This window comes from Salmonirosea aquatica (assembly GCF_009296315.1).
Taxonomy (GTDB): Bacteria; Bacteroidota; Bacteroidia; order Cytophagales; family Spirosomataceae; genus Salmonirosea; species Salmonirosea aquatica.
The window spans coordinates 1,496,124-1,553,794 of record NZ_WHLY01000002.1 but is presented as its reverse complement, the minus strand read 5'-3'; the positions used below and the strand labels follow the sequence as shown (position 1 = coordinate 1,553,794).

Here is a 57,671-nt window from a genome sequence, read left to right as displayed (position 1 = left end):
GCAGGGAATTGACGCCCAGCGCGACGACGCCGATAAACATCACCAGCATAAACTGCCAGTTTTTGACACTAAATTCGGATAGGTTCATAGCTTTTTGCCATACGGCCGATACTGCTCATGTATAGCAGAGAGAATCGGTCGGTGTTTTAGTTAGAATTATTGAATAGAGGAGCCTTCGGTGAGGTAAGCGCTGCCGGAGGTGATAATGGTTTCAATGCTGTCCAGGCCGTCGGTGATCAGGACATTGGGCCCATCGAGGTACCCTACGGTAACAGGTATACGCCTGGCCTTACCCTGGTTATTCACAAAAACAAAAGCCTCACGTCCGTTGCCTTCGACGATGGCTTCTACGGGAATCATGGCGTAGGTACGGCTTTGGGAGGGGTGTAGTTCTACTTTGGCGAAGAGCCCGGCGGCAAGACGCCTGCCGTTTGGGACGATTTTGATTTCTATCTCGTAGAGCTTATTCATCGGGTCAGCCGCCTGGGCCAGGCGCGACACGGTACCCGTCAGCGATTCACCGGGATAGGCGTCAAGCTGTACCGTAGCGCGATCCCCAATTTTGAGCCGCACCCAGTCCTTGTCCGTAACGCCCACGCGTACCACCCAATCGTTTCGGCGGTTGGAGGCGATGAGCAGGACGGGCGAACCCACGCCGGCCAATTCGCCTTCGTTCATGTACTTACGAGTAACGGTTCCGTCGATGGGCGACACGATGCGGGAATAGGATTGGTTGAATTGGGCAATCTGCAGGTTTTGTCTGGCCACCTCATAGCCCGTGGTAGCGTTCTGCATTTGTTCCAGCGTGGCCGCCGTGTCGCGGAGCATGTTCTGGACTCGCTTTTGATCTCGTTCGGCTTTTTCGGTAGCGTACTGCGCCTGGCTCACTTGGGCGGTGATTTCGGTTTGATCCAGAATGGCGAGGAGCTGGCCTTTTCGAACGGTTTCACCTTCACGCACCGTAATTCGTTGCACGATGCCGCCAATTTTGAAAGAGAGTTTGGCTTCGTCGGACGAGGCTACTGCGCCCGACACGTAAATTGGTTCGGCGCGGACGGATTGGGTAACAGGTACCGATTGGGTGGCGATGACGACTTCGTCGGCAACTGCCTTTTGCGCCGCTTTTTCCTGTTGGCAGGCGGCGAAGATGAAAAGAAGGAGGGGGAAGAAGAGAGAAAATTTCATGTCAGTTTTAGTTTGGAGTCGAAATAGTTTTTTGCAAGAGTGAGTACTTAATCAGGAGATCGTAACGCGAGACCGATTGCTGGAGCCTCGCGGTGAGCACATCATTTTGGGCTTTAACGTACTCGATCAATAACACGCTCCCATTGCGATAGCGGCTGTCGATCATGCGGAAATATTGCTCGGCCTTGCTCAATCCGCTGACCGTAGCTTGCCACCCTTCGCGTGCGGCGATCAGATCGTAGTAGGCTTGGTTGACTTGCAGTGCAATCTGTTTTTCCAATTCCTGTTGCCGGGTTTGCAGAACATAAGTCTGGATACGAGCCTGCTGAATTTTGGACTTCCGCTCGTAGCCCTTGAACAAATCCCAGGTGAGGCCGAGTTGGCCCACCGCGTAGGCTTGTCCGCTGAACGTATACCCAAACCCCTGGAAACCCGTATTTATTCCAACAAAAATCGAAGGAAGCTTTCCAGCCATTTCTTGCAGGCGTACCGCATTTTGGGCGGCTTCAAGCGAATGGGAAAGCTGTCGGAATTCCTGACGATTGTGGGTAGCCTGTTCCGTCAGGCTGGCTAATTCACCCGAGGGAGTAAGTTGGTCCGCAGAGGTTTGGGAGAGTACCGTACTGTCTACCCGAATGGAGGAGTTCAGATCACGGTTGAGTAGAAAATTAAAGTAGGCCTGGGCTACCTCACGATTCCGGCTGGCTTCGGCTTGCTGCTGCTCAAGCCTACTCCGTTCGTATTCGGCCGAAAATACCGCGTCTTTTGTTTGTACATTATTATCGACCAATTTCTGGTTGAGCCTGACCAATTCGTTCAGTACGTTTCGGCTGGTTTCATAGATATGCACTGCTTCCAGAGTCTGCAAATATTGGTAGTAAGCCGTTTCTATGGCGAAGCGGATTTCATTTTCTACCACATACTTCCTGGCTTCCTGCGCCGAAAGGAGATTTTGCTGAATCAGGTAGTTGTACTGAATTTCAGGATTGTAGATCGCGTACTGAATGGACAGTTTGGTATCGTGGAAATTGTTGGGAGCCAGTTGGACATCCACATTTTCAATCTGCGGGAAGCGATCGGATTGCGTCATCTCGTTCAGGGTTTTGTACACCGGATTCAATAAATCACCAACCGGGAACTGCAACCGGCGTCCTCCGGCGGCTAATGAATAGGTAGGTGCAAAGGTCACGTGCGGATAAAACAGTGCTCTGGCCTGCCGTAAGTTTTCGGTAGCATTGGCAATGCCCAGCGTTTCCTGCTTCAGCGAGAGATTGTTTGCCAAACCCAGCTGCACGTATTCTTCAAGCGCAGCAGGTACCTGCGCTGTCGCCCTAGAGGGTAGAAACCAGCCTAAGGCTGCAAAAAGTAGAATGTATTTCATAATAATCGTTGTATACTTACTAAACACTGTTCATTAGAAAGGCAAAAAAATAGCACAGCAACTGTACTCATGTATAAAAATTAAACTCAAACTAGGACTTTCACCTAAGTGTGTGCCTCACAATGCCCCCCGCAACATCTTTACAAACAAGGCAAACGACTGCTGCATGCGCTCATTCTCACGGTTGTCATTGAACATTTTCATCCGACCTTTCAGGTAGATTGTCACCAGCCCGTGCATGTAGCTCCAAATCGTGAGTGCGGCGGTTTCAATATTCTGTTCCTGAAAATATCCAACCTTAATGCATTCCGATACAACGTTTTCCAGTAGAGAAAAGGACTTTTTACCATCTTCCCACGATTCGTCACGGCAGGCTAAATCCTCCATTGGACCCTCCATAAGAAACATCAAATCGTACATCTCGGGGTTAGCGATAGCATATTTGATATACTGGTGGCCCATTTCTACTAACCGGGCGAAAGGGTCGCTGATGGTACCTACCTGGGAAAGTTCGGCGGTCATTCTGGCAAACGCCGCTTCGTGCAGGGCAAAAAGCAGCTCATTCTTATCCTTATAATAGAGATAGATGGTACCCGGGCTATACTCGATCGCATCCGCGATGTTACGGATGCTTGTTTTTTCGTAGCCTTTGGTCAGGAAAAGCGTACGGGCGGCATTAAGAATCAACTCCCGCATTTCTTCCCGATCCCGCTCTTTCCGCTCTGATATTCCCATGGTCAATTTCTAAATACAGTACAAATATACTGAACAGTGTTTAGTGTCCAAATTATTTTTAATTTTTTTTTTAACCCGGCAGCCGAATACCTGTCTGAATCAGGTTGGAAGCACATTTGGCAATAATCTTGCCCTCAGTGGTAACGAGCTCGCACTCGCAATGGACTATATTGCGGCCCGCCCGGATTACCTTGGCGTTGGCCGTAAGTACTTCGCCCAGCCGGGCAGCGTTGAGGAAATCGCAGTTCAGATTCACGGAAGTGTAGCCGTACTCGCGTCCGAGCGCAAACACCATCATCCCTACTACCTCGTCCATCATAGCGGCGGCGCTGCCGCCGTGCAGCACACCCATTGGGTTAGTCATGTTTTCCCGGATTGTAAACTCCACGCTAATGTGGCCGTAGTCGATGGCCCGTACGGTACCATTGAGCCAGCGTCCCAGCGGGGAGATACTGTTGCTAAGGTCGTTTCCGATTAGGGTACGGAAAAATTCAAGACGGGGGTTGGTTTGGGCGGTATCTTGCATAGCGTAGGGTACATTTGATAAATACTCAGAATGAAAATCGGTTAAGCATAAAATAGGAATAATCGTAGAATAAAAGCCTTAATCGAATCGAAATCCTGTATTTTATTGTGCGGGAATTCGGGGTTCTTATTACCTTTGGGCGATTTTTAACCCGGCTTGACCGGAGGATCCCGGACACGGAAAGTTTGTAAATCATAAAAGCAGCCATTACACCACCCTCCTGAGTTGACCAAAGATTTCCCAATATATGAATTATAATTTGTCACAAATCCCCGACCGCACCGCAAAACCCCGCGAAAACGGAATAACCATGGTGATGGACAAGGGCCTGAGTGTGCGTGAAGTGGAAGACATGCTCTCTGCTGCCCATCCACACATCGATCTCGTCAAACTGGGCTGGGCTACCTCGTTTGTGTCGCCCAACCTGGACGATAAGCTGGCGGCCTACCGCTCGGCCAATATCCCGGTCTATTTCGGGGGTACCCTGTTCGAGGCGTTTGTCGTTCGCAATCAATTCGACGACTACCGCAAACTGATTGACAAGTACAAACTACAGTATGCCGAGGTGTCGGACGGCTCGATTGAAATGAAGCAGGATCAGAAGTGCGAGTACATCCGCACGCTGGCGCAGCAGGTCACAGTACTTTCGGAAGTAGGTTCCAAGGACGAGGAGAAAATCATTCCGCCCTACAAGTGGATTCAACTCATGCGCGCTGAACTGGAAGCCGGTGCTTGGAAGGTGATCGGCGAAGCCCGCGAGGCCGGGAACGTTGGGCTGTTCCGGTCGAGCGGAGAGGTACGGCAAGGACTGGTGGAGGAAATCCTGACCCAGATTCCCAACGAGAAAATCCTGTGGGAAGCACCTCAGAAATCGCAGCAGGTATGGTTTGTCAAACTGCTGGGCGCCAATGTAAATCTGGGCAATATTGCCTCCAACGACCTCATACCGCTCGAAACCATTCGCCTCGGACTTCGTGGCGACACCTTTTCACACTTTCTCAACCAAAAGACCAAACAGAAATGGAAATTATCAGCCAAATAATTGATTTTTTTCTCCATCTCGATAAGCACCTTTTCGATATAGTCGAAGAGTACGGTACCCTTACCTACCTGATTCTTTTCCTGATTATTTTCACCGAAACCGGCCTGGTGTTCATGCCCCTGCTGCCGGGCGATTCGCTGCTGTTTGCAGCGGGAGCATTGGCGGCTTCTACGGGAGCTCTGAACGTGTGGCTCATCATACTCCTCCTCATCGTAGCGGCTCTTTTGGGCGACAATACCAACTACTTTGTGGGTAAGTTTCTGGGGACGCAAATCAAGCAACGCGAACGCATTCTTTTCCTGAAGCGCGAGTACCTCGAACGCACGGAAGCCTTCTACGCTACGCATGGGGGCAAAACGGTCATCATGGCTCGTTTCATTCCGATCATCCGCACAGTGGCGCCTTTTGTGGCGGGCGCGGGCAGCATGACCTACTCCAAGTACATTCTGTACTGCGTCATGGGTGCTTTGCTGTGGGTACCTTCACTGACCTTGCTGGGCTATTTTTTCGGGAACATTACGTATGTGAAAAATAATTTCGAGATTGTCATCTTTGGCATTATCGGCTTATCCATTCTGCCGATCCTGTGGGGAGTGGTCAAATCAAAATTCCTGACTCCTAAAACCGTCTGATTTCTTTTCAGGTACCTTAACCTTCAACCCCGTTTCTGACCAAAACGGGGTTTGTGTTTTTACAAAGTGGCAGGCATTCGTCGCGATGCCTGCAAAATGATCCTTACCTTTACTAGTGGCATTAATTTGGTAGGGTACCAAAACCAGCATCAATACAACAAGCTTTATGAACTTATATGGCCTCATCGGCTATCCGCTGACCCACTCCTTCTCCAAGCGCTATTTTGCGGAAAAATTCGAGCGGGAACACATCGCAGGTAGCCGCTACGATTTATATGAATTACCCGATATCACCGCGCTGCCCGCCCTGCTGGCCAATACCCCCAGCCTGCGCGGCCTCAACGTGACTATTCCCCATAAAAAAGCAGTAATCCCCTACCTGGATGGCCTGGATGATGCCTCGGCCGGGCGCATCGGGGCGGTCAATACGATTAAGGTGTTTGCTGATGGCTCAACTAAAGGCTACAACACCGACTATTATGGCTTTCGGCAGTCAGTATGCGAATGGCTCGATCGGCGGGGTGAAACCTGTCTTGGCCTGGAAACCCTAGTGCTGGGCAATGGCGGTGCCGCCAAAGCGGTGCTGGTGGCGCTGGACGATCTGGGGGCTAAACCTACCATTGTCTCCCGCACCAAAGCGACGGACGCGACTTACCCTATGCTCGGCTACGAAGATCTGACCCAGGAGGTTATTCAATCACATCGACTCATTATCAACACCACGCCCCTGGGCATGTACCCCAACGTGGAAACCTACCCGCCCATTCCTTACGAATGGCTAGGAAGCAGGCATTACCTGTATGACCTGGTGTACAATCCGCTGGAAACAGCTTTTATGCAGAAAGGAGCCAAACAGAAAGCGGTTGTCCACAACGGTCTGAAAATGTTGCAACTGCAAGCCGAAAAATCGTGGGAAACCTGGACCGTAGAAGGAGACTTATGGAATCGCTGATCCTGACCCACACCACCATTTTTACCGGTGAAGCCGTTTTGGAAGACCATGCCCTGTGGTTGGAGGCGGGGAAGATTCGAGCGGTACTATCCACCAACGAACTGCCGGAGTCGGTACCTACCCGGGATATGAATGGGGCGTGGCTGGTACCTGGCTTCGTCGATTTTCAACTGTACGGGGGTAGTACTGGATTCCTCACGCAGGATGGCTCGGTGGAATCACTCACAAATATGTACCAGACGCACCTCCAGGATGGCACCACCACCATAGTGCCTACGGTGTATTCCACTACCCAGGCGCGGATTCTGGCGGCGGCAGAAGCCATTCGGCATTATTGGGCGCTCGGTCTGCCGGGCGTGGCGGGGCTACATGTGGAGGGACCGTTCATCAGTCAGGCCAAGCGCGGCGCGCATAGTGACAAAATGGTGCGCCCACCAAGCCGGAAAGAACTGGACGAGCTAATTGAACAGGCAGGAGATGTGATCAAGGTTATGACCATCGCGCCCGAATGCTTCGACGATGCGTTGCTGAAACTTCTGCAAACCACCGGTTGGGCCATTTCGGCGGGCCATACCAATGCTACCTCGGCGCAGATGAATGCATTTTTTGATAAGGGCTTCCATCTTACTACGCACCTATACAATGCCATGCGACCGCTCGAAAGTCGGGAACTGGGCGTCGTGGGTACAATCTTCGATCGTTCCGATGTGCACGCTAGCCTGATTGCCGACGGCTACCACTGCGATTTTGGCGCCATTCGCATTGCCAAGAAGTTACTGGGTGATCGGCTTTTTCTGATTTCGGATGCCACCTTTGCCAAATATGAAGGTACCCGGTTTGAGTTTGAAGGCTTCGTTACGAACTACGACGGGGAACGCTTCACCAACGACGAAGGACTTCTGGCCGGCTCGTGTATCACGCTACTCGACGCCGTACGCAACTGTATTAGGAAGGTAGGCATCGCTCCTGACGAAACATTCCGGATGGCTTCGACCTACCCCGCCCGGCAGTTAGGAATGGATGATCGGCTAGGGTACCTCAAGCCGGGCTATATCGCCAATGTGGTAGCCCTGACTCCAGAACTGGCGGTGCAGGAAGTTTTTACGGCATAACCTCAGCTACCGCAATAAAACGCTGACAGCCTTCGGAAGAATGTCAGCGTTGGTAAAAAGTCCACAAATCATCGTCGATGTTTTCGGAGCCTACCAAGGTACCCCCTACCGCGGGTGCCTTCACTCCGCTTCCCAGTCGCATGGGACCTTGACAGCGGCGGATTTCGTCCCACAGGCCAGCCTTAACGAAAGCTTCAAGAATCGTAGTTCCTCCTTCCACAAGCACCGATTGGATTTTGCGCGCGTACAGGTCTGACAGTACCTGGTCCAACTCGTCGTTTCCTGGTTTTATTTGGCTAAAAGCTACCTCGAAGTTGTTCGAATACCGTTCGGGCAGGGTAGGGGGATCGGTCCGTTTTAGATAATTATAAAGAATCGTGGGTTGGGACGCGTCAAAAATCCGTAGGGATTGGGGCAGAGACAGCCGCCGGTCCAGCACAACCCGTACGGGATTGGTTCCCGGCCAATGCCGCACGTTCAGGCTTGGGTTATCTGAGAGCGTCGTTTGCCGTCCCACCAGAATCGCATCTTCCTCACCCCGCCACCGATGTACTAGTTGGGTCGAGTATTTATTGCTGATCGGGACGGGCTTTCCTCCCGCCGCCGCGATGAAGCCATCAGCCGATTCGGCCCATTTCAAAATAATATAGGGACGCTTTTTTGTGAAAAAAGTAAAAAAACGGCGATTCAATTTCTGTCCCATTTCGGCCAACAGACCCCGTTCGACCTGGATTCCGGCATCGCGCAGCAGGGTGAGCCCGCGCCCCGCCACCAGCGGATTGGGGTCGTCGTTAGCTACTACGACACGGGTGATTTTCTGATGGACAAGTAGCGCGGCACATGGGGGTGTTTTGCCATAATGCGAGCAGGGTTCCAAGGTTACGTAAGCGGTGGTCAAGGGAAATAGTGCCTCATGGCCCCGGGCTATGGCATCGCGCACGGCGTGCACTTCGGCGTGGGGACCGCCGTAGTTACGGTGCCATCCCTCGCCGATAATGCGCCCGTCGGCCACCAGCACGCAGCCAACCATGGGATTGGGGCTGACGCTGCCACGCCCATACTCGGCCAGCTGTAGGGCGCGTTGCATGTACTCTTCGTCGGTGTTCATTCCGTGAAGGTAGGGTTTGTTTTGTTCAAATCATGGCATCGAGCCGGTAGGTTTTTGCCGCAACGGGTGGGGTACCTGTCCCACAAAACTTCTTACGGCTGATGTACCGTCCCGGCTAAATTTATTAACTTTCCCGCCAAAGAATCGAAATCAAACCCATCATGGCCTCGGCGCGTCAACTTTATCAGCAGCTCACCCGGCGGATCACCGTATATCCGCCCAAAGAAACCCAGGCAATCGCCTTCATGCTTTTGGAGCATTACCTGCGCTTGCGCAACGTGGATGTGCTCGTCGACCGCCCTATTTCCGATGCACAGGTGCAGCCCGATTGGGATGAAATTGTGAACCGTCTCAACCACAACGAACCCATTCAACACATTATCGGCTCCACTGAGTTTTGCGGACTTACGTTCCAGGTGTCGGCCTCAGTGCTGATTCCGCGCCCCGAAACCGAAGAGTTGGTACAGTTGGTCACGCGCGACTACGCCGAACCTGAAGACAAACCTTCGATCCTGGACATCGGTACCGGCAGCGGCTGTATTGCTATTGTGCTGGCCCGCTTCCTTCCCCACGCTACTGTTCATGCCTGGGACGTGAGCGATGAGGCACTTTCGGTGGCGCGCGAAAATGCCCGTCAGCTCATGGCCGATGTGCACTTCGATAAGCAGGACATGCTGAATGTCAGCTTTCCCCTACCCGATGCACCGCAGCAATTTGACTGCCTGGTGAGCAATCCACCCTACGTGACGTACTCGGAGGCCGATCACATGCGCCCCAACGTACTGCGTTTCGAACCGCACGAAGCCCTGTTTGTAGAAGACAGCGATCCTCTGCTTTTCTACAAGGCCATTGCTGATTTTGGCCGACACCACCTCAAGGCGGGCGGGCGCTGCTACGTGGAAATCAACGAGCACTTCGGGCCGGAAACGCAGCGCGTCTTTGAAGAAAGAGGCTACAAGAACGTAGAAATATTGCGCGACATCCACGGCAAAAATCGTTTTGTACGGGCCGTGGGGGAATAATGTCGGCGGGGTACCTGGCGGTGGTAAAAGGTAGGAATGAGTAATTGACATAACTTACCGCCATTCGCGCAGACGATCATTTAATCATTCACTCATTGGATCAATGTATCTACCCAAAATAAAAGAACTGCTCGATGAAATGGGCAAAGTGGTTGTGGGGCAGGAAAAACTCCTCAACCGTTTGCTCATCAGTCTGTTTACGGGAGGCCACGTGCTACTCGAAGGCGTTCCCGGTTTGGCCAAAACCCTGACCATCAACATCCTGTCCAGGGTACTTGATCTGAACTTTCAACGGATCCAGTTCACCCCCGACCTGCTGCCCGCCGACCTGATCGGGACCATGATCTATAAACCCAAAATCGGCGACTACGAAGTAAAGAAGGGGCCTATATTCGCCAATATCGTGCTGGCCGACGAGGTGAACCGCTCACCCGCCAAGGTGCAGTCGGCCCTGCTGGAAGCCATGCAGGAAAAGCAGGTCACGATTGGGAACGATACCTACCCGCTCGACCGCCCTTTCCTGGTGCTGGCTACCCAGAATCCGGTGGAGCAAGAGGGTACCTACCCCTTGCCAGAAGCCCAGCTCGACCGCTTTATGATGAAAGTTTACGTGGATTATCTGTCCAAACCCGAAGAATTGGAGGTTATGCGCCGCATGGCTGATCTCAACTTCGACTATCGGGTAAACCCGGTCATGACTAAGGACGATATTTTCGCGATCCGCAATGAGGTCAATAAGGTCAATATTTCGGATACACTGGAACGCTATATCATCGAACTTGTGTTTGCCACCCGCCGTCCCCTGGACTATAGCCTGCGCGACGAAGCCCGCTACATTCAGTTTGGTGTTTCGCCCCGTGCCACCATCTATCTCAACTTAGCTGCCAAAGCACTGGCCTACCTTGAAGGCCGCGACTACGTACTGCCCGAAGACATCAAGGAGCTGGCTCCCGACATCATGAACCACCGCATTCTGCTCAACTATGAAGCCGAAGCCGATGGTGTACGCACGAGCACTATCATTGATTCTATTTTGAGGAAAGTAGCGATAGGAGGGTAATTTTGAAGGCGTTATTGAGTGAATGTAGGAATACTGTGAAAAATCGAGGACGCCTTACTTCTCAAAAACTCACTTATATGGCGTGATGATGTACCAGTTCCCTAAAATGGCTTAATGAATGAATAATATCAATCACTCCATCAACCATTCCTAAATGAATTCAAGGTACCGGGTCTATGCCGCTACCGCCCCAGGGATGGCAGCGGGCGAAGCGTTTGAGGCCCATCCACCCCCCCGGATTGTTCCATGTTTGTTCACTGCCTCGATCATATACTGTGAGCAGGTAGGGGTATACCGGCAAGCATTGGGTAGGTAGGGTGAAATAATGCCCTGATAGGCTTTAACCAGGATGATAAGTAGCTTTTTCATAGGGCCTTATAATTCATACTGTATAGCCTCTACCTACGTATGGTTGAAAATCTTAACTTTGCCAACTTTATCAGATATGCCACTCATGCTTACCTACATTACCTGGAACGTCAGTCCCGACCTTTTTACGATTCCTGAATTTCTGGGCTTCGGCCCCTTTACTATCCGCTGGTACGGACTGCTGTTCGCGGCCGGATTCCTGTTCGGACAGCAAATCATGACCTACATTTTCAAGAAAGAGCACAAACCCCTCGAAGACATCGACACGCTTACGCTGGTCATGGTGGCTTCCACGGTGCTGGGGGCTCGTCTGGGCCATTTTCTCTTTTATGAGCCTCAGGTGTTCCTCACCAATCCACTGGAAATCATTCTGCCCCCTACGCCGGTCTGGCCAGTCATGGGGCATTGATAGGAATCCTGTTCGGACTTTGGCTGTATACCCGTAAACGCCAGTCCACCGGCCAAACGTTCCTGTGGCTCACCGACCGCATGGTAATCGTAGTGGCGCTGGGGGGGGCCTTTATCCGTTTTGGTAATCTCATGAACTCCGAAATTGTAGGTACCATCACTGACAAACCCTGGGCGTTCATTTTCATGCAAAACATGGAGTACAGCCAGTATCCGCGCCATCCGGCCCAGTTGTACGAGTCGATTACCTGCCTGATTCTGTGCTTTATACTTTTTGCATTATGGAATAAACACAAGGCAGCCACACCGCGTGGGATGCTGCTGGGCATTGCGTTGATCTGGATATTCACCTTGCGGTTCCTGTATGAATTTGTGAAAGAGAACCAGGTTTCCTTTGAGGATAACCTTCCCCTAAACATGGGCCAGTTTCTGAGCATACCCGCCGTGTTGTTGGGAATTTACCTTGTGGTTCGTTCGCGCCGTCCCGAGCAGCTTCCAAAGCCGCACTCGACCCCGGTGTAAGCTACTCACCCAAAACCGCCAACCGACCGGGGAGCACTACCGTTCACTAGAATTGAGGAAGTTGGATGTCGTTTTAGTAAATAAAGCTTTAAATTGCCTTTGAATCCTAAAACAAACCCTTCTGAATAGTATGAAAAGGAATTTATTAGTGGGTGGCTTACTGGTTCTGGCCTTGTGGGGTTGTGGTGGAAAGGAAGAAGAGCAGGAAAAGGAAGAACCCAAAAACGCTATGGAGGCTATTCAACAGATGGCCGACAAAGCTAAGGAGATGCAGGAAAAAGGTCCCGTTGATCCGGTGGACTTTCGGAGCCTGAAAGAATTGCTACCCTCCGAGGCTGCCGGGCTAGACCGTACCGAAGCCACTGGCGAAAAGAATGGGGCTATGGGATTCAGTATTTCCCAGGCACAGGGCAAATATGAAAAAGACGATTCCAGAATTGAAGTAGACATCGTGGATACCGGTGGTGTGGGCGGCATGGCCATGATGGGCATGGCGGCCTGGGCCATGGCCGAGGTGGATAAGGAAACCGCCAGTGGCTACGAAAAAACCACCCGCATCAACGGCATGAAAGCCTACGAGAAATACGATAATGACGGGAAGGACGGTGAAATAAATGTAATTGTGGCCGACCGTTTCGTCGTAAACGTGAAAGGCCGCAATGTGACGATGGATCAAATCAAAGATACACTGGACGACCTGGATCTGGACAAGTTGGCCAAATTGGAATAACATCGGAGTCCGTACTGTACACACACCAGTGTTGGTGGATAATGATGTTGAAAAGGGAGCCTAAGCGCTCCCTTTTTCAGTTATTCGTACAGCAGGTTGCGGTTTATTTGGTTAGGGAGTGGAGCCACCGAACTGATTTTGATGGCAGCTATCCGACCACCCGCACGGGTACATTGTGCGGGCGGGTACCCGTCGAGGTAAGCCGAGAGAAATCCGGCCCAATAGGCATCGCCCGCTCCTGTGGCGTCTAGGACTTCAACGGGCTCAACGGCTACGTGTACCTTATGTCGGCCGCCCTCCCATGAAATCAGGCTACCTCTGGCTCCCAGGGTATAGCATACCAAGCGGGCTCCTTTTCCGTGTAAAAAGTCCAATACCTGCTCGGGCGTTACGGCGGAGCCAAAAATCCGCTCGGCATCATCGTCGCTCAGTTTAACCAGCGCGTCCTGTATGTACTTCCCGATAACTTCAAGAGCCTCATGGCGGTCGGGCCAGATGGAGGGGGCGTAGTTGGCATCCAGACTGAGCAGAGCTCCCGACTGCCGGGCCCGGCGGGCGGCGTCCAAGAGGCTCGATCGGGCGGGCTCGCGGCTCAGGCCAAAACAGGTAGTGTGAAAAATCGCCGATTCATTTAGCAGGGAATTAGGGAAATGGTCGGGTTGCAATTGGTAGTCAGCGGCGCGGTACGCGATGAAATCGGGGGTACCCTGAGTACGCGATACTAGTACCAGACTGGTCGGTTGGCCGGGGTCGATCGCCACGTATTCGGTATTTACACCCGTGGGATATATCGCCTGTAGGAGGTACTTTCCCAGAGAATCGGCGCCCACACAGGCAACCAGTGCCGACTTGTGCCCCAGCCGGGCCAGGTTAGCCGCCAAGTTGGCCGGGCTTCCTCCCTGCACGCGTCTGAACGTACCCGTAGTGAGTAGGTCGGAGGCAAAGTCTTCCCCAATCAGGTCGGCTAAAAACTCTCCGGCTGCGACCAAGGCGTATTTTTTTGAATAACCCATATTTTATCAGAACTAATCGGAAGCGCAGTCCAAAGGGGTATCTCCGGTCTGCGGGCGGACGCAATTTCGCATTTTGCCCGTTATATTCTTTACTTTTGAATTTTAAAAAGACCGTTAAGCATTCTCTGGTACAATCGGCCTTTTATGTGGATCTGGCACCTACTTCCGTTTTACTTTTTACTCATGAATTCCGACTCGTTTGAAATAAGGCTTTCTGAAAATGTGTGGTACACACTGCCCCAAACCCATTTCCGCCAGGCTACCGACGGTACGATCCTGCCGCAGGAAACGATCGTGCGGGTGAAGCGGAGTGACGACAGCCTGACTGTGGCGTTTGAATGCCGAGAAGACCCCTACTGGCAACAAACTACTCACACCGAGCATAATGCCAGTTTGTGGGAGCAGGAAGTGTTCGAAGTGTTCATTTCCGCGGGTGCAGGTACTCCTTCTCGCTACCTGGAGCTGGAATTGAATCCCCGTAATGCGCTGTTTGTGGGCTGGATCGACAATCCCACCGGTGAGGGCGACGCCAACACGCTCACCATGGTACCCTACGAAGAGGCGGGCATCACGCACCACATCACTGGCACTACGGCCAATTCGTGGCGGGGTGAACTGCGGATACCCCTGGCGCTGATCAACAGCGGGCAGCCGGAGGGTACCCTACCCACGCTGTACCGAATCAATTTTTATCGGATCATTCTCCTTACCGCCCAGAACGACCCCCGGTGGACCTGCAACCCAGGCAATGCATCTTTCGGGTGCTGGAGCCCTACCCTGAGTGGCAAATCACCCCGTTTTCATCGACCCGAACGCTTCGGCACGCTTATTTTTCAGTAAAGTCAGATTCACGCCCTGCTTCTGTAAAACCAGTTTGCTCCGCTACCCGTACATTGACGGTAGAATTTCGGGAGAAATTGAAATACCTTCGCGGATTGTGACTGGTAATATTGGTTTTTCACCGACAACTTTACAGCTTTTTTACGTTGTAGAGGGATAATTAAGGCTACAATAGACTAAATGCTTCATCATTATCGGATTATTATTGTGCTTTTAGCCCAATGGCTGATGGTGGCAGGCAGTGGGTACGCCCAGGTATCTGAGCCATTTGCAGCGGATAGCACGCATATACAGAAGAACGATACTCTCTACAAAGACACGGTTGCGGCCAGTGATACGGTGACGATTGGCAACATAAGCATTGAAGGCAATTACCGTACGCTCACGCCGATCATCCTGCGCGAGATGGCCATAAAGGTAGGTGATACTCTACCCGAACATGATCTGGAACGACGCTTGGAGATCGACCGCCGCAAAATCGTCAACACCAACCTCTTTATTACCGTAGATATGCAGCATTTTGTGGACCCGCAGGATTCTACGCAGGTCGATGTGCGCATTTTGGTCAAAGAAAGGCTGTACTTTGTGATTCTCCCGGTTTTTGAATTGGCCGACCGCAATTTTAATGAGTGGTGGTACGAACGCAACCACGACTTCCGCCGTACTACGTATGGCCTGTTCATGAGCTACCTGAATCTCACGGGACGGGCCGACCGCCTGACGCTCTCGGCGGTGTTTGGTTTTGTGCCCCGGTACGATATTCTGTATTCGGTACCTTACATCGATCGGCAGATGAAAACCGGCATAACATCGGGAATTTCCTACACAACCAACAAAACGCTGCCTTACCGGACCTGGAAAGACAAACTGGATTATTTTAACAGTGAAAATCTGAATCGGGAAAGACTGATTATTTATACTACCCTGCGCCGCCGTAACAAGTTTTACGACAATCACCTGTTGGATATGCGCTGGGTTTCCATGCAGCTTTCCGATACCCTAACCCGGCTGAATCCTAATTACCTGCTCGATGGACGTAAAACCCAGAACTTCTTTCAATTTACGTACAGCTACAGCTACGACCGCCGCGACAATGTCCAGTACCCCCTGCGGGGTTACCGATATGGTGGGCAGGTGAGCAAGCTAGGCCTGTTACCTTTCGACGACCTGAATCAGGGGTACCTTTACGGGTGGTACAACCGCTACCTGCCGCTTGGCAAGAAGTGGTTTTTCAACACCGGACTGACGGCCCGGCTATCCATGCCGACCCGACAACCCTATGCGCAAACCCTGGGCCTAGGATTCAGGCGCGATCTGGTGCGGGGCTATGAACTGTACGTAATTGACGGACAGCATTATTTTCTTTCGAGCAATGAGCTAAAATACAAGTTGTTCAGTTTTCAGAAGACATTTCCCTGGATTCCCGTCCGTCAGTTGAATACCATCCCCATGACGGCCTACCTCAATTCATTTGCCGATCTGGGCTATGTGCGCAACTACTATCCCGAACTCAGCAACACGCGCCTGGGCAACAAGCTGATCGCCGGGGCCGGGGTAGGGCTGGATGTGGTTACGTTTTACAACCTGATCATTCGCTTCAACTACACCATCAACGGATTAGGCCAGGATCGGTTCTTTTTCCAGGTAGGTCGCTCTTTATAAGCCGCTCGTATTCCTTTTCAAGCCAGAATGGTTAATTTTGCGCGAATCACCACCTTTTCACATCCTTATGAAGTATTCTACCTCCCTGCGCTATCTGCTGTGGGTATGCCTGCTGGGCGCAATTACGACAGGTTGCCGCACCAAAACAACTACCGATGAAGAAGCGACGGCTCCTACCGATTCGGCGGTAATACACGATCCTGCTTCCAGCGCTATCAACAGCAATCAGTCCGAACTCTTCAATACCATCGTAGGTACCTCAGACGAAGGTGTTATCCGGGGCATTGCCTTTGGCGATCCGGTCAGTAAAGTGAAGGCAACCGAATCCTTTGAAATGTTCGAAGATTCGTTGCGGCACGTAGGTTTTACCTTCGAAACCGACCAACTGGAGACCATCGACGTGCTGTACTACTTTACACCCACGGGGCGGACCATCAATAAAATCACCGTCGATATTTATCTTAACAGCGAAACTGCTACCCGGCAACTATGGAGTTCGGCTGAAAAGCGCTTTACTGAGAAATATGGTACCCCCCTGGAAGCCAAACCGCGCCGGATTGTCTGGCAGAAGAATCCCGTCAAGACCAGCATGGAGGAAGTGTCGGAAGGAAAAGATTACGGTCTGAAACTGGTATTTGAACCTACGGACAAGGCCATGCTGGCCAGTAAGTGAAAGAGGTAGGTGTGCGGCATTTGACTCGGTAAGCTTGAAAGCCGGGGTCCAGGTAGGAAAATTTGATCTCGAAAGTTGACCAATTGTTTGAAGCGGAACTTTGCTATGAAGAAACATTGTGTTTTGGCGTTGCTGATTATGCTGGTAATCACACTGGCTACGTCGGTACAAGCGCAGAAAAAAAAGAAAAAAGACTACCTCGTGACGATTACGACCGAGGCAGGTCCCATGCGACTCGTTCTATTCGATGAGACACCCCTGCACAAAGCCAACTTTATTAAGCTGGCGCAGGAAAAATTCTACGACGGTCTGCTGTTTCATCGCGTCATCGACGCTTTTATGATCCAGGGCGGAGATCCTGATTCGCGCAATGCCAAGCCCAAAGAACCCCTGGGTAACGGGAGTGTGGGTTATAAAATCCCGGCGGAAATCAGACCCGAGCTGTTTCATCAGAAGGGAGCCTTGGGAGCGGCCCGCGACAACAACCCCCAAAAGGAATCGAGCGGGTGCCAATTTTATATCGTGCAAGGCCGCCCCCTGACGGGCCCCGACCTGGACCGGCAACTGGCACGCGTGGTAGGTAAGGATGGTACCCCCCGCAAACCTACCGAAGCCCAGAAAAAGACATATGAAACCCTAGGAGGTACCCCGCACCTGGATGGGGGCTACACGGTGTTCGGGCAAGTAATTGACGGACTGGCCGTTATCGATTCTATCGCAGCAAAGCCCCGCGATGCGCGCGACCGACCTTTGAAAGACGTTCCGATGAAGGTATCGGTGGAGCAGATGAAGAAGAAAAAGATTACCAAGAAGTATGGGTACTCATTCGAGTGATTTTCTCAAAAGAAGCTGACAGCTCTTCGATTCGACGGCCGGGGCGCTGAATACGGTCCGCCTCCTACCACTTTTCACCTTTTATAACTCCTCGTTTTGAATAAAAAGCGCATTCTTATTACCGGTTCTAATGGCTTACTGGGCCAGAAACTCGTTGAGTTATTAATTCAAAAGCCGGGCATTCAGCTCATCGCCACCGCCCGGGGCGACAATCGCCTGCCGTTTGTCGAAGGCTACGAGTATTATCCGCTGGACATCACGGAGGCAGCACAAGTCCGTGAGGTGCTGGAATTGACCCGACCCGACGTAGTGATTCATACCGCTGCCATGACCAATGTGGATCAGTGCGAGAGTGAGAAGGAGGCTTGCTGGGCCCAAAATGTCAAGGCTGTGGAGTACCTGGTGGAGGCTTGCCGGGAACAGGATACGTTCCTGTTACACCTTTCTACCGATTTTATTTTCGACGGCGCCGAAGGTCCCTACGACGAAGAGGCCGAGGCCAATCCGTTAAGCTTTTATGGCTGGAGCAAATACGCCGCCGAGAAGGTACTGATCAACTCCGGAGCGTTTGCTGCCCCCATCCGCTGGGCCATTGCCCGCACGGTGCTGGTGTACGGCATAGCGCATGACATGAGCCGCAGCAACATCATTTTGTGGGTAAAGAAATCGCTGGAGGAAGCCAAAAATATCAACGTCGTGACCGACCAGTGGCGCACACCTACCCTGGCCGAGGATTTGGCCGTGGGATGCTACCTGATCGCGGAAAAAGAAGCCGAAGGGGTTTTTAATATTTCGGGCAAAGACCTGCTGACGCCTTACGAAATGGCGATAATGACGGCCGATTATTTCGGGCTGGACCAATCTCTCATCGCCGAAGCTGACTCAACCACCTTCACCCAACCCGCTAAACGCCCTGCCCGTACGGGATTTATTCTGGACAAGCCCCGCAAAACGCTAGGGTACGAACCACACAGTTTCCGGGAAGGTATCGAGATTCTGGCCGGGCAGATTGGGGGGTAGGTAGGATAAAGATTGTCTAAAAGTGATAAAGTACCTGCCCCTGTAATCCCAGCTGGTAGTTTTTATAGGTCATAACTTTTCGGTAGGGTAGGTAATATAAAAAGGTAGGTTGAACACTCAGATCGAAATGCTCATTCAGTCGATAATCGGCACCCGCCGCCAGTATGGGGTGAAACCGGATTTTGTCAATCATGTTTTTGCTTCCCTTGCTTCCTTCAAAAATCGTGGTGGAATATAGCGTTGTGAGAGTTCCCGCAGTAAAATAAGGTGACAGCCGATTGACGGAACTTCGAAAATTAATCAGGAGGGTACCTGTAGGCTGCGAGTCTTAGTAGCCAATGTCTGTACCTGAATGTCCAGGTGTAGTGTGTTCAGGTCGGGATCGGTTGTCACAGTGGGTTTTCTATAATTGACCTGGTTCAGCCAAAGACCCGTGGCTACCGACAGTCGCTTGAAAAATCCGTAGTTGGCCAGTACACCCACCATGTAGCCATATCCATTCACCTTGGAATGAAAATCAACGGGTACTGCGGAGCCATTTTCGCCCGGAAGATTCGCTGTTAATTCCGTATTGGCATACTGGAAGGTAGGTGCTGCATTGATTGACACCGATAATTTGCTCTGCGCCAAAACGGGATTTAGCAAGGTAAAACAACCTATCGCCAAGGTACAGAGTAAGTTTTTCATAGTGAGTAACATTTATTATATTGTATTTTTTTTATAAATTTAAGAAAAATACAAACTCATCAACTCATAATCTATTGGGCTATGAAAAACTCCACTTACGCCGTTTTGTTCAGCCTTATCTTTTTCTCGATCGCCTGTAAACAGGAAAAAGACCCCGGTCCCGATTTGACTACTCAACTGGTTGGCCGCTATGAGGCTCAATACCAAATCGTCACCCCTGGTGGCACACTACTGGAAGGAGGCCCTTCCCAGGCTTCTACCGTGGAAATCCGACGTAAGAATAACAACACCATCAATGTACTGATAGCTATTAACGATGGAATTGTACAGGAAAACAATCGTTACGATGCCAAGGTCAGCCTTCGAGATTCAGAGAATGATTACTCAAGCAAAAAGGGTCGAATAAGTAGTTTTAAAGTAACGACAGAGAATGCCAACAGTTCTTTGAATGTATACGATAATGGTGATGTCAATGGAGGCTTCGTTTATGGTAATGCTAAGGGTCAAACGGTAAGCATTAGCTGGTTTTAGCCGGACCAACGGTTGTGTTATTATTTTCCCAAAAACAAAAAAGGCCAGCTATTATTCAAAATAGCTGGCTTTTTTGATTGTGAAAACACTTACCGAGCCGAATAATTCGGTGCTTCCTTTTGAATCATAATATCATGCGGGTGACTTTCGCGCACGCCCGCGCTGGTGATTTTTACAAATTGTGCTTCCTGCAAAGCCGGGATGTCGCCCGCGCCGCAATAGCCCATTCCTGCCTTCACACCCCCCACGATCTGGTACAGGATTTCGGATACTTTCCCCTTGAAAGGTACCCTGCCTACGATGCCTTCAGGTACCAGTTTCTTCACATCGTCCTCGGCGTCCTGAAAGTAACGGTCTTTAGAACCGTCCTCCATCGCCTCCACTGAACCCATGCCCCGGTAGGCTTTGAACTTGCGTCCTTCGTAGATCACGATTTCGCCCGGCGCCTCGTCGGTACCAGCCAACATGGAGCCGATCATCACTGTGCTGGCGCCACCAGCCAGCGCTTTGGTTACGTCGCCCGAGTAGCGGATACCGCCGTCGGCGATGACGGGGATGCCGGTGCCTTTTAAAGCTTCAGCTGCCTCGATAACGGCCGACAGCTGAGGTACCCCAATACCGGCAATGATTCGGGTGGTGCAGATACTACCCGGTCCCACGCCTACCTTCACAGCATCCACGCCCGCTTCGGCCAGCGCCTTAGCTGCTGCGCCCGTGGCGATGTTGCCGGCGATCACCTGCAAATCGGGAAATTTCTGTTTAATGGATTTGGCCGCTTCAATCACACCCCGCGAGTGGCCATGGGCGGTATCGAGACTTACCACATCCACTCCTGCTTTCAGTAAGGCCTCCACGCGTTGGATCAAATCCGGCGTGACGCCTACCGCCGCGCCTACCCGCAGGCGACCGTACTCGTCTTTACAGGCATTGGGGTGCGATTTCCGCTTCAGAATATCTTTGTAAGTGATAAGGCCCGTGAGGCGATAATCTTTATCCACAATGGGCAGCTTTTCGATCTTGTACTCCTGTAGGATAGACTCGGCGTCGTCCAGTGAAAGGCCTTCCGATGCTGTAATGAGGTTTTCACGGGTCATAATCTCCGTAACCGGGCGACTCATGTCGCGTTGGAAGCGGAGGTCGCGGTTGGTAAGTATTCCAACCAGTTTGCGGTTCTTGTCTACTACCGGAATCCCCCCGATCTTGAATTCACCCATGATTTGCTGGGCATCGCCCAGGTTGGCTTCCTCGCGGAGGGTAATGGGATCGAGAATCATGCCGCTCTCGGAGCGCTTAACCTTTCGCACCTGCTCGGCCTGGGCTTCCAGGCTCATGTTTTTGTGAATCATGCCGATGCCGCCCTCCTGCGCCATAGCGATGGCGAGTTCGTATTCCGTGACGGTGTCCATGGCCGCCGAAATGAGGGGAATATTGAGCCGGATGTTGCGGGTAAGCTGGGTTACGGTGCTGGTGTCGCGCGGAAGTACCTCCGAATAGGCAGGTAATAGCAGAACGTCGTCGTAGGTGAGTGCCTCGTAGAGGACTTTGGCTGGGTAGTTGCTCATTGCAAATAAACGGTAGTTATTTGCGGGGCAAAATTAGAAATAACTTGTCAGATGGCAAAGGCTTTTGTTGTTTATGCAAATAATAAATTATCAGCCTGTACCATCTGTTACACGCTTTTGCTCAGCCGACAATCACCCGTACCTTTTTGATTCGCTTTTTGTCGGCCGACTGTACCTTGAAGGTAAGATCCCGGTAGGCTACCTGCTCGCCCGTGCGGGGAAGTTGCGAAAATAATTCGAGCAACAGGCCGCCCAGCGATTCACTTGCCCGGCGCACGTCCTCAAAATAGTCTGATTCCAGACTCAGGATTTTGCAGAAATCATTGAGGAGTACCTTCCCCTCAAAAATGTAGGTTTTGTCATCCACCTGCGTATAATTCACCTCCTCGGCTTCGTCGTATTCATCGTTGATATCGCCGAATATCTCCTCGATGATGTCTTCCAGCGTGATCAGCCCATTGGTACCTCCATACTCGTCTACCACAATGGCCATGTGCACCCGGCGGTTTTGAAATTCCTGCATCAGATCGTCGAGCCGTTTGCTTTCGGGGATAAAATAAGCCTTTCGCAGAAGCTTCTGCCAGGCGAAGTGCTCATCGCGGTGTAAGTGCGGCAATAGGTCTTTAACATAGAGAATTCCCTCGACGGAATCGAGCGTATCATCGTACACCGGAATCCGGGAATAGCCCGATTTATTGATCTTATCCATCAACTCGTGAAAATCCAGTTCAATGTCTACCGCGGTAATGTTCAGGCGTGGCTGCATGGTTTGGCGGGCGGTCGTTTGGCCGAAGGTAGCCAGTCCGCGCAGCAGATCACGCTCTTCTTCATTTTCAGAATCACTTTCATTTTGCTCAGACCTACCTTTGGCCTCATCAGGCAGCAGAACCCGCCATTTGGTACCAATGGAAGAAAAGACATTCCCCGTGCGGGTCAGAAAAGCCGCTGCTGGTTTTATGAGTGGTGTGGCTTTCCGGGTAAAAGCCAGAGCGTTATGACCTGCATAGTAGCGTACCAGGGCATCTACCCAGAGCCATATCACCAGAGCCAGCACCGGCACCCAGGTATAGGCATTAAGTTCTGGATCTTGCGTTATCTTCCAGGCCAGGTGCGCTGCCAGCAAAAAAGCCAGTAAGGTACTGCCGCGCTGAAAAAGGGATAAAGTAAGTTTTTGGGGAGCACTCAGCATTAATGGTTCGGCTGCACTACGCCGCTCCCACGGGCTTTCGGTGATGGAGATGACCCCATACGCTGCCCGAAGAGCGGAAAGTAACAGGGAAATGAGCAACAACACCCCCAGCAGGATGAACTCTGAAAAGAAAGACTGGCTGGCTACCAGTATGGGTAACTGGGCGATCGGGAGCACATTGCGGAACCGTGGATTGTAGTGCACAAACGGCTCTGGCTCCCGGCACGTTCGGGAAGGATCGTCTTTGTCTGATTTTTCTTTCACGGAATTCTCCAAAGGTGACGGTATAGGGTTTGGGGGAAAGGGTAGGCTGGTGCGAGAGTATGAAATTGTACTTTATTTTCTTTGCGTCAAAATACGGATTAACTGCAATCTTTCTACTGGTTATACAATTTTTTGGTACTTTGATAAAAAACAGAGTCTCAGCCCTACGGCGAGACTCCTGCAAAAAAGTATACTAGAAAGGTAAATCGTCATCGTCGGCGCTGGAGGCCATGGCGGGAGGTACGGGATCGGACGCTCGGGGCGCTGCCTCGCGCGTAGGCTGAGGAGTCGGCCTGGAGGCCGCCGTCGAAGGCTGATCGTTTTCGCCGCTCCCGCCCGTGTTGGAACCACCGAGCAGGGTCATGCTGTTGGCCCGGATTGTGATGCCTGTCCGCTGCTGCCCTTCCTTATCAGTCCAGTTTTCGCTGCGGATGCGGCCCTCGATATAGACAGAATTGCCCTTACGTAGGTATTTCTCGGCGATTTGAGCCAGCCGGTCCCACAGTTCGATGCGATGCCACTCGGTTTGCTCCACGCGCTCGCCGCTCTTGTTGGTATAGGACTCCGAGGTAGCTATGTTGAAACGAGCCACGGTAGATCCGCCCTCAAGGTACCTTACTTCAGGATCACTACCCAGGTTTCCGATCAGAATTACTTTGTTTACACTGCCTGCCATGATAAGTGGTTAAATGGAAAAGTTAAAAATGAATGTCGTGTTATCCGAAAAACTGGAATTCCCGGGCAGAAAAGCGCTTTATCCGCTATTCGCTTTAAGCCCTTTACCCATACATCTACTAAGCAATAAATTTAATTAAAAACTTGCTCTTTTATAAATGTATCGATCAAAATGGGCTTGGGTAAATCGTCGATTTCAGACCATTGATAAAATGAAAAACCTTCCGGTAGTTCATTCTCATCGGCGGCTTCATCCAATACGATGCGCCAAAACCGCACGTGCAGTTTTTGATGACTCAGTAAATGTACATAGGTTTTTTGGGGAAGTTCCACCCGTCCTGCTGCCAACCAGTCGGCAGCAGCCGTTTCTTGAGCGTACAACTCATCTGCCTCATCAATAGGTTCAGGGCTTTCTACCAGAAAAAAATCATAGAGTCCCTGCCAGACATCCTTGGCAGTACGCTGCCGCATGGCCAGTCGTCCGTTTTTTTCCAGAACCAAATAACTCAGGTACCGGTCGCGCACTTTCGCTTTCCTGGCTTTTACGGGCAATCGGGCTTGTGCCCCGTGTTGGAAGGCATAACAATGCTGATTAAAAGGGCACAGGAGGCAATCCGGTGCGACAGGCTGGCATTGGATGGCCCCGAACTCGATCATGGCCTGATTGAAAGTGGCGGGGTCATCGGCCGGGATCAATTGACGGGCTACTGCCGTAAATTCCTTCTTAGCCGGACTACTCAGAATATCGGTCTTGATTCCGAAAATTCGGGCCAGGACCCGGTAAACGTTCCCATCAACCGCCGGAACCGCTTCTCCAAACGCAAAGGAAGCAATGGCAGCCGCCGTGTACTGTCCTATGCCTTTCAATTCCAATAGTTGCGCGTAAGTAGGCGGAAAGTTGCCGCCATACTCGTCGACAACCTGCCGGGCGGTGCGGTGCATATTGCGAGCGCGTGAGTAGTATCCCAATCCCTGCCAGAGGCGGAGTACCTCCTGCTCGTCGGCTCGGGCCAGGTCAAAAACGGTGGGATATTGCTCTACAAACCGCAGGTAATAGGGGAGTCCCTGCACCACGCGGGTCTGTTGCAGGATGATTTCGGACAACCATATTTTGTACGGATCAGTGGTATGCCTCCAGGGCAGATCGCGGTGGTGACGGTGGTACCATCGGATAAGCGTACGGCTAAAATCGGTGGGTGAAAGGACAGTGTTTATAGGCATCTAAAACTTTTACTGGCTGTTTTTTAATGGATTATAAAAAAAAGGACGCAACATGACTTTTAAGTTTTAGTAAAATTACGCTACCTTTGTACTCCCAAAATTCAGAGCGGGAATATTGTAAATAAAACAATATACACTTTAAAGTACATAAGCACAGTGACTAAGGCAGACGTAATCGCACAGATTTCTGAGAAAACAGGTGTTGAAAAGGCTGATGTTCAGCAGACTCTCGAAACTTTCTTCACCGTAGTGAAAGACTCCCTCGCCGATGGTGAGAATCTTTATGTGAGAGGATTTGGTAGCTTCATTAACAAGAAGCGGGCCCGCAAAGTTGCCCGGAACATTTCCAAGGGCGAATCTATGATTATTGACGAACATTTTGTTCCCAGCTTCAAACCCGCCAAGGTGTTTGTTGAACAAGTGAAGACGAGCGATAGCTTGAAATCCGTGGTTGAGAAGTAAGCCTTTTGATAGGTCGCAATTCTGTAAATCGAATGAAAAGGACACTCGTACTGGTATCCATTCTGGCCATTGCTCTGGTGGGTACTTTGTACAGTCTGCCCAAAATCGTGGTGAACACCAAAGATCAGGGCGTAGTCAGTGAACAAAATACGGGAGAGGAAGCGGGTGGAAAGGAATTGGAAGGAAGCGGGGCTGCGGCCACCAGTCATTCCAATGAAACACTGACCGCCGAGCAGCAGCAGGCTATCGATCCGTTGCGGAATGCCTACCAACAGGCCACAGCGGACGGAAAAGCAGCAGCAGCCATTAAGCTCTCGGATGTTTTTGGACAGTACCAGAAGTTTGACAGCGCTGCCTATTACGCCGATCAGGCGGCCCGTTTAAGTCCGGTGGTCGAAAATTACCTTCGGGCGGGCGACCGGTACTATGAAGCCTACGGTTTCGCTACCGATGAAGCCAAAGCCCGGATGCTGGGTGAGAAAACGCGGACGTATTACCAGAAAGCCCTGGATCAGAATCCAGAGCTGCTGGCAGCCAAAGCCAATATGGCGATGACGTACGTTAACACGCCCTCGCCTATGCAGGGAATCATGCTGCTGCGGGAAGTACTAGAGGCAGATCCAACCAACGAACTGGCGCTGTTCAACCTGGGGATTCTTTCGATGCGTTCCAATCAGTATAGCAAAGCGGTGGAGCGTTTCCAGCAGATTTTGCAGAGTCACCCTACCAATACCAAGGCTCAGTTTTATCTGGGTGTGTGCCTGGTGGAACTGGGACGCACCGAAGAGGCCGCCAAGGTACTGGCCGATGTGAAGCAAAAAGAAAAAGATCCCGTGATTCAGGACGCAATCAGCGAACTGGAGAAGCGGATAAATAATTAATTCTGAAAGATAGACCGGGCAGTTGCGCTTCGGCGTACCGGCCCGTTAGTGAATGACAGAACAGTTTGGTCTTTGTTCATTAATCTATTGTTCATCCATTCATTCCATCATTTTAACATTCAAAACTATGCCTTGCGGAAAGAAAAGAAAACGTCATAAGATTGCCACTCACAAAAGAAAGAAGCGTCTGCGGAAAAACAGACATAAGAAGAAGTAAATGAAAGGTTAGACCAGATGAAGTTCTTATCCGGTCTAACCTTTCTGTTTTCTTACCCCTTTCTTTGTACTTCTAGCAATGCATTGCCGGGACCTCCCGGCTTTCGTGTAGAGGTTGAGTTTCAATCCGTAAAGACCATGTATTTGGTTAGACATTGAGTAACGAATTAGTCATCAATTCTACTCAAAAGGGAGAACGTATAGCCCTTTTGCAGGATAAGCGCCTTCTTGAATATCACGTAGAAGAGCCGGATCATAGTTTTACCGTTGGGGATATCTACCTGGGTACGGTAAAAAAACTGGTTTCCGGCCTGAATGCCGCGTTCGTAGACGTAGGATACGAGAAGGACGCCTTTTTACACTACCTGGATTTAGGCCCCAACATCAACTCGCTGAATAAATTCACGAAGGATGTCATCGCTAAACGGGCCAATTCCGGTAAGATCAGTAGTTTTAAGATGGAGCCCGAAATTGAAAAGCAGGGCAAAATCGACAAGGTCCTTGACCGCAATCAGCCCATCCTGGTGCAGATTGTCAAAGAACCTATTTCCACCAAAGGACCTCGCCTCTCGTGCGACATTTCCATCGCCGGCCGCTACATTGTTCTGGTACCTTTTTCAAACTCTGTCAACTTATCCAAAAAAATAACCGATCGGCAGGAACGCAACCGGCTGCAACGCCTGATGTCGTCTATCAAGCCGAATAACTTCGGGATTATTGTGCGCACTGTAGCGCAGGGACACGACGTAGAGGAACTGGACAAGGACCTGCAAACCTGTGTGGAGAAGTGGGAGAATGGCATCAAAGCTCTCCGCGACGCCAAACCGCGCGACCGGGTAATCGGCGAAATGAATCGTGCCTCGTCCATCATCCGGGACATGCTGAACGAATCGTTCGACAGCATTACGGTGGACTCCAAGGATGTGTATGAGGATATTAAGCACTACATCCGTACCATCGCACCCGACAAGGAAAACATCCTACGGCTGCATAATGGCAAGAATAAGGTGTTCGAGCAGTTCGGTCTGGAAAAGCAAATCAAATCGCTCTTTGGCCGTTCGGTAAGCCTGCCGGGTGGGGGGTACCTCATCATCGAACACACCGAAGCCCTGCACGTGATCGATGTCAACAGCGGCAACAAATCCAACAGTCAGGAGGATCAGGAAGCGACGGCGCTCAGCGTGAACGCCGAAGCGGCCAAAGAAATCGCCCGTCAACTTCGTTTGCGCGATATGGGCGGGATCATTGTGGTGGACTTCATTGACATGAAGAAAGCCGAGAATAAGAAGAAAATCTACGAGGTGATGCGGGAGGAAATGAAACCCGAACGCTCCAAGTACACGGTACTTCCCCTCTCCAAGTTTGGCCTGATGCAAATCACCCGGCAGCGCGTGCGCCCCGAGATGAACATCGTGACCCGCGAAACCTGCCCTACCTGCGGTGGTACGGGTACCATTCAGGCGAGTATTCTGGTAACGGATACCATCCTGAGCAATCTCGACTACATGTTGACCAAGCAGAACGAAAGCAATATCAGTATTTCGCTGCATCCATTCCTGTATGCCTATTTCACCAAGGGGCTTATTTCACAGCAAGTGAAATGGTTGTTTCAATACAAAACATGGGTAAATCTGATTAAGGATTCGTCGTTGGGCGTCGTGGAATTCACTTTCCACAACAAGGATGGCGAAGTGATCGAGGTCAATTCCAATTAGAAAGCCATAAGGTGATGGCTTGTCATGCTTTCGGAATTACACAGTTATTTTCCTGAAATACTTCATAGCTTCCCCCAAAACCGCATGGTTGATTGGGGGAAGCTCTTTTTTTTCGACTCCAAATTCCAATAACCGCTCTGTGGGCATATTCCCGACCAGATCGTCCTGCGCCATTGGGCAGCCTCCGTACCCCAGCAGGGCACCGTCGAAGCGGCGGCAGCCGGCAGCGTAGGCAGCTTCGACTTTCTCGTACCAATCGACTGGTGTGGTATGAAAATGCGCTCCAAATTCCAGTTCGGGCCGGGAAAAAATAAGTTCGGTAAACAAAGGATTTATAACTTCGGGACGGGCCAGGCCGACCGTATCCGATAGGGAAAAAATCCCGATGCCCAGTCCGGCTAACTCTTCTACCCAATGCCGCGCAAGTTCGGGACTCCACGGATCGCCATACGGGTTGCCAAATCCCATGGAAATATAAATCACAAGTTTCTTATCGTACTTCTCACAGAGCGTCTGCATGAACTTCACCCGCTCCACCGACTCCGCAATACCCGCGTTGGTATTGCGAAGCTGGAAGGTTTCAGAAATGGAAAAGGGGTACCCCAGATAGGCTATTTCATCAAATTCACAGGCTTGCTGCGCCCCCCGTTCATTGGCCACGATAGCCAGAAGTTTTGTGTTTGTCTGAGAAAGGTCCAGCCCGGCCAGGACGGCGGCCGTATCGCCGACCTGCGGCATGGCCTTGGGCGACACAAAACTACCGAAGTCCAACGTATCGAAACCTACCTTTAGCAGGAGATTAAGGTACCTTGTTTTCTGTTCCGTGGGGATGAAAGGATGGTGCCCCTGCCAGGCATCGCGCGGGCATTCAATGAGTTTGAGCATGGTGGTTCAATTAGGCGGTATCGCCCTGTACTAAGTACGTAGGCTCTCTTTGCAAACGCAAACCCGCTGAAAAACAATTCCTGACCTTTTAGTGGAACATGAAGGTACCCCTTTAAAAAGTATAAAATGGACAGAAGGGCACTTTTTGGTATAGTACGGACTTCACGATCTAGGAGAAAAGGGAAAGTACCCTAGGAAAAACCTGGATTGGAGAATAGTCGTTTTTTGCTGTTAAACCCGAAACACATTCCCTTGGAACCACGTCCTGTAAGTTTGTCCCGAACCACCCTTACTGAATTGATGATACCGTCTTACGCTAACTTTGGCGGAAAAATCCATGGCGGCATCCTGCTGTCGCTCATGGACAAGGTAGCCTACGCCTGCGCGTCCCGCCACGCGGGTACCTACTGCGTCACGGTATCGGTGGATGGTGTGAATTTTCTGCAACCCGTCGAGGTAGGTGACCTGGTATCGCTGCACGCATCGGTCAATTTTGTGGGCCGTACCTCGCTGGATGTAGGTATCCGGGCTGTGTCCGAGAATGTCCGCACGGGCTTGCAGAAGCATACCAACACTTCGTACTTTACTATGGTAGCCAAAGACGATGCACATGAACCCACGCTGGTACCCCCCTTGCTGCTCGAGAACCGCGAAGACGCCCGACGGTTTCTGGAAGCAGTCAAACGGCGTGAATTGAAAGAAAATTACAGACATGCCTTTGATAATGAAAAAAATCGAATAGCTTTGGACGACGAGTTGAACAGATTGCGTGATTACCGTTGTGTGGTGGGCTGGTAACTTCATTTAACCTTAAAAACCCCAGGATGGGGAAACCAATACCCATAATGCCTGGAATTGGGTTTTAAAGAAATTGGCACGTTTTTCACTAAATTAGAATCAAATTTTTTTGCTCGTTTAATTCTTTTATCAACCTCTCAAATTTCATGTGTCCTATGAAAAAACTTAGTACAATTTACCTCCTTGGAGCCCTGGTAACCCTCAGTAGCTGCGCGCGTGAGTACCCCGTTTTCAATCAAATGCCCAGGAACGCTTACATCGGGCAGCCGAATCGGTCAGAGGTAAAAGCACAAGCCCCGGCGGAGGTGGCCGTGGTTACGCCTGCCGCCCCGAATGCAACCGAAGTGGAGAGTGTACCTGTATCGGAAGTAATTGCAGAAGGCCGGGTGTCTGAAGTACTGGAGAAAAATACCCCCAAGCAAATCGATGAGCAACTTGAGAGCGCCCTGGCTACTACGCAAGGACAAAAGCTGATGGCCAAGCCCGCCATTGCGGCCCAAATCAATAAGGTGCGCGCCATGATGGCCAAACCTGAGATGCAGAACGCTACGCCGTCGGATGTGCAGGTAACCAAAGCCAGCAAACTGATTGACAAATCTGTCAAGAAGAGCATGGAACCAGCTGCCGCCAAAGCCCTCAACCGTAACCTGAAACTGGGTCTTATTCTGGTCGGGGTAGGTATCATTCTGAGCGTTATTCCCGGAGTATGGTACCTGGGTGGTATCGTAGGCCTGATCGGGGTAATCTTCATCATCATAGGACTACTGGAAATGTAGCAACAAAAGAAAGTTTCGAATGAACTTATAAAGTGGGCGCCAATCTGGAACAATCGTTTCGGATTGGCGTTTTTTCATAAAAACCAACGTATGTTTTCCTTGTTGATTCCGCTGTCCCTGATTCTGACTATGCATGAACCCGTGCAGGCAAGCCTTTCGATAGAAATTACCAATGTACGCTCATCAGGGGGTACCCTGCGGGTGGCACTTTACAAACCCGGTGCAAAATTTGGGAAGAGCCAACCTGATTTTTACAAGAACACGCCTGTGAAACAGTCGGGAAAGATCGTAGTGGACTTTGAGGTGCCGCCCGGCCGCTATGCGGTTGCCGTATATCATGATCTTAACGACAACAACAAACTCGATAAAAATCTGGTAGGGTACCCCAAGGAGCCCTTTGGTTTCAGTAACAACTATCGACCCGTCGTATCAGGACCCGACTTTCAGGATTGTGCCTTTGAGCTTACGAACCAGGGAAAGTCAATTTCCATCAAACTCATTGATTGAAAATCGGAATACGTTTTTTTTCGGGATTCTTTGGTAAAGTGTGTAGCTTTGACTGCCGCGCCTCATTAATACCAAATATAATTTCTTATAATGAAAAGAAACGTACTCTTCTTTGCCCTCCTGTGTTTTTGTATCGGCCCTGTTTTCGCCCAGCCTTTCACTAAGAAAGAAATTGCGGCCTGGCAGAAACAAGCCCAGAACGTTACCATTATCCGCGACAACTGGGGTATTCCCCATATTTATGGCAAAACCGACGCTGATGCTACGTTTGGGCTCCTGTATGCTCAATGTGAGGACGACTTCAAGCGAGTGGAAATGAACTACATTGAAAAACTGGGCCGAATGGCAGAGGTTCAGGGCGAGTCGGCGCTGTATGACGATCTGCTGATTAAGCTGCTGATAGTGCCTGCCGAGGCACAGGCCGACTACAAAAAAGCCCCGGCCTGGCTGAAAAAACTTCTGAACGCCTATGCCGACGGCATCAACTACTACCTGCACACGCATCCCGAAACAAAACCTATCTTGCTGACTCGGTTCGAGCCCTGGTACCCGTTGCTTTGGACCGATGGTAGCATCGGGGCCATCAGTACCGCGGACGTAACGACTCGTGACCTCAAGAGTTTTTATGGGGGCGAGGTACCTTCGGTGGGATACACCCCTCAGGAGGAAGCGGAGAAAGAGGAAATACTGACGGGTTCGAATGGCTTTGCCTTTGCCCCCTCGATCACCGAGTCGGGCAAGAGTATTCTCTACATCAATCCGCACGTTACATTCTATTTCCGGCCCGAGGTACACGTAGTAAGTGAGGAGGGACTGAATGCCTACGGGGCGGTTACCTGGGGTCAGTTCTTTGTTTACCAGGGATTCAATGAACACCTGGGTTGGATGCATACCTCGTCACGCACCGATGTAGCCGATACCTATCTGGAAAAAGTGTCTAAAAATGGTGCAGGCTGGTCGTATGAATACGACGGGAAGCAGCGGCCCGTACGTGAGCAGGCGATGAGTATAAAGTACAAAAACGGTGATCGGCTCGAAACAAAAAATATCCGGGCGTTCTATACCCATCACGGGCCGGTTATGGCGCAGCGTGATGGTCAATGGACAAGCATGAAAGCCAACAACCGCTCCCTAAATATGCTGATCCAGAGTTGGCAGCGCACCAAGGCATCTAGCTTTGCAGAATATAAAAAGGCGATGGATTTGCTAGAAAACACATCAAACAATACTGTGTACGCCGATGCGGAAGGTAACATTGCGTACTGGCACGGTAACTTCATCCCCAAGCGCGACCCTAAATACGACTGGTCGAAACCGGTGGATGGAAGCACCGCCGCTACCGAATGGAAGGGTATGCACCCGGTGGACGAGTCGGTGCACGTGTACAATCCTTCAAGCGGCTGGCTCCAAAACTGTAACTCTACACCTTTTACAGCGGCTGGTAAAAACAGTCCAAAGCGGGAAGATTACCCTGCCTACATGGCGCCCGATGGCGAGAACTTTCGGGGAATCAATGCAGTACGGGTACTTGAAATGCCTAAAAAGTACGACTTGGACCGGGTGATTGCGGCGGGTTATAATACCTACTTGTCGGCTTTTGGTATTCTGGTTCCGGCGCTGGTAAATGCTTTCGAGAAAAGCGTACCCTATACCGATGAGCGGTATGCGTACTGGATCGGGCCGATGTCGGTACTGAAAAACTGGGATTATCACAGCGGGGAGAAATCAATAGCTACGACTCTGGCTGTGGAATGGGGGCAACGGATTACGGGGGAAATGTACCGCACCGAAGTCAAGGATAATCCTAATGCCGATCAGGTGGATAAGGCCCGGCAGTTCGCAGCTACGGCCACGGCCGATCAACTCCTTAAAACCTTCGGCGAAACCCTAACTGAGCTGGAGCAGAAATGGGGTAAGTGGCAGATACCCTGGGGCGAAATCAACCGCTTCCAGCGGGCATCCAGCGCCATCGACCAGCAGTTTCGCGACGATCTGCCCAGCCTTCCTGTGGGTTTTACATCGTCGGCCTGGGGCATGCTGCCTTCCTACTCATCGCGTTATTATCCGGGTACCAAAAAACGTTACGGTTTTAATGGCAACAGTTTCATTTGCGCGGTGGAGTTCGGGAATAAAATTAAAGCCAAGTCCCTGTTAACAGGCGGAGAAAGTGGCGATCAAAGCTCGCGGCATTTCTTTGATCAGGGCGAAATGTACTCACAGGGTAAATTCAAGGATGTGCTTTTCTATAAGGAAGATGTGCAACAGCACGCCGAGCAGACTTACCATCCGGGGGAGAGGAAATGATTGTATGTAGGGGTAGGTACCTTTACCAGAGAAAAAGCTGCTCCTTACCCGGTGCAGCTTTTTCTCTGGTATTTCCGGGGCCAATCTTATTACCTAAGTACGCCGGACCTCCACGACTACCGCCCCTACAATCAGGGCCACCAGTAAGATAGAACTTATCAAATCGACAATATGACCCGTGCTGACCGAAGTAGGTTCAAAGCGGAATGTGATCGTGTGCTGGCCCGCCGGGACACGTAGGGCACGCAACACGTAGTCGGCCCGGAGCAGGGGGGCTGCCTTTCCGTCAATGGTTACCTTCCAGTCGTCACGGACATTGTAATACATCTCTGAGAATACCGCCAGCTGCTCACTCCGCGCGGTACTCGTGTAGATGAGTTCATTGGGCTTATAACTAGTCAGCCGGATCGAATTGGTACTGTCGGCTTGAATGCTCAAACCTTTGAGATTAGCCGCAAACCGCTGATCTATTACGGCAGTCCTTCCCGGTTGCAAAGAATCCAGGGCCTTCATTTCGGCGTCGGCGTTTGGGACGATTTTATAATCTTCTACAAACCAGGCGTGACCCAGGGCGTCAGGGTTCTGCTGTACGGCCGGATTACCCTGCTGATCGCGGGTGAGAATGTACTTGGTGTTCAACATGTTCAGAATGCCCGGATTGGCATTAGGCTTAGCGATCTGGTTTTCGATCAGTTCCTGGTAGCGGCGCATTTTGGCGCCATGGTACCCTCCGATGGATTTATGAAAGTAAGAAGCCTCGGCGTTGTTGAACGTATTGCGCAGTACATCCAGCACACGGTAGTCGGGGTCAGGATCGCGCAGGATTTGCTCGTCGGCAGGACTGGGGGATATTTGAGCTTGAGCGGCCGATTTGCTGATAAAATCCTCATTATTCAGGTAGCGTTTGCTTACCCCGAACATATCGCCAATCATCAGCAGCAAAAGAGCCGGATACAGCAGACCTGCTCTGATTTTCTCTTTCATCCATAGCCAGATTAACCCCGCAGCCAGCAGAATCAGCACAGCTGAGCGCAAAGCGTCGGAACGCATCATGCTGGTACGATCCTTGACGATGGAATTCATGATTTGCTGGGCAAAAGCTTGATCCTGGCTACTCTGCGCTAGGCTCGCGACAAACTGCGGATCGGATTCGGCCCGAAAACTGAAAAACAGGGTAGGTACCAGGGCAAGTATTACACACAGCCCCGCTGTGAGGCCGATGCTGATGAAAAAAGGACGGGAGATTTCTGTGAACGTATGTTTCCGCTGCGCCAGATCACGCAGCGTCACTATTGCCAGTATCACCATAAGCAACTGGGCCAGCGAAAGTACCATGGTCACGGCCCGAAACTTGTTGAACATTGGGAAATAGTCGAAGAACAGGTAGTTGAGGCCAGCGAAGTTTTTGCCCCAGGCCCACACAATGTAAAGTAGGGTGACGCCCGCCACCCACCATTTGATGGGTCCCTTGACAATGAATAAACCTAAAATGAAGAGGAAGAAAATAATGGCACTGGCGTAGGCCGGGCCGCCCGTGCTGTACTGTGTACCCCAATACAGCGGCAGGGCATGAACAAAATTACGGGCGTTAGCGGCGTCTACGCCCCGATTGACCAGGGTTTTGTAGGTATCCGATTTCTCATCCAGCGATCCCTGCGAGGGGCCACCGTACAGATGGGGAATCAGTAGCGTGAGGGTTTCGACGATCCCATAACTGTACTGGAAAGCATACTCTTTGTCCAACCCATCCTGATTATTGAGGGTAGGGGCATCAGCAGGAGGCGTTAGTTCCGATTTGCCCCGGATGGTCTCCTTAGTATAGTCATAGGCGTTCCACAAGCGGGTGGTATGGGTACCCAAAGCCAGCACGGCCCCCAGGGCCAGGCCGCCCAGAATTTTGATGAGCTGCTGGGTTTGTCCGGCTTTCAGGAGTGTAATGCTTTCCAACATAACCAATATAATAATACCGATGCCCAGATAGTAGGTGATCTGAATGTGATTGGCGTACAATTCCAGGCCAAGAAACAGGCCTGTGAGGGCGGCGCCAGCCAGCCAGTTTTTACGGAAAGCTAACAGTACCCCGGCTATAACGCCGGGCGCATAACCCAGTGCCAGAATTTTGGAAATGTGGCCTGCTTCCAGGCTGGTCACCAGGTACGACCCAAAGGCGTACGCCACGGCTCCCAGGGCAGAGAGCCACAAATTAGCCCCCAATACCAGAAAAAGCAGATAGGCGCAGAGCATTGTTAACAAGAAATAGTTGGCCGGAGCGGGCAGCAGGCTATTCATAAGTCGTCCGAGCTTGGTAGAAATGCTGGTCGGGTAGTCGCCAGCCACCAGATAGGCCGGCATGCCGCCAAACATACTGTTGGTCCAGGACGACCATTCGCCGGTTTCCTCGTGATATTTCACCACTTCCCGTGCCGCCCCTTTGGCCTGCACGTCGTCATACTGGTTCAGGCGTTTGCCATTCAGGACGGGAGAAGCATACAGCAGAGACAAGACTGCGAAGCCTACAACGGCTACCAGATGAGGCCATACGCGTTGCCAGGAGAACTGATTTTTCATGAAAAGTTAATTTCGTATTGCTCGGAAAGACATGTAGTCGCTAGCTCCCGAAGTGTTGCTGTGATACGTTAAATTTTGATTAACTGGCACAAATATAGAAGGATTGGCGTATGTTTGAACTATGAAAAATACAAACCTTGTTTGAGGTTTTATGCTAAAAAACCCTATTTAGCCGCCAATTTTTAGAAAATACCCAATAAATTTGTGGCAATTGTGCCAAAACAGAGAATTTTCTGGGAATCAATCGCACTATACGTAGTAGTAACCTGACCAAAATACATGAAAAGAATTGCAGTATTTACCTCCGGTGGAGACGCGCCCGGTATGAACGCCTGTATCAGAGCCGTTGTACGTGGGGCTGTCTACCACGGAATTGAGGTATTTGGAATACGAAAAGGATATAACGGAATGATAGAAGGAGATGTATTCCAGATGTCTTCTCATTCGGTAAGTAATATAGTTCAGCGCGGTGGAACAATCCTCAAATCGGCTCGCAGTAAAGAATTTCTTACCCCGGAAGGGCGTAAAAAGGCATATGATCAACTTCAGAAGCATGGTATAGAAGGGCTGGTAGCCATTGGCGGAAACGGTACCTTCACGGGAGCGATGGTTTTTCAGCGTGAGTTTGGCATACCTACCGTAGGAGCGCCGGGTACCATCGACAATGATCTGTACGGCACGGATTATACCATTGGCTACGATACAGCCGTCAATACGGCCTTGGACGCCATCGACCGCATTCGCGACACAGCGAGTTCCCACGACCGGATTTTCTTTATTGAAGTAATGGGTCGCGACTCGGGTTATATCGCTATTCAGTCGGGCATTGCGGGTGGTGCCGAACTAGTGATGGTACCCGAGGTACTTACCCCAATCTCGGAAGTCATCAATACCCTCCAGCAGGGTTGGAATCGCTCCAAATCTTCGTCCATCGTGGTAGTGGCCGAAGGTGATGAAGAGGGAAATGCTTCCCAGATTGCCGAAAAGATTAAAAAACAAGTGGATGGCCAGGTGGATATCCGCGTGACAACGCTGGGCCACACGCAGCGGGGTGGCTCGCCTTCGGCTCAGGACCGAATTCTGGCCAGTCGCCTGGGCTTGGGGGCGCTGGAAGGTCTTATGGCTGGACAAAGCAATGTCATGGCGGGAATTATCAACAACGAACTGGTCTATACTCCCTTTGAGGACACCATTCGCCTGCCAAAGCCTATCAATGAAGATCTTCTTCGTATGGTGAAGATACTAAGTATTTGAAAAGGAGCGGAGTGAAAAGTATCCAAGGCACGGAATCTCTTGCTTTTAGGTCAGCAAGCGTTCTGAATCAGGGGTGGAATACCTAACAGTACCCCATTGCCTTATAAACCACGTACCCTACCCATTCGCGCCAGAGTAAATGGACTTGCGCAAAAACGTCGGGATCGGGACGGATGCAATCATTGAGGGTAGGGTAGAGCTCTACGCCGTAGATGTCGGCCGGAAATACGTCGACACGCACCCTCTCTTTTTTGAAACATTCTACCGCGCGCCGCAAGTGAAACGAAGAAGTGATTAGCAGAACACGGCCTTTGGGAAAGGTACGCTGTAGTACGGCGGCAGAGTTCACCGCGTTCTGATGGGTGTTGCGCGAAAACTCCTCCAATATTATATCACCTGGAGCTACTCCCCAGCGAGCCAGCAGGCGGGCGGCTTGTTGTCCGTCATCGAGTTTCAGTTTCATTTTCCAGGGATTGTCCGCGCCACTGATCAGGATTTTTCTGATTTTGCCCGCTTTGTACAATAGATACGCCTGAAGGAAACGGTCGGCGTGGCGGCCAAAACCCGGGTGGTCAGCCTTGAGGCTGGATAATCGGGTCATTCCGCCTGTAAGCACAACCCCGACATCGTAGGGCTCACGAATGTCGGCCAGGTTGCGGGGGGGATATTCCCACCAGCGAAAGGCGGCGTTGACTAAAAAGGTATTGCAGAAGACAAAGAGTAAAATGAATGCTGTGAGCGCGGCACGGCGGGATTTTACGGGGTTTTTGGTAAGAAAAGCAAATAGGAGCAAGAGAAGAAGGATGCTCAGGGGCATCAGGAAGAAATCCAGCGTTTTCGATAGAAAAAAGAACATGAGGGTACGAGGGGGAACGATTCTATCGTTTTGAGGTTAAATTTGCAGATTGTTTTCTCATTCGGAAAAGTAAAAATATGAAAAAAGGTTTGATCGGTACGCTATGCCTTGGCCTATGGGCTATGTTAAGTAGCGGATTAGCGGCAGCGCAGGGCTATCGGATTGAAGCCACTCTGGTTGGCTTGAAAGACACGAGTTGTATCCTGGGGCACTATAATTACAGCGGTCAGCAGTTCATTGCCAAAGATACTGCCCGGGCCGATGCCAATGGCCGGATGGTCTTTGAAGGTACCGACCCGCTACCGGGTGGCCTGTACCTGATCCTGCTGCCGGGCCAGCAAAAACTGGTTCAAATCGTATATTCTGGAAAGGAAACGGAATTTTCTTTAAAAACAGACACCAGCAGCGTTGTTAAGAGCATGGTAGTGAATGGCTCGGAAGAAAACCGGGCTTTTTATGAATACCAGCAGAAACTCAATCAAATTATGACGGAGGTGGAAGCCTTGAATGCGGAGAAAAAACTTAAAAATGATGACGCGAGTACCGCGGTAACGGATAAAAAAATCAAAGATCTGCAGCAGCAATTCACGACCTACCAGCAGAAGTTCTTGCAGGAAAACAGAGATAGTTTTACCGCCAAATTACTGAAAGCCAGTATGGACCCCGTAATTCCACCAGCTCCCATGCTGGCGAACGGCAAAAAAGATTCACTGTGGGTATTCAACTATTATAAAGCGCACTATTGGGACAATTTCGACTTTTCGGACGCCCGTATGCTACGAACGCCATTCGTACAGCCCAAGCTGGAGCGTTATGTTAAGGATTTGATCGTACAGGTACCTGACTCTATTATTAAGGATGCGGATGCACTCATAAAAAAAGCGGCAGCGAATAAGGAGTTGAGATCCAGAATCATCTATTATTTTACGAGCGAATATGAAAATCCTAAGGTAGTAGGTACGGAGGGCGTGTTTGTGCACATGGCTGAAAAGTATTATCTCTCGGGTGAGATGGAGGTATCGGACGACGCCAAAAAGCGGATTGGTGAGCGGGTAGCCAGTATGAAACCGTTGTTAGTAAATCGTGTTATCCCCGATCTGACCCTTACTAATCCAAATCAGCAACCTATCAGTATTCACGGCATCAAGGCTGATTATACGGTGTTGTTCTTCTTCTCACCTACCTGCGGACATTGCAAGGAAGCCGCTCCCAAATTGAAGGAGTTTTATGATGCTAATAAAGCCAAAGGCGTCAAGGTACTAGCCATTGCTACCGAGCAGAATCCCGCCGAATGGCAGAAGTTTATCAAGGAGTATAAATTAGAGGAAATTCTAAATGGCTATGACTACACATCCCGTACCGATTACCGTACGCAGTACGATGTGTTTTCCACGCCTACCATCTACGTTCTGGATAAAAACAAAAAGATTATTGCCCGCCGGATGCCCATTGAGCAATTGGACGATTTCTTTAACTTCTACCTGAAGAACAATGCCAAAGAAGGCACCAAAAGTGCTTCGGTGAAATAGCCCATCAAAAAAGTCAATAGCAATCAACTAACAGCTATTGGCTTTTTTGATTTACTCAATACTTCTCATAAAAACTCCGCAACCGGCTTGTCAGGCTGTTGTAGATGGGCTTACTGAACTCTATGAACAGGTCTTGGGGTGGGGGCGGGTTTTGCTCCCGGGCTTTAGTCATGCGCAACTGATCGGCTGTGAGGGCGCGTTCGTCGCCATTATAACTACCCCATTCCGATACCCAGCGGTACTCGCCCGGAAATTTGTCCTGAAAGACTATTTTCTTGCTACCAAAATCCTGAATCTGCATATCCAGCAACCCCTTGGATATGACGGTCTTGCGATTCCGCGACAGCTTGGCCTTTACTTTTCCGTACACAGGTACCTTCTTGCCATCCACCGTTACTTCGCCGGTCTTTACACTGTCCTTGCTGGTCACTTCTTCGGTATTTCGTTCTACCAAGGTCTGACCTACTACAAAATCGTCGAATTGCAGCGTGACCACATGGTCGGGCTGGACTTTGTCGTTCGTGGCTTCCTGCGGAGTGTAGAAGCGCACGAATTTATTGAGGCGACGGTTGGTCTGCAAAAACTCGTTGATCCGATCCTGAAAGTAGGCGTTGCTCAATTGGTAAGCTCTTGAAGTTACCAGTACCTGCTCCACCACTACCTTAAATGACGCCGTCTCGTAGGCTTCGTCCATCAGCCGGGTAGCGTCCCGGAAGTTAGGGACCATTGCGTTGGCTACCTCAAAATGCTCAAAAGCCCGGCGCGCGTTTTCGCGTCCGCCCTGCCGCAGGGTACCTTGTCCGGCTTCATAGCGAGCAGTGGCGGCCTTGTCGCGCGCGTCGCGTTCCTGGTCGAAAAAGCTGCGGGCTGCTACCATTCGGGCACAATTGGCGCATCCCTGAATGGCATTATAGAGCGTATTCAACTGGGTGTAGGTTTCCGCCGCCCGTTCCCAGCGGAAAGGATCAGAATCGTTTTCCTGGCGTTTCAAATCGTCCAGGTGCTGCTGCAGGGCCAAAGGGTAGGCTTCTTTGAGAATGTCGGCGGAAGAAGAGCGGGCGTTGTCGTTTACCTTAGGTATGGCCCGTAGTACCGACTGGTCGTAATCGCCGCGTTTCAGCGATTTTTTTGCGGATTTACAGGATTGGAGTCCTTCGACTACGCCCAGAATGACGAGAGAGGAAAGGAAAAGAGATAAAAGGCGTTTCATCATTAGAACGTGCTTTAGAGGATTTACGCAGCAAAATTACGGCGGGTACCTGGCAAAGGCAAGCAGGGACGTTCTGAATTAGTATGTGGCAAAAATTCAACTGTCATGGTCAGCGATACAGTGAACCTATAAAGCCCCGTTATGAAGAGTTCAGGAAGTGAGAAAAGGGGGAGTGACCCTACCACTTGATAAATTTTCCATTAATTACCGAAAGGAAATTGATGATTTTTTCTGGGATTTTCTATTTTGGGTAACCATCCACAACCACTAGGAAGAAAAGCCTTTACCTCCTTTCCATTGGCCCTTTTCCAAGCTTCTTCTTATTGGGATACGGGCGGAAATTTGAAAATAATAGCGGTCCTGTAACTTGAGCACCCGCCTATACCCCAAATCTTCGATCCTTTCCAGAATTGTATCTCCTTTTAGGAACTATAATTATAGATCAATTAGATAATAACCGAACTAAACTGTACAAGGCAATAGTTGCTGTAAATAAGGAGAATGCTGATGTGGTAGTTCAAAAAATAATAGATTAAATAATGATACTAGAACCATATACAAGGCTATCAGGAGTGGTAGAGAGCTTCAGATGGTTGTTGTCTCGTGAATTTTCTGTTCTCAACGGAAATACTCATTCAACACGATGGACTGGGCATCATGTTGAAGGGTGGTTTTGCTACTTGATAGATAAAAATGCTGGGGGTGCCAAACAGAAATTTTACCTATGTGGGCGGTTAGATGAGGCCCTGATGCCTTTGCAGAACGCCCCTGCAATAAGCTCAAAATTTGTTGGTGGGAATATTAGTTTCTCCGATGCTTTGGATGGCTACTTCCATTGGACAGATACGCTGCTTAGCGATAACAGTGCTCTGATCTATCGAAGACCATGTCTCACCTATCCTGAAAGGGAGAGATATCTTTTTAAAGAAATTTATCCACTAGTAGTAATTAATGTGGCAATAGAACATCTTATCTTAGATGAGATAAGTGAGACCCGTTCCATACTTCAACAGATAGAAAAAATTAAAGTAGCGAAAAGATTTATGTATGACGTACACTTCATTGACTCCTTAATAAAAGGTGATAAAGATAATATGGTTAAAGCCATCGAAGGTGTAGCCTCTGCTAAAATTCATAAACCCCGTCAGAAGGTAAATCCTGAAACAGGTCCTTGGGAAAACGAACTGCTATCAATGGCTGGCATCACCTATACCAAGCTGGCCTGGATGTATGGCTACGAACTAGAAATCAAGAACCCGCTGGTGAGCATCGCTAACGAGTTGTATCCCGTCAAGCCATTTGCGCACTACGAGGAAACATATGATTTTTCAAAAGGAGAGTAGTAACATTCAAAACAAAAACAATGTATAAGAAAAGCACAATCATGCTGCTACTGGCAGGAGCCCTCTTCACCGCCTGCCAAGACAAAAAAGAAGAAATCTGCGTGGCCCCCATCATCGAGAAGAACCTTCTTGGCACCTGGCAGGCCACCTTCACCAGCGAGTCGGGCAACTCCGGCCCCGTCTCGGTCACCTTCCGGGAAGACGGCACGATGACGGGCATCGGCGCACTTTATAAGAGTGATTTCTCCCCCAACTCCATCTGGAAGGGTGATGCCTGGGAGAAAGATCATATCGGCATCGCCCTCACGTTTCGCGGAGCCAGCTCCGCCACGGGGCCGTATTCCGCTTTCAGCAAATCCAGCTACCCTTCACCTCGGCCTGTGTCTCCACAGGCATGCCATGTCAAAAGAATTTAGAGTCAATTGCTAGAAGCTCCATCCGAACCTCACCGCATTTTGCTATGCTTCACCAGGTAGGCGGTCAAAATAGGGTCAAATCCCTGAGCGATGTCAGCCTCAATGAAATCAATTTTGTACTGACCGCATTTGAGTTTGAGATCCTGATAAAATTGTTTCACAAACGCTTGGTACTGGTCACGTACCTGATGCGGCTGTACCTTGACTTTCTCGCCCGTTTCCAGATCGATGAATTCGTAGGGACGGTCTTCAAAGGCAAACTGCTCCTCGGTACGACGGTCGGTGACGTGGAAAAGGAGTACCTCGTGCATATTGTGCCGCAGGTGTTGCAAAGCCGAAAAAAGTTGCTCGCTATGTTCCAGATCTTCGAACATATCGCTGAACAGTACAACCAGCGAACGCTTGTGGATTTTCTCGGCGATCAGGTGAATCACCTCGGCCACGGAAGTTTTTTTGAGCGGACGGGGCTTTTGTAGTAAACCTTCCAGCTCAAGCAGGATTTTGTGGATATGCGAAGGCGTGGACTTGACCTGCGTTTGTACCTCGATCTGATCCGAAAAAGTGGTCAAACTTACGGCGTCCTTCTGGCGTTGGAGCAAATGCGCCAGACAGGCGGCTGCCATGATACTGAACGTTATTTTGCCGTAGTCTGCTTCGGGATAATACATCGATGATGAGGTATCGAGCAGCAGATGGCAGCGCAGATTGGTTTCTTCCTCATAGCGCTTCACAAACAGACGGTCAGTCTTGGCGAATACCTTCCAATCCATGTGCCGGGTACTTTCGCCGGTGTTGTAGAGGCGATGCTCGGCGAACTCCACCGAGAACCCATGGAAAGGCGATTTATGCAGCCCCGTGATGAAGCCTTCGACCATTTGCCGGGCCAGGAACTCCAGGTTTCCGAATTCCCTTACTTTCGATAAATCCAGTGGGCGTTTATTCATAATGAATGGGCTGTTCGCTATCGGCTACCAACCCATAACGTAAGTTTCTCCCACGAAGATACGAACGCTCAGTTTATTTCTCGGGAAAGCCTAGTAGAGAAAACCTTCCTCCTCTACGGGTTTGCTTTGCTCCGCTACCTGAGGGACGTCGGCAGGAACCGGTTTTTTTTGGGAGGCGAGCAGAATTAGGCCATCCCGTCCGATTACCTTCACAATCACCTTGGCCACACCGGTGGCTACCATCCCAATTTCCCGCGCGGCGGACCGGCTCAGGTCAAGCACCCGGCTTTTGGAGTGCGGTCCCCGGTCATTGATCCGTACCGTAACTTTTTTGTTGTTGGCAAGATTCGTAACCTCAATCAGCGTGTTGTAAGGTAGGGAAGGGTGGGCGGCGGTCATTTCCTGGTTGTCAAAAATTTCGCCGAAGTACGTTTTGTTCCCATCGAATTTAGCCGCATAGTACGAGGCGATTCCGGTTTGGGTTTTACCAAGGTCAGCCAGCAGATCGGGGGAGGGTTTTGCAAAGCTGACCAGCAGATAGATAAAGAAGGATTGAATGTTCATACCCTAGGGGTTAGGTGAAACATGAAGCCAGACTACCTTTGAATTGATACGAAAGATCAGGCGTCTGACTGGTACTCTTCCTGGCAATTTTCGTCAAAGATAACGGAAAGCCATTTTAAGAATGTACTAAATATTTGATTAGTACAACGTATTTATCAAAATATATAAATTTAGGGGTACTGGCTTAGGAAAGCTATCGAGAAAAGTTTTTGTTACGAACAATATACTTTCTATTTTAGCGTTCGATTTAACCATAAATTGCTACATATAGTGGAAGACAGAGAGCAAATCTACTCAAAACGGGTAAGGGCAGGAAAACGCACATATTTTTTCGATGTCCGATCGACACGGGCCAATGATTACTACCTCACAATTACTGAAAGCCGGCGTCATCCGCAGGGAGATGGCTTCACGTACGAAAAACACAAATTGTTTTTGTACAAAGAAGACTTTGACAAATTTATCGATGCTTTGCAGGAATCTGTGAACCACATTAAAACCGAACTGATGCCGGATTTTGATTTTTCTCAGTATGAAGTGAAGGAAGAGGAATTCGATGGCCTCAATGGGACCGAATTGAAATGGGAGTAGCAATTCAATGGATGGAGGAAGGAAACTCAAAGGATAAAAAGCAGGCTATGGTGATCCATTTATACCCAATCATTTGATTTGTACTTTACTGCGGAATTGATATATTTCAAGGCCTCCGGGATTCATTCCGGAGGCTTTTTAGTTTTTAGCCCGTTAATCCGTACTTTTGCGCTTTGTTTCGCAGAAAGCGTAGCTGCGTGGCGTATAGGTACTTATCCAAGCCACGGTATATTGTCCATTTCATTCATTCCAGGCCGCCAGTGCGGTCAATTATCCCGTAAATAAATGAGCTTACAGTGCGGAATAGTAGGATTACCCAATGTAGGAAAATCCACTCTTTTTAATGCCATTTCCAGTGGCAAGGCCGAAGCGGCCAACTACCCCTTTTGTACCATCGAACCCAATGTAGGGGTGGTCACGGTACCCGATGAGCGCCTCGAGATACTTACGGGGTTGGTGAAACCTCAGAAGGTGCTGCCGACTATCATCGAGTTTGTAGATATTGCCGGACTGGTCAAGGGCGCGAGTCAGGGGGCGGGTCTGGGCAACAAATTTCTGGCCAATATCCGGGAGGTAGATGCCATTGTACACGTAATCCGCTGTTTTCAGGACGACAATGTGGTGCATGTGGAAGGAAGGGTCGATCCGGTTTTTGATAAGGAAATCATTGACATCGAGTTGCAGCTCAAAGACTTGGAATCGGTTAATAAGAAAATTCAGAAAGTCGAGAAAGGTGCCCGCGCCGGAGATGCTAAAGCCAAAGCCGATCTGGAAATTCTGAAACAGTACAAAGAAGCCCTCGAAGCGGGACGTAGCGCCCGGACCCTGCCTTTCACTCCCGAAGAACGCGAAGGCGCTATCGGTGATCTGCAGCTCCTTACCATCAAGCCCGTGTTGTATGTGGCTAACGTAGATGAGGCATCGATGATTTCGGGCAATGAGTTTTCGGAGAAACTGCGCGAAGCCGTAAAGGACGAGAACGCCGAAGTGATTACGCTGTGCGCGGCCATCGAAGAACAGATTGCCGAAATTGAAGATCCTGAGGAACAGGCTATGTTTCTAAACGAATATGGACTGCAGGAATCCGGGCTGAGTCGGTTGATTAAGGCATCGTATTCGTTGCTTAACCTGATCACCTACTTCACAGCGGGTGTAAAAGAAGTACGCGCCTGGACCATCCAGCGGGGCTGGAAAGCTCCTCAGGCGGCGGGCGTGATCCATACCGATTTTGAGAAAGGATTCATCCGGGCCGAAGTAATCAAACTACCCGACTATGTCCAGTACAAGACGGAAGCAGGCGTAAAGGAAGTAGGTAAGATGGCCGTGGAGGGTAAAGAGTACGTTGTCAAGGACGGCGATATCATGCACTTCCGGTTCAATGTGTAGCCCTGGCTGACGATTAGTGATGATAGGCCAGTGTGAGGCAAGAAGAAAGGCGCGGAAAATTCTTTCCGCGCCTTTCTTCTTGCTTATTGTTTCGTAATATCAATGATTCAGAAATGCCCCGGGTAGGTAATCGTCTTCGGGCAGTGGGTCGTTGTTATGCAGCAGAGCCCGGAAAGTGTGCGCCATGTGCAGAATATGGTCTACCCGATAATGGGCTTTTTTCATCATGGCCGTGTTTTGGCCTTGCTGAATTAATTGGGCCAGAAGATCGCGCAGCATGAATAGTTCGTCCACATGGATCGAGAAATCACGTACTACGAACATCTGGAAACCGCGGTCTTGTTGCTGCGGAAAGTAAAGTACCAGATGAAAGTCTTTTCCTACGAAAAATGAACGTACCTGGTTCTCTTCAAAATCCCGGGGCATTTCGTTATGATCAGTCAGGCAGTCAATGATATCAGTTTCACGGCGGGTTACCAGCAGGTTGGGTGTTATGGCGAAAGTATCTTCTATTTGAGGCATGTGGAGATCGGTGGATTTAGGATTTGTACACAAAAACTATACTTTAAACGCAAATGTATCGGTATAACTATAAAATCATAATAAATCTTATAAATAATTTAATTATTACAAGATTTTCTTAGGTTGTAATTTAAGGTACATTTCGGTAAATATCCAGCAATTGCGTACAAATAGCCCCAAAATTACTGACCCTAGCTCCATTTTTGCTTAAAAGAATGGAAATAGGGGTTCAGCGAAAAGGACTGTAGTCAGAAAAGGGAATACTTAATAAACCGGCCCATGCTAAGCTTCGTCAGGAATTCACACCTAACGGCGGCGGTTCCATTCTACGGTACGATAGCCTACAAGTTTGTCGGCGCGGGATGCTGGCGGGCGGTTGTACACCAGGATATCGTAATCATTTTCAGTAGCAGCGTAGTTTCCTTCTACGTAGGACTCGTCTACCTGACCTGAGGTTTTATCAACCGTGGCGTAATCATAATTTATCACCCCCTGCTTAAGGAGAATGACCGCCCGGTAGGACTCAGAATCGGCGTCGTAGGTCATGCGATTAAGATCATTGAGAAGCCATAAGTTGAAGCCGCCATTTACATAAACCGACGCACCAGGTACCTCAGGAATGCGGAGGGTAAAAACTACGGGCGTATAGTCAGCTTCGTTACTACCCTGGCCCGATTCGCGCTGATCCACGATGTACTGTCCGTTCAAATCGTCCATTTGAATGTAGGCGCCTCGCGCGCGGGATTCGTCAGGGGCCAGAATCAGACGGGTGAATTCGGATAAGCGTTCCAATTCATAAATTCCGTAACCCCGGGCCGCCAGCGTGCGGCTATCGAAATAGCGGAATTCGTTGCCGCCGGGAAACGTATTTTCCAGGTCAAAAAACTGATATTCGAGTACCTGATCGAAGGGCCGTACATTGGTAGGTTTGAAACCTGACTTTGCGTTATCCCAACGGAAGTTCTTGCGGATAAATACTTTCAGGTCGTTCTGAGGCGAAATGATCTGATAGCCTTTGTAATCGAGACTGAAATCGATTTGCTGGTCGGTGCGTTGCTCCCGGATACCCTGCGAAAAGCGTGCCTGGGCGGCAATGCGTACCTGATTTTCGTACACCATAAAACGGCGAGTGAAAACGGGCTTGCGCTGCCGCTCCGAATAAACCACCAGCACATAATTGCCCGAAACCTTCACGCGGGGTACCTCCAGCCGGTAGTGGTAGTAAGGTACCTTCGTGCTGAACGACTGCCGGAATTCGGTGATGGGATAATCGTTGTACTCGTAAGTATATTCAATGTCGTTGAGCACCGATTTATTCCAGTCGGCATTGCAGTGAATGAGCTTCGCCCGAAACCCCCGGTAGTCGGCGGTAAGATCGTCAAATTCCAGCGCCAGCGGCCGGTCGCCACCCAACTGAATGACCGGCGGGCCAATAAGCCGCCGGGGATCATCGGGGCTGCCGGTAGCGGGATACAGCAGAACGGTCTTGATGGTTTCGGAATAAATGTAATCTTCCAGCCGCACATCAGCGAACTGCGCCTGCCCGAACGTATTGAAAATGACGGAAAGACTAAACAATATCAATAGGAAGCAGGCACGAAACATGGGATTGGAAAAATATGAAGTTAGGTTTTAACCGACCGTTAAACTAAACGAAAAGATACCTAAGATCGCCTAACGACGGCGTTATTTATCGGGATTGCCTTCGATATTTGTTATTTTTGCTAAAACAACGTGCCGAAGCCTATGACGGCCCAACCCCCAAAAAAGATTTCGCTCAAAGAGTACCTCGAATTCGAACGCGAAGCTGAGTACAAAAGTGAATACTATCAGGGAGAGATGTTTGCCATGGCTGGCGCTGGACGCAATCACAACCGGATTACGGAAAATCTGTCAATTGACATAGGTTTTTTTCTAAAAGGCAAGTCCTGTCGTTCGTATTCCAGCGACTTACGGATCCATATTCCTGCCAATAGTCTCTACACCTATCCGGATCTACTGGTAGTGTGCGGAAAAGAAGAATTCATAGACGAAAAAAACGATACGCTCCTGAATCCTAAGATTATTGTCGAGGTACTTTCCAAGAGTACAGGAAGTTACGATCGAGGAGAGAAATTTCAGTTATATCGTAGTATCCCCACATTGGAAGAGTACGCGCTAATCGATTCGCAGAGGGTGGCCGCTGAAGTATTTCGCAAAAGCGAACGGGGTTTTTGGTCGCTCATGTCCGAAAACTATACTCTCGAGGGCAGCATCGAACTGAGCAGCATCGGTTTTACTCTGCCAATACGTGACATTTATGACCAAACGGAAGATTTAGGTACCTAACTCAATTCCTCTACTTCCAGCATGGCGACTTCCCAGGCCTGCGTAGTGTCGGCGATCTTCTTTTGAGTATGGGCGTATTGTTCGTTCAACCTTTCCAAGGTACCTTTTTCGGCGTACGAAGCCGGATCGGCCAGTTGGGTTTCGAGAGCTTTCTTCTCGGTTTCCAGTTCCGAAATAGTTGCTTCCAACTCACTGATCAATTTCTGCGCCTGTTTCAGCGCTTTCTGATTGTCAGGCTTGGGGGTACCCTCTTTTTTCTGCCCATTGTTGGAGGCCGGGGCGGCGGTGCTTTTGGGCGGCGGCGCACTGCTGACAATGGCCTTCTCGCTCACGGCCGACTCCAGGCCGCGTTCTTCCAGCCACAACTCGTATTCCTCATAGGTACCCGGGTACTCCTTGATCTGATGATCCTCAATGTACCAGATTTTGTTGGCGATGGACTCCACAAAATACCGGTCATGACTCACCACGATGTAGCTACCTTCGTACTGTTGCAGAGCTTGGATCAAAATATTGACCGACTGCATATCCAGGTGGTTGGTAGGCTCATCGAGCAGCAGGAAGTTGGCCTGAGAGAGAAGTACCTTGGCCAGCGCCACCCGCGATTTCTCACCCCCTGAGAGTACCTTGATTTTCTTGAACACATCATCGCCGGTGAACAGGAAACAGCCGAGTACCGTCCGCAATTCCGTTTCGGATTTGGTAGGGTTGGCGTATTTCAACTCCTCGATCAGGTTGTGGGTGATGTTTAGCGACTCCAGCTGGTGCTGGGCGTAGAAAGTGAACGACACGTTATGTCCCAGCCGCCGGGTACCTTCGATGTCTTCCGTGCCGGCCACGATCCGGAGCACGGTGGATTTTCCGCGCCCATTAGCGCCGATCAGGGCTATTTTATCGCCCCGCTCCATACTGATATTAGTATGATCAAGAATGAGCTTCTCACCGTAGGCTTTGGAGGTATCTTCCAACTGGAACACGTGGCGGCCTGGCTGCGTCGTAAACTGAAACCGGAAATGCACCTTGGCGTTTTCGTCGATCACTTCGTCTACCGTTTCCATGCGATCCAGGGCCTTCACGCGGCTCTGTACCTGCCGGGCTTTGGTGGCTTTGGCTTTGAACCGCTCAATGAAGCGTTCGGTCTGGCGGATTTTGGCCTGCTGATTTTCGTAAGCCCCCCGCTGGATTTCGTTGCGTAGCGTTTTTTCTTCCTCGTAGAAAGAATAATTCCCCGAGTACAGATTCAGTTTCGCGCCCGAAACCTCCACAATCGTATCCACCACATTATCCAGAAACTCGCGGTCGTGGGAAACTACAATTACAGCCCCTTCGTAGTTCTGAACGTACTTCTCCACCCATTGAATAGAAGGTAGGTCCAGGTGGTTGGTAGGCTCATCGAGCATCAGCAGGGCGGGCTTTTGCAGCAGCAGCTTGGCCAGCATCACCCGCATCCGCCAACCGCCCGAAAACAGCCGCAGGGGCTGGTGGAGGTCGTCGGTCGAAAAACCCAATCCTTCCAGAATGGCCTCCGCCTTCGATTGAATAGTGTAGCCGTCCAGGGCTTCGAATTCGTCCTGGGCGCGGGCCAGCTTATCCACCAGTTCGTCCCGGTAGTTGGCTTCCATTTCGTGCAGAATCTTGTCGATCTGTACCTGCAGTTCGTTCTGCCGCTCAAAGGCCTGCATCGCCACCGACAGAATGGAGTCATCGCTTTGGTAAGAGAGCAAATCCTGATTCAAAAAACCAATGGAGCAGTCGCCCGATTTGGAAATGGTACCTTCATCGGGCTGATATTCGCCGTCGATCAGGCGCAACAATGTGGATTTTCCCGTGCCGTTCAGGCCGATCAGGCCGATTTTCTGCTTGGGTTTGATATGCAGCGAAGCGCTGTCGTAGAGCGCGCGGTCGCCGAGGTAATAGCTGAGGTTCGTTATCGCAATCATGCCGCAAAGGTACGGTGAAAATGCCAAAATTCATTCCGGACCTGCGGCTGAAATGCAGGCCTGCGGCCAGAAGCAAAAAATGTACTGGGCCCTAGAAAAGCTGATTGGGGTTAATTCTGTAAGGCCAGAAGGCACCGGATCAGGGCCGCCACCGACCACGCCTGGTGAATGGTACCCTTGCCGATGCGGGGCGTGAGGCCATCGAATACTTCGGAAATGCCATGCAGGCAGTTTTCTTCGTAAAAATGAATTTCGAGCGGTTTGAGCCAGATTCTGGCCTGCGCCCTGGCGTGGGGCGCTTCGTCGTGTACTTTCAGATAGGCTTCGATAAAATCGCCCAACAGGTAAGGCCATACGGTACCTTGATGGTAGGCTGCATCGCGTTGATAGCGACCGCCCCCGTATACAGGCTGGAAATCAGGATGCCCGGGACTGAGTGTACGCAGGCCGTAGTCCGTTAGTAAATGCTGTTGGACAGTTAAAACAACGCCTTTTTGCTGCTCCCGGGTCAAGGTGGTATAGGGCAGGCTGACGGCGTAGATCATATTCGGACGGATGCTCGGGTCAGTTTTTTCGTGGGGTACCACTACATCATGAAGGTACCCCTGTTCATTATAAAAAAAGCGGACAAAATTTTCCACGAAAAGCCGGATGTCGTCCGTAAAACCATCGCCCAGTTTTAGCATTTGTGAAAACTTCTGATGGATCATCAAGGCATTGTACCACAGTGCATTGATCTCCACCGGACAGCCATGCCGGGGGGTAGGTACAAAGTCGTCCATGCGGGCGTCCATCCAGGTAAGTTGAACCAGCCCCTCACCGCCAAACAGCAAGCCTTCCTTCGTGACGTGAATGTCGTAGCGGGTACCCGCCCTGTGATACTCGATGATTTCGGTGAGTTTTGGAAAAACTTCTGCGATAAATTCCAGATCACTAAATCGCTCATGAAAATCGTGCAGTATCACAAATAGCCACAGCGTAGCGTCGATGGTATTATACTCGGGCGTTTGGCCGACGTCCGGGAAGCGGTTGGGGATCATACCCCGGTCAAGGTAATGCAGGAAGGTACGGAGCAGGGATTCGGATTCGGCTTTTTTGCCCAGCGCGATGCAAAGGCCGCGCATGGCAATCATCGTATCGCGCCCCCAATCGGTGAACCAGTGGTACCCCGCAATGAGCGAAGCCGAGTCGGTGGACTGGCGGTGCACAAGAAACTGCTGACCCGCCCTGATCAAATCATTCAGAAAAATATCATCGGTAGCAGGGGTGTTGTTTTGATAAAAATCCAGTGCTTTTTCTCGGAAAATTTGACCGTCGGCCCTGGCCATATTTGCTTCGGTAGAGAAAGTCAGGTAGCATTTTTCCCCAGGTTCCAGGCGACGGCTTACTGCTCCCACCGTGTAGCAATCCTCCCGAAAATCCAGGCCGCGCTCCTGTTCCTCCCCGTACTCGAAGCCTTCTTTCCAAGCGCCGATTTCAGTCCAGAAAAATTTTTCATCGCAACCCAGGTACAAGGGTTTGGCACCGGGGGAGGCCGTAATCTGTTTTACCGCTTCTGAGTTGTGCGTAGTAAAGAGGTACCCCGCATCCTTTTTCTGCAAGCTGTGGTAGTCGCGGTTGACCAGTACTATGTTAATTTTAAGGGCTAAGGTCTGTGCGCCGATATTTGAATATTCCAGTACCGTTGTGTTGGAATTTTGCACCATGCATAGCGACTTACTCAGCGCAATGCCGTCTGTCTCGAAGCGTTGGGTAGGAAAAGGATGGACTTCAAAACCGACCAGAAATTCGTTGCCCTCCGTCCCGGCCTGATTGGTAAAGAGTTCGAAGGAAATATCTGCTTCATTTGTTACGGTTTCCTCCACTTTTGAAACCAGCACCCGGCGGTTGGTGGGTGGGTCGAAGGAAGCTACCAGGAGCCCATGGTAGCGGCGGGTATTGCGGCCGCTAGGCGTAGAAGAAGCGTAGCCGCCGAGGCCGTTGGTAATCAGCCATTCGTTCTTATTCCAGGAATTCGTGGGAGCCGGGTGGGTCAAGTGGGGCATTTGTCTGTAAAGTTTCAGCCATACACAAAAAACTTCGTTCCAGATTTTTCCGACGGTCGTTTCTCCACCCGGCTATTTCATCCTATCCAGAATATGTTCACCCACCCGGATGGCGTTGGCAATGATGGTTAGCGACGGGTTCACGGCTCCACTAGACACGAAGAAACTGGCATCCACTACGTACAGGTTATCAATTTCGTGGGTTTTGCAGTTCAAATCCAGTACGGAGGTAGCCGGGTCGGTACCGAAGCGCATGGTTCCGTTCTGGTGCGAAACGCCTGCCAGCGAAATGGTTTTGCCAAAATATAGCGTATGGTCGAGCGTGGAGTCACAGGGGGTACATTCTTGCAAAATGGCCTTCCATTTTGTGCGCAGTCGATTAAACCCCTCCTCGTTATTCGCCTTGTAGTGCAGAATTCTCTTTCCCTTGCGCAGCTCGATCCGATTGTCAGGATCGGGCAGGTCTTCGGCCATCAGCCACCAGTCGGTCGTGTGGTGAGCTACTTTCTCCAGCACGAAGTCAGGGGCCAGAGCGGGTGCATCGGCACCGATCATATCCTTATTGGCTTTGCCCATCAACTGGATGTGTCCCATCGGGAAATTGAATTCCTTGTCGCCATAGTAAAAATCATTCAATCCCAGGGTCTTCTGAAAAACCGTGGGATTGGCCTGCCGGCTCAGGGCCATGATGGCGGCGTTCTGGTGTTTCATGAAATTGCGACCTACCTGTCCCGACCGATTGGCTAGGCCGTCGGGGTGCCGGTCGGTGGCCGACTGCTGAAAAAGCAATGCGCTGTTGATCGCTCCGCACGATACCACGACGATATCCGCCGAAAATTGTCGCTGGCTACCTCCGGATTCTACCTCCACCGCCTTTATTTCGTTGCCTTGGGCGTTGGTCAGGAGGCGGGTAGCCCGCGCATGGGTCAGCAGCGTGACGTTCGAATCATTCAGGGCCGGGCGGATACAGGTAACGTCCGCGTCGGCCTTAGCGTCGATGAGGCAAGGAAATCCATCGCAGGTGTCGCAGCGGATACAGGCGCTGCGGAGCGGGTCCTGCTCATTGAGCCGGATTCCCAGCGGCAGGTAAAAAGGACGGTACCCCTTGTGGGTGAGGGTGTCGTACAGTTCCTGGATCACTGGTTCGTGGCTGATGGCATCGTGGGGGTACCCTGCGCTCCGGTAGGGCTCGGTGGGGTCCAGGTTGCTTTTGCCGTGGACGCTATACAGTTTTTCAGCCTTGGTGTAATAGGGTTCGAAATCAGCATAGGTCAGTGGCCATTTGGGCGATACGCCCCCCGCGTGCTGTACGCGCTGAAAGTCGGTTTCGCGCAGGCGGAACATGGCAGCGCCGTAGAATTTGGTGCTGCCCCCCACCCAGTAGGAAGTCTCGGGCTGGAAGGGTTCCCCTCTGTCGTCCAGAAAGTCTTCGGCATTATGGTATCGCTCTTTCTGAAATACCTCTCCGGCATCCCAGTTAGCTTTTTCTTTGGGCAGAAAGGTACCTCGCTCTAATACCAGAATCCGTTTGCCCGATTTTCTCAACGTATCCAGCATCGTGCCACCTCCGGCGCCGGTACCGATAATTATAATGTCGTAGTGGGTGTCGCTCACGTGTTAAGGAAATGTTTTGGGTAAATTATTTTTCTGAAATCAGTACTGCGTGTCCATCGGTGTCACGCAGTAGAAAACCATGTTTTGCTTCCCCATTCAGGGTACTGACCGCCGTAATACTCTTTGAAATCAGAGGGTACCCCAGGGTCATAAGTTCATCGAAAACCCTGCCCACATCCTCCACCGTGACCACGGTATGCCAATGAATCAGATCGTTGGGCCGGGCGGTTGTTGGAAATGGCCTGCCGTCGGTCGGAGTTTTGAAATCAAGGAATTCGATGCCCATGCCTTCACCAAATCTCAGGCCCGTGATGAGAAGCCGGGCACCGTCCACCTGGTTGAGCTTCTCCTGTTCGAGGCCGTAGTTTTTGGTCTGGGAATCTTTTTTCAGGCCGAGTTTTTGGTAAAACGGCCAACTGGCGGCCGTTTCCTTCACCACAATTGCGGTGTGGTCGATGCCTAGAAAAAGGCCTGCTTTTCGTCGATGCCATCTGGATTCACCCTGGTCAGCGGGAAAATGGATGAGTTCAAGTACGTGTCCGTCGGGATCTTTGAAGTAGAAGGCAGAAATTCCGGCCGCTTCCAGATACCCCGGCAGCGTTTGAGGCGACGGAGAAATCGGCTCAATGTCGAACATTTTCAAATGTTCGTAAGCTGTGTCCATATTACTGACAACGAGGGCCAGATGTTGAAACCAACGGTCATTGCTTCGGGAATTCGCCGGAATCTCATCGCCGGTGGCTGAGGTTTGGAACTCCATCAGTTCGATGGTTTCATCCCCCAGCGAAAGTACGGCTACCTCCACGGTCATACCGTCCTCAGGCATTCCGAATAGCCGACCGGCCGTAAAGGCGTCGATCGTGTAGCGGCCCATGGGCCTGAAATTCAGGGTTTTTTCATAAAAGGCAAGGGAACGGGAAAGGTCTTTGACTGTAAGAGCAACGCGCGAAAGCATAGGTTTGGGCTGATGAAGAACAAAACGAACCAGGGCGACCGATGCGCCGGGTACCCTAAGAGTACTATTTGACTAGCAATTTTGTTTTTCCAGGCTACTATTCCATTTCGGTACCCGACCACGAAACAAAAAATCCATCCCTGACTCAGGAATGGATTTCTGGATTCTTAACCTAAACTAATCGTATGAGGATTAGACCTTTGACCCGCCAGACGCGCAAAGTCGCGTCTTTACTGGGTATTAATTCGTTTGTACGCGCTGCTGCAGATCGTCGGCACCGGTATTGCGCTGCCGTGCACCCTTCACGTTCTGATTACCGAATCGGTAGGTGAACGTCAGACGTACCTGACGGCTGGGCCACGTCGAATTCACTCGAAGGCTGATGTCCTGGAATTCGGAGGTACCCCGGAATCTGTTCATCCAGAAAATGTCGCTGACGTTCAGGCGCAGGGTACCTTTCTTTTCCCAAATGCTTTTCTGCAAGCCCACGTTGATCATGCCCTGCGGCTTGGCCACAAAGAACCCGTACACCGCGCGGCTGTTGTACCAGCCCGACAGCTCGGCCGTCCAGTCATGGGCCATCTTGATTTGATTGCTGGCGTTTATATTGTAATTGAACTGCTCCACATCGTACAGCGCGTCCTGGTAATAGGATTTGTAGCGGTTGTACGAACCCGTAAAGTTGGCCTGTAGCGTCCACCACTTCGCCACCGGAATCGGCATCGAAACGGTCAGGTTCAGATTGTCCTGGTTGTCGAGGTTCTCGGTGGTCACGTAGGTTTTGTTCTCAGACGCAATCTGGTGAGGTACCTCGCTGGCGATCAGATCGTTGATTCGGCTGTACGAAAGGCTGGTGTTCAGGAAATTCTTGTACACGTGCGTCAACTGCACTGCGTGGGTATACTGCGGACGCAGGTTGGGATTGCCCCGCTGAAACGTATAAGGGTCCAGATAAAACTCGAATGGATTGAGCGACTGGTAGTTGGGCCGGTCGATGCGGCGGCTGTACGAGAAATTCAGCACGTTGCTGCTATCCAGCTGCCGCGACAGGAATACGCTCGGAAACAGATTGAGGTAGTTGCGGTCGCGTACATCGTTCAGCGTCACCGAATTGCCTACCGAATGTGTGTGCTCGGCCCGGAACCCCAGTTGATATGAAGTTTTGGTGCCCAGCTTGCCGCCATAATTGATGTAAGCCGCATTGATGTTTTCGGTATATTTAAATCGGTTCGTGCGGTTGGGGTCGATCGTCCAGACATCCTGCTTCACCTCAAACGTCATGTTATTGTCTGAAGCCACGTAGCTGGTTTTCAGTCCGGTTTCGAATTTTCCCTTACCCAGCATCTGTACGTAATCCATCTTGGCCACGCCGATGTTGATGGTCGAAGGCATCTGGTTGCGCACCAGATCGGGGGTACCATCCATTGCACCGCCGGGTTTGTAGTAGGTAGTATTCAGGTTATTGAAGCTTTGTCCACCGTAGCGCACGTAGTCGGCATCGAAGGTCAGCTCCTTGCCTTTGTCATCAAATTTGTGCTTCACATTCACGTTGGCTGTTACATTCTTAAGCTTTTGGCCGCTGGTAGATTTGGTCACGAACGACTGCTGCAAGTCGAGATTTCCGTCCAGGATACGGGTCGTGGCAATCCCTTCGGGGGTGGCCCAGTCGTTGAAAAAAGCCGAAGCAAGTACACCCAGAGTGGTTTTGTCCGAGATGCTGTAATCCATTCCGGCGCGGGCGCTGTAATTCTGCGATTCCCAGATCCGCTCGGTGCGGTTATCGAAAATCGTCACATTGCCCTCGTAGGGAATCTTGCGGTAGATATTGTTATTGTTGAACCCCTTTCCGGCAAAAAAACTACCATTACCGAAAATGTTGATTTTACCCTGCCGGTGATTGAGCGCCAGCGAACCATTGCCACGGCCGTAGCGCGAGTACCCCGCTCCGAGGGAGAAGTTGCCGTTGGTGCCAAAGTTCTTGTTCTTTTTGAACTTGATATTGATGATTCCCGAATTGCCGGCCGCGTCGTACTTGGCCGACGGATTGGTGATCAGTTCGATCTTCTCGATGTTGTCGCTGGGCGTGTTACGAAGCAAGTTCATCAAT

At 50.6% G+C, this 57,671-nt stretch carries 53 protein-coding genes and 2 pseudogenes (2 of these 55 cut by a window edge); 28 read left to right on the top strand and 27 right to left on the bottom strand.

Annotated elements, in window-relative coordinates; translation table 11 throughout:
• The 5 genes from GBK04_RS07575 to GBK04_RS07555 all read right to left on the bottom strand — a co-directional run.
• Positions 1-88, bottom strand: the 5' portion of a protein-coding gene (locus tag GBK04_RS07575; RefSeq protein ID WP_152758299.1) for an efflux RND transporter permease subunit. 2,960 nt of this gene lie to the left of the window's left edge; the window shows 88 of its 3,048 coding nt (coding positions 1-88); its start codon is at positions 86-88; the stop codon falls past the left edge of the window.
• 68 nt (positions 89-156) lie between these two features.
• The gene (locus tag GBK04_RS07570) at positions 157-1,185 is read right to left on the bottom strand and encodes an efflux RND transporter periplasmic adaptor subunit (RefSeq protein ID WP_152758298.1); all 1,029 of its coding nucleotides are present in this window, start codon (positions 1,183-1,185) and stop codon (positions 157-159) included.
• Positions 1,186-1,192: 7 nt separating this feature from the next.
• Positions 1,193-2,566: a TolC family protein gene (locus tag GBK04_RS07565; protein ID WP_152758296.1), complete on the bottom strand. Its 1,374-nt coding sequence runs from the start codon at positions 2,564-2,566 to the stop codon at positions 1,193-1,195.
• 117 nt (positions 2,567-2,683) lie between these two features.
• Entirely contained in the window at positions 2,684-3,301 is a 618-nt protein-coding gene (locus GBK04_RS07560) for a TetR/AcrR family transcriptional regulator (RefSeq protein WP_152758294.1), read from the bottom strand.
• Between the two features lie 70 nt (positions 3,302-3,371).
• Complete coding sequence (locus GBK04_RS07555) at positions 3,372-3,827, bottom strand: PaaI family thioesterase (RefSeq protein WP_152758292.1); 456 nt, start codon at positions 3,825-3,827, stop codon at positions 3,372-3,374.
• A gap of 247 nt (positions 3,828-4,074) precedes the next feature.
• Between GBK04_RS07555 and GBK04_RS07550 the strand changes: the two genes are divergently transcribed.
• From GBK04_RS07550 to nagA, 4 genes are all read left to right on the top strand, one after another.
• On the top strand, positions 4,075-4,869 hold the full coding sequence (locus GBK04_RS07550; protein WP_152758290.1) for a phosphosulfolactate synthase: 795 nt from the start codon (positions 4,075-4,077) through the stop codon (positions 4,867-4,869).
• Positions 4,848-5,501, top strand: a complete 654-nt coding sequence (locus GBK04_RS07545; RefSeq protein WP_152758288.1) for a DedA family protein — start codon at positions 4,848-4,850, stop codon at positions 5,499-5,501. The genes GBK04_RS07550 and GBK04_RS07545 overlap by 22 nt, the downstream gene beginning before the upstream one ends.
• Positions 5,502-5,667: 166 nt before the next feature.
• On the top strand, positions 5,668-6,453 hold the full coding sequence (locus GBK04_RS07540; protein WP_152758286.1) for a shikimate dehydrogenase family protein: 786 nt from the start codon (positions 5,668-5,670) through the stop codon (positions 6,451-6,453).
• Positions 6,441-7,565 carry an N-acetylglucosamine-6-phosphate deacetylase gene (gene nagA, locus GBK04_RS07535; protein ID WP_152758284.1) on the top strand — a complete coding sequence of 375 codons (1,125 nt, stop codon included), beginning with the start codon at positions 6,441-6,443 and terminating at the stop codon, positions 7,563-7,565. The genes GBK04_RS07540 and nagA overlap by 13 nt, the downstream gene beginning before the upstream one ends.
• Positions 7,566-7,608: 43 nt before the next feature.
• Here the strand turns inward: nagA and ribD are convergent, their stop codons facing one another.
• Complete coding sequence (gene ribD / locus GBK04_RS07530; RefSeq protein WP_152758282.1) at positions 7,609-8,673, bottom strand: bifunctional diaminohydroxyphosphoribosylaminopyrimidine deaminase/5-amino-6-(5-phosphoribosylamino)uracil reductase RibD; 1,065 nt, start codon at positions 8,671-8,673, stop codon at positions 7,609-7,611.
• A 161-nt stretch (positions 8,674-8,834) separates the two neighbouring features.
• On the opposite strand from ribD, the gene prmC reads away from it, so the two are divergent.
• Complete coding sequence (gene prmC / locus GBK04_RS07525) at positions 8,835-9,695, top strand: peptide chain release factor N(5)-glutamine methyltransferase (RefSeq protein WP_152758280.1); 861 nt, start codon at positions 8,835-8,837, stop codon at positions 9,693-9,695.
• Between the two features lie 103 nt (positions 9,696-9,798).
• The gene (locus tag GBK04_RS07520; RefSeq protein WP_152758278.1) at positions 9,799-10,755 is read left to right on the top strand and encodes an AAA family ATPase; all 957 of its coding nucleotides are present in this window, start codon (positions 9,799-9,801) and stop codon (positions 10,753-10,755) included.
• Between the two features lie 160 nt (positions 10,756-10,915).
• Here GBK04_RS07520 and yidD read toward each other — a convergent pair.
• Positions 10,916-11,124 (bottom strand): annotated as a pseudogene (yidD, locus tag GBK04_RS07515) (membrane protein insertion efficiency factor YidD).
• A gap of 85 nt (positions 11,125-11,209) precedes the next feature.
• Here yidD and lgt point away from each other — a divergent pair.
• Together lgt and GBK04_RS07505 are read left to right on the top strand one after the other, a co-directional pair.
• Positions 11,210-12,054, top strand: a pseudogene (gene lgt / locus GBK04_RS07510) (prolipoprotein diacylglyceryl transferase).
• A 130-nt stretch (positions 12,055-12,184) separates the two neighbouring features.
• Positions 12,185-12,784: a hypothetical protein gene (locus GBK04_RS07505; RefSeq protein ID WP_152758276.1), complete on the top strand. Its 600-nt coding sequence runs from the start codon at positions 12,185-12,187 to the stop codon at positions 12,782-12,784.
• An 80-nt stretch (positions 12,785-12,864) separates the two neighbouring features.
• Here GBK04_RS07505 and GBK04_RS07500 read toward each other — a convergent pair whose 3' ends face one another.
• Positions 12,865-13,797, bottom strand: coding sequence for a carbohydrate kinase family protein (locus GBK04_RS07500; RefSeq protein WP_152758274.1), 933 nt, complete (start codon positions 13,795-13,797; stop codon positions 12,865-12,867).
• A gap of 183 nt (positions 13,798-13,980) precedes the next feature.
• Here GBK04_RS07500 and GBK04_RS07495 point away from each other — a divergent pair, with 183 nt between their 5' ends.
• From GBK04_RS07495 to GBK04_RS07475, 5 genes are all read left to right on the top strand, one after another.
• Complete coding sequence (locus GBK04_RS07495; RefSeq protein ID WP_373330796.1) at positions 13,981-14,637, top strand: carbohydrate-binding family 9-like protein; 657 nt, start codon at positions 13,981-13,983, stop codon at positions 14,635-14,637.
• 180 nt (positions 14,638-14,817) lie between these two features.
• Complete coding sequence (locus GBK04_RS07490; RefSeq protein ID WP_373330795.1) at positions 14,818-16,299, top strand: BamA/TamA family outer membrane protein; 1,482 nt, start codon at positions 14,818-14,820, stop codon at positions 16,297-16,299.
• Between the two features lie 67 nt (positions 16,300-16,366).
• Positions 16,367-16,972, top strand: a complete 606-nt coding sequence (locus GBK04_RS07485; protein ID WP_152758270.1) for a hypothetical protein — start codon at positions 16,367-16,369, stop codon at positions 16,970-16,972.
• A 105-nt stretch (positions 16,973-17,077) separates the two neighbouring features.
• The gene (locus GBK04_RS07480) at positions 17,078-17,806 is read left to right on the top strand and encodes a peptidylprolyl isomerase (RefSeq protein WP_152758268.1); all 729 of its coding nucleotides are present in this window, start codon (positions 17,078-17,080) and stop codon (positions 17,804-17,806) included.
• Between the two features lie 96 nt (positions 17,807-17,902).
• Positions 17,903-18,826 carry an SDR family oxidoreductase gene (locus tag GBK04_RS07475; RefSeq protein WP_152758266.1) on the top strand — a complete coding sequence of 308 codons (924 nt, stop codon included), beginning with the start codon at positions 17,903-17,905 and terminating at the stop codon, positions 18,824-18,826.
• A 16-nt stretch (positions 18,827-18,842) separates the two neighbouring features.
• Here the strand turns inward: GBK04_RS07475 and GBK04_RS30420 are convergent, their stop codons facing one another.
• Entirely contained in the window at positions 18,843-19,019 is a 177-nt protein-coding gene (locus GBK04_RS30420; protein WP_373330794.1) for a hypothetical protein, read from the bottom strand.
• 107 nt (positions 19,020-19,126) lie between these two features.
• Complete coding sequence (locus GBK04_RS07470) at positions 19,127-19,513, bottom strand: hypothetical protein (RefSeq protein ID WP_152758264.1); 387 nt, start codon at positions 19,511-19,513, stop codon at positions 19,127-19,129.
• 81 nt (positions 19,514-19,594) lie between these two features.
• Between GBK04_RS07470 and GBK04_RS07465 the strand changes: the two genes are divergently transcribed.
• Positions 19,595-20,044 carry an FHA domain-containing protein gene (locus tag GBK04_RS07465; RefSeq protein WP_152758262.1) on the top strand — a complete coding sequence of 150 codons (450 nt, stop codon included), beginning with the start codon at positions 19,595-19,597 and terminating at the stop codon, positions 20,042-20,044.
• An 89-nt stretch (positions 20,045-20,133) separates the two neighbouring features.
• Here GBK04_RS07465 and guaB read toward each other — a convergent pair whose 3' ends face one another.
• The 4 genes from guaB to mutY form a co-directional block, all read right to left on the bottom strand.
• A complete protein-coding gene (gene guaB, locus GBK04_RS07460) occupies positions 20,134-21,606 on the bottom strand; it encodes an IMP dehydrogenase (RefSeq protein ID WP_152758260.1) in 1,473 nt (490 codons plus the stop codon).
• Positions 21,607-21,727: 121 nt separating this feature from the next.
• Positions 21,728-23,059, bottom strand: coding sequence for a transporter associated domain-containing protein (locus GBK04_RS07455; RefSeq protein ID WP_373330793.1), 1,332 nt, complete (start codon positions 23,057-23,059; stop codon positions 21,728-21,730).
• A gap of 193 nt (positions 23,060-23,252) precedes the next feature.
• Positions 23,253-23,735, bottom strand: coding sequence for a single-stranded DNA-binding protein (locus GBK04_RS07450; RefSeq protein ID WP_152758256.1), 483 nt, complete (start codon positions 23,733-23,735; stop codon positions 23,253-23,255).
• A gap of 131 nt (positions 23,736-23,866) precedes the next feature.
• A complete protein-coding gene (mutY, locus tag GBK04_RS07445) occupies positions 23,867-24,955 on the bottom strand; it encodes an A/G-specific adenine glycosylase (RefSeq protein WP_152758254.1) in 1,089 nt (362 codons plus the stop codon).
• Between the two features lie 129 nt (positions 24,956-25,084).
• Between mutY and GBK04_RS07440 the strand changes: the two genes are divergently transcribed.
• From GBK04_RS07440 to GBK04_RS07430, 3 genes are all read left to right on the top strand, one after another.
• On the top strand, positions 25,085-25,417 hold the full coding sequence (locus tag GBK04_RS07440; protein WP_373331445.1) for an HU family DNA-binding protein: 333 nt from the start codon (positions 25,085-25,087) through the stop codon (positions 25,415-25,417).
• A gap of 32 nt (positions 25,418-25,449) precedes the next feature.
• A complete protein-coding gene (locus GBK04_RS07435; protein WP_152758252.1) occupies positions 25,450-26,298 on the top strand; it encodes a tetratricopeptide repeat protein in 849 nt (282 codons plus the stop codon).
• 371 nt (positions 26,299-26,669) lie between these two features.
• Positions 26,670-28,229 carry an Rne/Rng family ribonuclease gene (locus GBK04_RS07430; RefSeq protein ID WP_152758250.1) on the top strand — a complete coding sequence of 520 codons (1,560 nt, stop codon included), beginning with the start codon at positions 26,670-26,672 and terminating at the stop codon, positions 28,227-28,229.
• Positions 28,230-28,265: 36 nt separating this feature from the next.
• Here the strand turns inward: GBK04_RS07430 and GBK04_RS07425 are convergent, their stop codons facing one another.
• A complete protein-coding gene (locus GBK04_RS07425) occupies positions 28,266-29,114 on the bottom strand; it encodes a hydroxymethylglutaryl-CoA lyase-like TIM-barrel protein (RefSeq protein ID WP_152758248.1) in 849 nt (282 codons plus the stop codon).
• A gap of 252 nt (positions 29,115-29,366) precedes the next feature.
• Here GBK04_RS07425 and GBK04_RS07420 point away from each other — a divergent pair, with 252 nt between their 5' ends.
• The 4 genes from GBK04_RS07420 to GBK04_RS07405 all read left to right on the top strand — a co-directional run bounded on the left by GBK04_RS07420 (position 29,367) and on the right by GBK04_RS07405 (position 33,499).
• Positions 29,367-29,912 (top strand): acyl-CoA thioesterase, encoded by a 546-nt coding sequence (locus GBK04_RS07420; RefSeq protein WP_373330792.1) that lies wholly within the window; start codon positions 29,367-29,369, stop codon positions 29,910-29,912.
• 155 nt (positions 29,913-30,067) lie between these two features.
• A complete protein-coding gene (locus GBK04_RS07415; protein WP_152758246.1) occupies positions 30,068-30,688 on the top strand; it encodes a hypothetical protein in 621 nt (206 codons plus the stop codon).
• 90 nt (positions 30,689-30,778) lie between these two features.
• Positions 30,779-31,195 carry a DUF2141 domain-containing protein gene (locus tag GBK04_RS07410; RefSeq protein ID WP_152758244.1) on the top strand — a complete coding sequence of 139 codons (417 nt, stop codon included), beginning with the start codon at positions 30,779-30,781 and terminating at the stop codon, positions 31,193-31,195.
• Between the two features lie 90 nt (positions 31,196-31,285).
• On the top strand, positions 31,286-33,499 hold the full coding sequence (locus GBK04_RS07405; RefSeq protein ID WP_152758242.1) for a penicillin acylase family protein: 2,214 nt from the start codon (positions 31,286-31,288) through the stop codon (positions 33,497-33,499).
• A gap of 93 nt (positions 33,500-33,592) precedes the next feature.
• Here the strand turns inward: GBK04_RS07405 and GBK04_RS07400 are convergent, their stop codons facing one another.
• Complete coding sequence (locus GBK04_RS07400; RefSeq protein WP_152758240.1) at positions 33,593-36,067, bottom strand: hypothetical protein; 2,475 nt, start codon at positions 36,065-36,067, stop codon at positions 33,593-33,595.
• A 279-nt stretch (positions 36,068-36,346) separates the two neighbouring features.
• On the opposite strand from GBK04_RS07400, the gene pfkA reads away from it, so the two are divergent.
• A complete protein-coding gene (gene pfkA, locus GBK04_RS07395) occupies positions 36,347-37,321 on the top strand; it encodes a 6-phosphofructokinase (RefSeq protein WP_152758238.1) in 975 nt (324 codons plus the stop codon).
• Positions 37,322-37,403: 82 nt separating this feature from the next.
• Here pfkA and GBK04_RS07390 read toward each other — a convergent pair whose 3' ends face one another.
• The gene (locus tag GBK04_RS07390; protein WP_152758236.1) at positions 37,404-38,177 is read right to left on the bottom strand and encodes a YdcF family protein; all 774 of its coding nucleotides are present in this window, start codon (positions 38,175-38,177) and stop codon (positions 37,404-37,406) included.
• Between the two features lie 77 nt (positions 38,178-38,254).
• Here GBK04_RS07390 and GBK04_RS07385 point away from each other — a divergent pair, with 77 nt between their 5' ends.
• Positions 38,255-39,706, top strand: coding sequence for a redoxin domain-containing protein (locus GBK04_RS07385; protein WP_152758234.1), 1,452 nt, complete (start codon positions 38,255-38,257; stop codon positions 39,704-39,706).
• Positions 39,707-39,761: 55 nt separating this feature from the next.
• Here the strand turns inward: GBK04_RS07385 and GBK04_RS07380 are convergent, their stop codons facing one another.
• Positions 39,762-40,919 carry a hypothetical protein gene (locus tag GBK04_RS07380; protein ID WP_152758232.1) on the bottom strand — a complete coding sequence of 386 codons (1,158 nt, stop codon included), beginning with the start codon at positions 40,917-40,919 and terminating at the stop codon, positions 39,762-39,764.
• A gap of 536 nt (positions 40,920-41,455) precedes the next feature.
• Here GBK04_RS07380 and GBK04_RS07375 point away from each other — a divergent pair.
• Together GBK04_RS07375 and GBK04_RS07370 are read left to right on the top strand one after the other, a co-directional pair.
• On the top strand, positions 41,456-42,259 hold the full coding sequence (locus GBK04_RS07375; RefSeq protein WP_152758230.1) for an immunity 49 family protein: 804 nt from the start codon (positions 41,456-41,458) through the stop codon (positions 42,257-42,259).
• Positions 42,260-42,279: 20 nt separating this feature from the next.
• Positions 42,280-42,675: a hypothetical protein gene (locus GBK04_RS07370; RefSeq protein WP_152758228.1), complete on the top strand. Its 396-nt coding sequence runs from the start codon at positions 42,280-42,282 to the stop codon at positions 42,673-42,675.
• A 29-nt stretch (positions 42,676-42,704) separates the two neighbouring features.
• Here GBK04_RS07370 and GBK04_RS07365 read toward each other — a convergent pair whose 3' ends face one another.
• Positions 42,705-43,619 carry a DUF58 domain-containing protein gene (locus tag GBK04_RS07365; protein WP_152758226.1) on the bottom strand — a complete coding sequence of 305 codons (915 nt, stop codon included), beginning with the start codon at positions 43,617-43,619 and terminating at the stop codon, positions 42,705-42,707.
• 90 nt (positions 43,620-43,709) lie between these two features.
• Positions 43,710-44,183: a septal ring lytic transglycosylase RlpA family protein gene (locus GBK04_RS07360; RefSeq protein WP_152758224.1), complete on the bottom strand. Its 474-nt coding sequence runs from the start codon at positions 44,181-44,183 to the stop codon at positions 43,710-43,712.
• A 258-nt stretch (positions 44,184-44,441) separates the two neighbouring features.
• On the opposite strand from GBK04_RS07360, the gene GBK04_RS07355 reads away from it, so the two are divergent.
• Both GBK04_RS07355 and ychF read left to right on the top strand, forming a co-directional pair.
• Entirely contained in the window at positions 44,442-44,774 is a 333-nt protein-coding gene (locus tag GBK04_RS07355) for a DUF3276 family protein (protein WP_152758222.1), read from the top strand.
• A gap of 285 nt (positions 44,775-45,059) precedes the next feature.
• Entirely contained in the window at positions 45,060-46,160 is a 1,101-nt protein-coding gene (ychF, locus tag GBK04_RS07350) for a redox-regulated ATPase YchF (protein ID WP_152758221.1), read from the top strand.
• Positions 46,161-46,259: 99 nt separating this feature from the next.
• On the opposite strand, the gene GBK04_RS07345 is transcribed toward ychF, so the two are convergent.
• Together GBK04_RS07345 and GBK04_RS07340 are read right to left on the bottom strand one after the other, a co-directional pair.
• On the bottom strand, positions 46,260-46,682 hold the full coding sequence (locus GBK04_RS07345; RefSeq protein ID WP_152758219.1) for a hypothetical protein: 423 nt from the start codon (positions 46,680-46,682) through the stop codon (positions 46,260-46,262).
• 306 nt (positions 46,683-46,988) lie between these two features.
• Complete coding sequence (locus GBK04_RS07340; RefSeq protein ID WP_152758217.1) at positions 46,989-48,287, bottom strand: type IX secretion system plug protein; 1,299 nt, start codon at positions 48,285-48,287, stop codon at positions 46,989-46,991.
• Between the two features lie 141 nt (positions 48,288-48,428).
• Between GBK04_RS07340 and GBK04_RS07335 the strand changes: the two genes are divergently transcribed.
• The gene (locus GBK04_RS07335; protein ID WP_152758215.1) at positions 48,429-49,010 is read left to right on the top strand and encodes a Uma2 family endonuclease; all 582 of its coding nucleotides are present in this window, start codon (positions 48,429-48,431) and stop codon (positions 49,008-49,010) included.
• On the opposite strand, the gene GBK04_RS07330 is transcribed toward GBK04_RS07335, so the two are convergent.
• From GBK04_RS07330 to GBK04_RS07310, 5 genes are all read right to left on the bottom strand, one after another.
• The gene (locus tag GBK04_RS07330) at positions 49,007-50,950 is read right to left on the bottom strand and encodes an ABC-F family ATP-binding cassette domain-containing protein (protein WP_152758213.1); all 1,944 of its coding nucleotides are present in this window, start codon (positions 50,948-50,950) and stop codon (positions 49,007-49,009) included. The genes GBK04_RS07335 and GBK04_RS07330 overlap by 4 nt on opposite strands.
• A gap of 110 nt (positions 50,951-51,060) precedes the next feature.
• Positions 51,061-52,995 (bottom strand): amylo-alpha-1,6-glucosidase, encoded by a 1,935-nt coding sequence (locus GBK04_RS07325; protein ID WP_152758211.1) that lies wholly within the window; start codon positions 52,993-52,995, stop codon positions 51,061-51,063.
• Between the two features lie 72 nt (positions 52,996-53,067).
• Positions 53,068-54,609 (bottom strand): GMC oxidoreductase, encoded by a 1,542-nt coding sequence (locus tag GBK04_RS07320; RefSeq protein WP_373330791.1) that lies wholly within the window; start codon positions 54,607-54,609, stop codon positions 53,068-53,070.
• Positions 54,610-54,634: 25 nt separating this feature from the next.
• Positions 54,635-55,564, bottom strand: coding sequence for a VOC family protein (locus tag GBK04_RS07315; protein ID WP_152758209.1), 930 nt, complete (start codon positions 55,562-55,564; stop codon positions 54,635-54,637).
• Positions 55,565-55,804: 240 nt separating this feature from the next.
• A protein-coding gene (locus tag GBK04_RS07310) for an outer membrane beta-barrel protein (RefSeq protein WP_152758207.1) crosses the window boundary here: on the bottom strand, positions 55,805-57,671 show its 3' portion. It continues 569 nt past the right edge of the window; 1,867 of the gene's 2,436 nt are visible here — the last part of the coding sequence; its start codon lies beyond the right edge, outside the window; its stop codon occupies positions 55,805-55,807.

Coding starts and splice junctions, on each gene's coding strand:
- GBK04_RS07570 (WP_152758298.1), bottom strand. CDS start 1,185: ATGAAATTTTCTCTCTTCTTCCCCCTCCTTCTTTTCATCTTCGCCGCC.
- GBK04_RS07565 (WP_152758296.1), bottom strand. CDS start 2,566: ATGAAATACATTCTACTTTTTGCAGCCTTAGGCTGGTTTCTACCCTCT.
- GBK04_RS07560 (WP_152758294.1), bottom strand. CDS start 3,301: ATGGGAATATCAGAGCGGAAAGAGCGGGATCGGGAAGAAATGCGGGAG.
- GBK04_RS07555 (WP_152758292.1), bottom strand. CDS start 3,827: ATGCAAGATACCGCCCAAACCAACCCCCGTCTTGAATTTTTCCGTACC.
- GBK04_RS07550 (WP_152758290.1), top strand. CDS start 4,075: ATGAATTATAATTTGTCACAAATCCCCGACCGCACCGCAAAACCCCGC.
- GBK04_RS07545 (WP_152758288.1), top strand. CDS start 4,848: ATGGAAATTATCAGCCAAATAATTGATTTTTTTCTCCATCTCGATAAG.
- GBK04_RS07540 (WP_152758286.1), top strand. CDS start 5,668: ATGAACTTATATGGCCTCATCGGCTATCCGCTGACCCACTCCTTCTCC.
- nagA (WP_152758284.1), top strand. CDS start 6,441: ATGGAATCGCTGATCCTGACCCACACCACCATTTTTACCGGTGAAGCC.
- ribD (WP_152758282.1), bottom strand. CDS start 8,673: ATGAACACCGACGAAGAGTACATGCAACGCGCCCTACAGCTGGCCGAG.
- prmC (WP_152758280.1), top strand. CDS start 8,835: ATGGCCTCGGCGCGTCAACTTTATCAGCAGCTCACCCGGCGGATCACC.
- GBK04_RS07520 (WP_152758278.1), top strand. CDS start 9,799: ATGTATCTACCCAAAATAAAAGAACTGCTCGATGAAATGGGCAAAGTG.
- GBK04_RS07505 (WP_152758276.1), top strand. CDS start 12,185: ATGAAAAGGAATTTATTAGTGGGTGGCTTACTGGTTCTGGCCTTGTGG.
- GBK04_RS07500 (WP_152758274.1), bottom strand. CDS start 13,797: ATGGGTTATTCAAAAAAATACGCCTTGGTCGCAGCCGGAGAGTTTTTA.
- GBK04_RS07495 (WP_373330796.1), top strand. CDS start 13,981: ATGAATTCCGACTCGTTTGAAATAAGGCTTTCTGAAAATGTGTGGTAC.
- GBK04_RS07490 (WP_373330795.1), top strand. CDS start 14,818: ATGCTTCATCATTATCGGATTATTATTGTGCTTTTAGCCCAATGGCTG.
- GBK04_RS07485 (WP_152758270.1), top strand. CDS start 16,367: ATGAAGTATTCTACCTCCCTGCGCTATCTGCTGTGGGTATGCCTGCTG.
- GBK04_RS07480 (WP_152758268.1), top strand. CDS start 17,078: ATGAAGAAACATTGTGTTTTGGCGTTGCTGATTATGCTGGTAATCACA.
- GBK04_RS30420 (WP_373330794.1), bottom strand. CDS start 19,019: ATGATTGACAAAATCCGGTTTCACCCCATACTGGCGGCGGGTGCCGAT.
- GBK04_RS07470 (WP_152758264.1), bottom strand. CDS start 19,513: ATGAAAAACTTACTCTGTACCTTGGCGATAGGTTGTTTTACCTTGCTA.
- GBK04_RS07465 (WP_152758262.1), top strand. CDS start 19,595: ATGAAAAACTCCACTTACGCCGTTTTGTTCAGCCTTATCTTTTTCTCG.
- guaB (WP_152758260.1), bottom strand. CDS start 21,606: ATGAGCAACTACCCAGCCAAAGTCCTCTACGAGGCACTCACCTACGAC.
- GBK04_RS07450 (WP_152758256.1), bottom strand. CDS start 23,735: ATGGCAGGCAGTGTAAACAAAGTAATTCTGATCGGAAACCTGGGTAGT.
- mutY (WP_152758254.1), bottom strand. CDS start 24,955: ATGCCTATAAACACTGTCCTTTCACCCACCGATTTTAGCCGTACGCTT.
- GBK04_RS07435 (WP_152758252.1), top strand. CDS start 25,450: ATGAAAAGGACACTCGTACTGGTATCCATTCTGGCCATTGCTCTGGTG.
- GBK04_RS07425 (WP_152758248.1), bottom strand. CDS start 29,114: ATGCTCAAACTCATTGAATGCCCGCGCGATGCCTGGCAGGGGCACCAT.
- GBK04_RS07415 (WP_152758246.1), top strand. CDS start 30,068: ATGAAAAAACTTAGTACAATTTACCTCCTTGGAGCCCTGGTAACCCTC.
- GBK04_RS07410 (WP_152758244.1), top strand. CDS start 30,779: ATGTTTTCCTTGTTGATTCCGCTGTCCCTGATTCTGACTATGCATGAA.
- GBK04_RS07405 (WP_152758242.1), top strand. CDS start 31,286: ATGAAAAGAAACGTACTCTTCTTTGCCCTCCTGTGTTTTTGTATCGGC.
- GBK04_RS07400 (WP_152758240.1), bottom strand. CDS start 36,067: ATGAAAAATCAGTTCTCCTGGCAACGCGTATGGCCTCATCTGGTAGCC.
- pfkA (WP_152758238.1), top strand. CDS start 36,347: ATGAAAAGAATTGCAGTATTTACCTCCGGTGGAGACGCGCCCGGTATG.
- GBK04_RS07390 (WP_152758236.1), bottom strand. CDS start 38,177: ATGTTCTTTTTTCTATCGAAAACGCTGGATTTCTTCCTGATGCCCCTG.
- GBK04_RS07385 (WP_152758234.1), top strand. CDS start 38,255: ATGAAAAAAGGTTTGATCGGTACGCTATGCCTTGGCCTATGGGCTATG.
- GBK04_RS07380 (WP_152758232.1), bottom strand. CDS start 40,919: ATGATGAAACGCCTTTTATCTCTTTTCCTTTCCTCTCTCGTCATTCTG.
- GBK04_RS07375 (WP_152758230.1), top strand. CDS start 41,456: ATGATACTAGAACCATATACAAGGCTATCAGGAGTGGTAGAGAGCTTC.
- GBK04_RS07370 (WP_152758228.1), top strand. CDS start 42,280: ATGTATAAGAAAAGCACAATCATGCTGCTACTGGCAGGAGCCCTCTTC.
- GBK04_RS07365 (WP_152758226.1), bottom strand. CDS start 43,619: ATGAATAAACGCCCACTGGATTTATCGAAAGTAAGGGAATTCGGAAAC.
- GBK04_RS07360 (WP_152758224.1), bottom strand. CDS start 44,183: ATGAACATTCAATCCTTCTTTATCTATCTGCTGGTCAGCTTTGCAAAA.
- ychF (WP_152758221.1), top strand. CDS start 45,060: ATGAGCTTACAGTGCGGAATAGTAGGATTACCCAATGTAGGAAAATCC.
- GBK04_RS07345 (WP_152758219.1), bottom strand. CDS start 46,682: ATGCCTCAAATAGAAGATACTTTCGCCATAACACCCAACCTGCTGGTA.
- GBK04_RS07340 (WP_152758217.1), bottom strand. CDS start 48,287: ATGTTTCGTGCCTGCTTCCTATTGATATTGTTTAGTCTTTCCGTCATT.
- GBK04_RS07335 (WP_152758215.1), top strand. CDS start 48,429: ATGACGGCCCAACCCCCAAAAAAGATTTCGCTCAAAGAGTACCTCGAA.
- GBK04_RS07330 (WP_152758213.1), bottom strand. CDS start 50,950: ATGATTGCGATAACGAACCTCAGCTATTACCTCGGCGACCGCGCGCTC.
- GBK04_RS07325 (WP_152758211.1), bottom strand. CDS start 52,995: ATGCCCCACTTGACCCACCCGGCTCCCACGAATTCCTGGAATAAGAAC.
- GBK04_RS07315 (WP_152758209.1), bottom strand. CDS start 55,564: ATGCTTTCGCGCGTTGCTCTTACAGTCAAAGACCTTTCCCGTTCCCTT.